The organism is Nocardia higoensis NBRC 100133, assembly GCF_000308595.1.
GTDB classification, from domain to species: Bacteria; Actinomycetota; Actinomycetes; order Mycobacteriales; family Mycobacteriaceae; genus Nocardia; species Nocardia higoensis.
Map to the genome: position 1 here is coordinate 1 of NZ_BAGA01000130.1, position 57671 is coordinate 57671.

Annotated in this window: 36 protein-coding genes and 2 pseudogenes (1 of these 38 running past the window's edge); 11 read left to right on the forward strand and 27 right to left on the reverse strand. The window is 69.8% G+C overall.

Annotation, left to right across the window (positions count from 1 at the left end; all coding sequences use genetic code 11):
- Positions 1 to 16: 16 nt before the first annotated feature.
- Positions 17 to 898 carry an adenylate/guanylate cyclase domain-containing protein gene (locus ON26_RS23355; RefSeq protein WP_040798652.1) on the forward strand — a complete coding sequence of 294 codons (882 nt, stop codon included), beginning with the start codon at positions 17 to 19 and terminating at the stop codon, positions 896 to 898.
- Between the two features lie 145 nt (positions 899 to 1043).
- On the opposite strand, the gene ON26_RS23360 is transcribed toward ON26_RS23355, so the two are convergent.
- Complete coding sequence (locus ON26_RS23360; RefSeq protein ID WP_040798590.1) at positions 1044 to 1769, reverse strand: nitroreductase family protein; 726 nt, start codon at positions 1767 to 1769, stop codon at positions 1044 to 1046.
- 337 nt (positions 1770 to 2106) lie between these two features.
- Between ON26_RS23360 and ON26_RS34730 the strand changes: the two genes are divergently transcribed.
- Complete coding sequence (locus ON26_RS34730; protein ID WP_281032410.1) at positions 2107 to 2556, forward strand: nitroreductase/quinone reductase family protein; 450 nt, start codon at positions 2107 to 2109, stop codon at positions 2554 to 2556.
- Positions 2557 to 2883: 327 nt separating this feature from the next.
- Here the strand turns inward: ON26_RS34730 and ON26_RS35115 are convergent.
- The 20 genes and pseudogenes from ON26_RS35115 to ON26_RS23460 form a co-directional block, all read right to left on the reverse strand.
- Positions 2884 to 3333, reverse strand: a pseudogene (locus ON26_RS35115) (ATP-binding cassette domain-containing protein); the annotation flags it as partial.
- Positions 3334 to 3359: 26 nt separating this feature from the next.
- Positions 3360 to 4958 (reverse strand): SulP family inorganic anion transporter, encoded by a 1599-nt coding sequence (locus ON26_RS23375; protein WP_040798595.1) that lies wholly within the window; start codon positions 4956 to 4958, stop codon positions 3360 to 3362.
- A 33-nt stretch (positions 4959 to 4991) separates the two neighbouring features.
- Entirely contained in the window at positions 4992 to 5690 is a 699-nt protein-coding gene (locus tag ON26_RS23380; protein ID WP_040798596.1) for a cysteine hydrolase family protein, read from the reverse strand.
- Positions 5687 to 7075 carry an allophanate hydrolase gene (locus tag ON26_RS23385; RefSeq protein WP_051027422.1) on the reverse strand — a complete coding sequence of 463 codons (1389 nt, stop codon included), beginning with the start codon at positions 7073 to 7075 and terminating at the stop codon, positions 5687 to 5689. Before ON26_RS23385 ends, ON26_RS23380 begins: the two co-directional genes overlap by 4 nt.
- A gap of 121 nt (positions 7076 to 7196) precedes the next feature.
- Entirely contained in the window at positions 7197 to 7865 is a 669-nt protein-coding gene (locus tag ON26_RS23390) for a GntR family transcriptional regulator (protein WP_040798598.1), read from the reverse strand.
- Positions 7866 to 7928: 63 nt separating this feature from the next.
- A pseudogene (locus tag ON26_RS34735) lies at positions 7929 to 8194 on the reverse strand (helix-turn-helix domain-containing protein); the annotation flags it as partial.
- A gap of 73 nt (positions 8195 to 8267) precedes the next feature.
- Complete coding sequence (locus ON26_RS23395; protein WP_040798656.1) at positions 8268 to 9059, reverse strand: enoyl-CoA hydratase; 792 nt, start codon at positions 9057 to 9059, stop codon at positions 8268 to 8270.
- An 11-nt stretch (positions 9060 to 9070) separates the two neighbouring features.
- Positions 9071 to 10243, reverse strand: coding sequence for an acyl-CoA dehydrogenase family protein (locus ON26_RS23400; RefSeq protein ID WP_040798599.1), 1173 nt, complete (start codon positions 10241 to 10243; stop codon positions 9071 to 9073).
- A complete protein-coding gene (locus tag ON26_RS23405) occupies positions 10224 to 11219 on the reverse strand; it encodes an acyl-CoA dehydrogenase family protein (RefSeq protein WP_040798601.1) in 996 nt (331 codons plus the stop codon). The genes ON26_RS23400 and ON26_RS23405 overlap by 20 nt, the downstream gene beginning before the upstream one ends.
- 31 nt (positions 11220 to 11250) lie before the next feature.
- Positions 11251 to 11565: a DUF4286 family protein gene (locus tag ON26_RS23410; RefSeq protein WP_040798602.1), complete on the reverse strand. Its 315-nt coding sequence runs from the start codon at positions 11563 to 11565 to the stop codon at positions 11251 to 11253.
- A 39-nt stretch (positions 11566 to 11604) separates the two neighbouring features.
- Positions 11605 to 13065, reverse strand: a complete 1461-nt coding sequence (locus tag ON26_RS23415; RefSeq protein WP_040798659.1) for an MCE family protein — start codon at positions 13063 to 13065, stop codon at positions 11605 to 11607.
- A 2-nt stretch (positions 13066 to 13067) separates the two neighbouring features.
- Positions 13068 to 14198 (reverse strand): MCE family protein, encoded by a 1131-nt coding sequence (locus tag ON26_RS23420; protein WP_040798604.1) that lies wholly within the window; start codon positions 14196 to 14198, stop codon positions 13068 to 13070.
- 1 nt (position 14199) lies between these two features.
- A complete protein-coding gene (locus tag ON26_RS23425) occupies positions 14200 to 15438 on the reverse strand; it encodes an MCE family protein (RefSeq protein ID WP_040798605.1) in 1239 nt (412 codons plus the stop codon).
- A complete protein-coding gene (locus tag ON26_RS23430) occupies positions 15435 to 16457 on the reverse strand; it encodes an MCE family protein (RefSeq protein WP_245546002.1) in 1023 nt (340 codons plus the stop codon). The genes ON26_RS23425 and ON26_RS23430 overlap by 4 nt, the downstream gene beginning before the upstream one ends.
- On the reverse strand, positions 16454 to 17476 hold the full coding sequence (locus tag ON26_RS23435) for an MCE family protein (RefSeq protein WP_040798608.1): 1023 nt from the start codon (positions 17474 to 17476) through the stop codon (positions 16454 to 16456). Before ON26_RS23435 ends, ON26_RS23430 begins: the two co-directional genes overlap by 4 nt.
- Complete coding sequence (locus ON26_RS23440) at positions 17473 to 18633, reverse strand: MCE family protein (RefSeq protein ID WP_245546004.1); 1161 nt, start codon at positions 18631 to 18633, stop codon at positions 17473 to 17475. The genes ON26_RS23435 and ON26_RS23440 overlap by 4 nt, the downstream gene beginning before the upstream one ends.
- 4 nt (positions 18634 to 18637) lie before the next feature.
- Positions 18638 to 19513, reverse strand: a complete 876-nt coding sequence (locus ON26_RS23445; RefSeq protein WP_051027426.1) for an ABC transporter permease — start codon at positions 19511 to 19513, stop codon at positions 18638 to 18640.
- On the reverse strand, positions 19513 to 20310 hold the full coding sequence (locus ON26_RS23450) for an MlaE family ABC transporter permease (RefSeq protein WP_051027427.1): 798 nt from the start codon (positions 20308 to 20310) through the stop codon (positions 19513 to 19515). The genes ON26_RS23445 and ON26_RS23450 overlap by 1 nt, the downstream gene beginning before the upstream one ends.
- Positions 20311 to 20319: 9 nt before the next feature.
- Positions 20320 to 21810 carry an aldehyde dehydrogenase family protein gene (locus ON26_RS23455; RefSeq protein ID WP_040798611.1) on the reverse strand — a complete coding sequence of 497 codons (1491 nt, stop codon included), beginning with the start codon at positions 21808 to 21810 and terminating at the stop codon, positions 20320 to 20322.
- A 79-nt stretch (positions 21811 to 21889) separates the two neighbouring features.
- Positions 21890 to 23452, reverse strand: coding sequence for a class I adenylate-forming enzyme family protein (locus ON26_RS23460; protein WP_051027429.1), 1563 nt, complete (start codon positions 23450 to 23452; stop codon positions 21890 to 21892).
- Between the two features lie 360 nt (positions 23453 to 23812).
- Between ON26_RS23460 and ON26_RS23465 the strand changes: the two genes are divergently transcribed.
- Positions 23813 to 24829, forward strand: a complete 1017-nt coding sequence (locus ON26_RS23465) for an Rv1363c family protein (RefSeq protein ID WP_245546006.1) — start codon at positions 23813 to 23815, stop codon at positions 24827 to 24829.
- Positions 24826 to 25362, forward strand: a complete 537-nt coding sequence (locus ON26_RS23470; protein WP_245546008.1) for a twin-arginine translocation pathway signal — start codon at positions 24826 to 24828, stop codon at positions 25360 to 25362. Before ON26_RS23465 ends, ON26_RS23470 begins: the two co-directional genes overlap by 4 nt.
- A gap of 85 nt (positions 25363 to 25447) precedes the next feature.
- On the opposite strand, the gene ON26_RS23475 is transcribed toward ON26_RS23470, so the two are convergent.
- Complete coding sequence (locus tag ON26_RS23475; RefSeq protein WP_040798612.1) at positions 25448 to 26284, reverse strand: SDR family oxidoreductase; 837 nt, start codon at positions 26282 to 26284, stop codon at positions 25448 to 25450.
- 123 nt (positions 26285 to 26407) lie between these two features.
- Positions 26408 to 27145 (reverse strand): NUDIX hydrolase, encoded by a 738-nt coding sequence (locus ON26_RS23480; RefSeq protein WP_083884310.1) that lies wholly within the window; start codon positions 27143 to 27145, stop codon positions 26408 to 26410.
- A gap of 192 nt (positions 27146 to 27337) precedes the next feature.
- Here ON26_RS23480 and ON26_RS23485 point away from each other — a divergent pair, with 192 nt between their 5' ends.
- The 6 genes from ON26_RS23485 to ON26_RS23505 all read left to right on the forward strand — a co-directional run bounded on the left by ON26_RS23485 (position 27338) and on the right by ON26_RS23505 (position 33565).
- Complete coding sequence (locus tag ON26_RS23485; RefSeq protein ID WP_083884311.1) at positions 27338 to 28390, forward strand: alpha/beta hydrolase; 1053 nt, start codon at positions 27338 to 27340, stop codon at positions 28388 to 28390.
- Positions 28391 to 28575: 185 nt separating this feature from the next.
- Entirely contained in the window at positions 28576 to 29490 is a 915-nt protein-coding gene (locus ON26_RS23490; RefSeq protein WP_040798613.1) for a universal stress protein, read from the forward strand.
- 263 nt (positions 29491 to 29753) lie between these two features.
- Positions 29754 to 31265 carry a SulP family inorganic anion transporter gene (locus ON26_RS23495; RefSeq protein ID WP_040798614.1) on the forward strand — a complete coding sequence of 504 codons (1512 nt, stop codon included), beginning with the start codon at positions 29754 to 29756 and terminating at the stop codon, positions 31263 to 31265.
- A 297-nt stretch (positions 31266 to 31562) separates the two neighbouring features.
- Positions 31563 to 32435, forward strand: a complete 873-nt coding sequence (locus ON26_RS23500) for a universal stress protein (RefSeq protein WP_040798617.1) — start codon at positions 31563 to 31565, stop codon at positions 32433 to 32435.
- A gap of 32 nt (positions 32436 to 32467) precedes the next feature.
- Positions 32468 to 32602 (forward strand): DUF8730 family Cys-rich protein, encoded by a 135-nt coding sequence (locus ON26_RS34945; protein WP_281032409.1) that lies wholly within the window; start codon positions 32468 to 32470, stop codon positions 32600 to 32602.
- A gap of 300 nt (positions 32603 to 32902) precedes the next feature.
- Positions 32903 to 33565, forward strand: coding sequence for a hypothetical protein (locus ON26_RS23505; protein ID WP_245546010.1), 663 nt, complete (start codon positions 32903 to 32905; stop codon positions 33563 to 33565).
- Between the two features lie 75 nt (positions 33566 to 33640).
- On the opposite strand, the gene ON26_RS23510 is transcribed toward ON26_RS23505, so the two are convergent.
- The 3 genes from ON26_RS23510 to ON26_RS23520 all read right to left on the reverse strand — a co-directional run bounded on the left by ON26_RS23510 (position 33641) and on the right by ON26_RS23520 (position 56617).
- Entirely contained in the window at positions 33641 to 35104 is a 1464-nt protein-coding gene (locus ON26_RS23510) for an NAD(P)-binding domain-containing protein (RefSeq protein WP_051027431.1), read from the reverse strand.
- Between the two features lie 173 nt (positions 35105 to 35277).
- A complete protein-coding gene (locus ON26_RS23515) occupies positions 35278 to 53397 on the reverse strand; it encodes a non-ribosomal peptide synthetase (protein WP_083884313.1) in 18120 nt (6039 codons plus the stop codon).
- Between the two features lie 1030 nt (positions 53398 to 54427).
- Entirely contained in the window at positions 54428 to 56617 is a 2190-nt protein-coding gene (locus tag ON26_RS23520) for an ABC transporter permease (protein ID WP_174375438.1), read from the reverse strand.
- 167 nt (positions 56618 to 56784) lie between these two features.
- Between ON26_RS23520 and ON26_RS23525 the strand changes: the two genes are divergently transcribed.
- A complete protein-coding gene (locus ON26_RS23525) occupies positions 56785 to 57426 on the forward strand; it encodes a TetR/AcrR family transcriptional regulator (RefSeq protein WP_040798685.1) in 642 nt (213 codons plus the stop codon).
- Between the two features lie 160 nt (positions 57427 to 57586).
- Here the strand turns inward: ON26_RS23525 and ON26_RS23530 are convergent, their stop codons facing one another.
- Positions 57587 to 57671: the final stretch of an NAD(P)-dependent oxidoreductase gene (locus ON26_RS23530; RefSeq protein ID WP_040798688.1), read on the reverse strand. 800 nt of this gene lie beyond the right edge of the window; the window shows 85 of its 885 coding nt (coding positions 801-885); its start codon lies off the right edge, out of view — the gene reads right to left on this strand; it ends in the stop codon at positions 57587 to 57589.

Genomic DNA, 57671 nt, shown 5'->3' on the forward strand with positions numbered 1-57671 from the left:
TTCGGTGGATCCCACGATGATCGGAATCGGACTTGCGGTAATCGCCGTGGCGGAGGCTGTCGGTCTGCTCGTGCTGGCAATACTGCTGGCCCGCACCCGCATACAGCTGACCCGCACGGAGAAAGCCCTGGACCGGGCCGAGGCATCGCTGGCCAGAAGTCGCCGCGAACTCGCGGAACTCGAGCGCCGGGTCGATACGCGCAGGCAGCTGGTGAACAGTGGCCGGGAAGCGGTCAAAACCGTCTGGGAGACCGCCAATCTCGTGCGCGAGAAAGGCCTGCGCCGAGTGATGCTCGGCTCGATCGAAGAGCTGGCCGGCTGGGCTCAGGTCGAACGGCCCGACCTGGCGCGGCTGGTGCCCGACGGTCACGTCGCCATCGTGTTCTCCGACATCGAAGGCTCCACCGCCCTCAACGAGCGGATCGGCGACGAGGCCTGGGTCAGGCTCCTCGACCGTCACGAGAAGCTCATCCGTAAACTCGTCGCCGCCCACGGCGGTCACGTGGTGAAGAACCAGGGCGACGGCTTCATGATCGCCTTCGCCGAGGCCACCCAGGCCGTGCGGTGCAGTCTGGAGATCCAGCGTTCGCTCGGCAAGGTCGTCACCAAGGCCATCGGCCCCGACAACGTCCGGGTGCGCATCGGCATCCACACCGGCAAGTCCGTCCGCCGCGGCGACGATCTGTTCGGCCGGAACGTCGCGATGGCGGCGCGGGTGGCGGGGCAGGCGAGCGGCGGTGAGATCCTCGTCAGCGAGGACGTGCGGGCCGCGGTAGCGGACGAGGCCGACATCGTCGTCGCCCTGGCGCAGGAGGTGGAACTGAAGGGGTTCAACGGAACCCATCGCCTCTACACGGTTCGGACCACCGACGCTCGCCAGTTGCCGGCGAGACGCTGATACGGAGCCCCGCGCGGTGGCCGCCTGCCTATCGGCGCGGCCGGGTGAACACGCGCCGAACGCCGCCGATTGTTCGCCGAGGGCGGCCACCATTGCCTGCGGTGGTGCTACCGCGGATGTCCCGGACGGTGGATGCTCACTCGGCTCACCAGCCGTCGCGGTGGATGACCGATTCCGGCTCGTGCCGGGTGACCGGGCCGAATCGCCCACGCGGCCATCCGATCGGGATGATCGCGTAGGTGTGCACGCGGCGTGGAATGCCAAGGGCCTTCTTGAATTCCGGCTCCATCATCTGGTGCCAGGTGGTGAGCGTGGCACCCAGTCCGAGGGCGCGGGCGGTGAGCAACAGGTTCTGCACTGCGGGGTAGATGCTGGCGGCCTCGGCCATCTCCGCACAACGGCGAAGCAGTCGCATCATGGTCAGGATGCGGCGGGGACCGAGGCCCAGCGCGGCTCTGCCGATGGCGCGGGCCTGGGATCGCAGCCGGGTGAAGAACGGGCCGGAGTCGTAGCAGGCCACGACAAGGGCGGGGGTCTCGTGGAAGTGGTCGCGCTGGTACCGCAATGCGGCACGCAGCTTTTCGTGCTTTTCGTCGGTGGAGCCCGGCGGGACCGCTCGCGCGATCCCGGCGAGATAGAAGTCGGCGACGACCCGCCACAGATCCGCGATCGCCGCGATGCGTTCACGGTCGGTGACGACGACGAACTCGTAGCCCTGCGCATTGCTGCCGCTCGGCGCCCACGTCGCCGCGCGGACGAGCTGGGTGAGCAGTTCGTCGGGCACCGGCTCGGGCGAGAGTCTGCGCATGGCGCGCATGGTCGACATGATGTCGAGCAGCGGCGCGTCGAGGCCGAGGGCGGGGCTGTTCACGCGATGCCCTCCGAACAGACGGATTCCGGCGTGTACGACGACATGGCAGCTCCTCCACGACTGTGCGGCCGGTCGGCAGCTCGCGCGTCCGGCCACTCGATGAGACGTTCGATTGTAAACTCTCTCATCGCCTCGATTTATCCGCCACGCGACCGACGCCCTGTCCTGGGCCTCGTCTGTCCCGACGACAGGCGCGTGGTCGTGGCACAGGCCCGGTAGTCGTGGCGAAGCACGGAGTTCGGGTCCCGCGCGGTGCGCGATCCGTAGGCTGTAGGAAAGCTGACTCTCCTCCGGCGGAAGGAACACGATGCGCTGGTACGACAGGTATTTGCGCTGGATGTATCGCACCGGGCGCCCGAATCTGCTTGCCAGGGTTCAGAATCGGGCTTCGGCGTGGATATTCGCGGCGGGTGTCGCGCCGCGCAGGGTCGCGACCCTGGGCATCCGTGGACGCAGCAGCGGGCGCATGATCTGGTTCCCGATGGTGCTGGCCCAGCACGACGGAAGCCGGTATGTGGTCTCGATGCTCGGCAAGAACGCGAACTGGGTACGCAACCTCGACGCAGCCGGCGGCGAGGCGGTACTGCGCGGCGGCAAGCGCGAAGACGTCCGGCTCGTCCTGGTCGCGGTGGACGAGCGCGCCCCGATCCTGCGGCGTTACCTCGGGGTCGCTCCCGGCGCTCGTCCGCACATTCCGGTGGACCGGAAGGCCCCGATCGCCGACTTCGAGCGGATTGCCGCCGACTATCCGGTTTTCCGGATCGATCCGGCGCCGGCACGGCCGTGATCCCGGGAGGCCGGGTAGCTCGCCGGCGGTGATGGGCCGAGCCGCGCCGAATCGCCGGAAATCCGCACGCTCACGTGCCGGGTCGAGACAGCCGTCGGTGAACAGGGGCCTCTCATAGACCCGGTCGGAGGTACATCCGGACCCGTGGATCCTCGGCGGCGGACAATTCCGCCATCGAGCCCGCGGCGAGGATGCGTCCTCGGCACCGGAGTCGGCACACTCCCGCAGGGTCTGCCACACGGCGTAGGCCGTGCCCTGGTCCAGGGATGCCGTCGGTCCGTCGGCGACGAGGACGTCGGGGGCGGTCAGCAGAGCGGCCGCCAGGGCGGCACGCTGGACCTGACCCGCCGAGTTGTGGCGCGGAAGCAGGTGCATGGCCTCGGTCGGGTAATACGCTGCGGCGCAGGCCTCTTCGACGGTGCGTGCGGCATGCCGGCGCTCCAGTTGCCGGAGTTGTGCTTCGACGGTCCGGTCGGGGGTGAACGCGGCGACGCCGTCCTGGGGGACGTAGCCGACGGTGCCGTCGATCAGGACTTCACCGGTGGTGCGGGCAGATTCCGGCAGATGGCCGGTGAGGGCGTAGGCGATCATCGTCTTGCCGTCACCGGGGCCGCCGAGAAGGGCGGTGATCTGTCCGGCCGGCACGCTCAGGTTCACCCCCTCCAGGACTGTCCCGCTCCAGCGGGGCGTGTCGATCTCGACGTAGAGGGAGCGCAGTTCGGCTGTCACGGTCCCAGTGTCGTCGAGCGACCGAACTCCCGCTGCCGTGCGCTCCACAGCAGCGGGTAGTCGTCACCTCGTCGCTAGGGAGTGGCGTCCTCCGGTTCGGTCTTCTCCTCAGGTTCCAGGGGCGGTGTCTTGGCGCTCGGCAACAGCGAGTAGCCCAGGCAGACCACGCCGAAGAACAGATACCCCAACGCGACCTGCGGCGCTGCCGCCCAATCGACTTCGGCCGCGTGGATGAGCCCGATCCAGCTGAGTACCGCACCGACAGCGGAGGCGATCGCCGCCGCGACGAACCGTTTGTCCAGGACGAACGTGACGATCGCGCCGAGAACCAAGCCGGCGAGGACCGCGCCCGATCCCAGCGTCTTCAGTCCGTCGTAGACCACACCCGCCTGCCCGAGCGCCTCCGCACCGACCTTCTCCGCCGAGGTTCCCGCCGCGCTCAGCGCATTGTCGATCAGTCCGACCGCCCATTCGGCGAGATTCGGCAACAGCGCCGCGACCACCGCGACCGCGTGCAGCCGCGGCACCGCCTGGAAGGCCTGGGCTCCGATCAGCAGGCCGATGTACAGCAGGATGGGCACGATGGCCGGAATCGGGAGGATGGTGGCGAGCAGCCCGAAAAGGCCCAGCAGGCACATCAGTCCGATGACCGCGCCGCTGGCGAGCGAGTAACCGGTGCGGCCGCCCGCGTCCTTCCAGCCGGGGTGACCGATGTAGACGGCGGGCGGGAAGGGCGAGCCGAAGCCGGAGCCGATCACGGCGCCGAGGCCGTCGGCGAGCAGGACACTGCGCAGGTTGTAGTTGTCACCGGCGGCCGCCGCGCTCTCCACATTGCTCATCGCTTCGGTGAAGTTGTAGACGCCGAGCGGGATCGCGGTCGCCAGCAGCGGCGCCAGATTGCTCAGACCGTCGAACAGCAGATCGAGGCGCAGATCCGGCAGGCCGACGGCGATATCGCGCGCGGCTTCGGCGACATCAGGGGCCGACATGTAGCCGCCGATCCAGCCGATGGCCGTGCCGACGAGCAGGGCGACGAGCCCGACCGGGATATTGCCCGGCAGCTTGGCATCGGTGAAGAAGCCGATCAGGATGATCGCCAGAACCGGAAGCCCGATCCACGCCGCCTCCCACATCTGGGCGGCGGGCCGCATCGCGATGAAGGTGATGGAGATGCCCGCCAGAGTGCCGAGCATCGCGGCGCGCGGGGTGATCCTGCGGATGAACGGGCCGACGAACGCGCCGATCATCACGATCACGCCGATCATGAACGCCCAGGCCAGGCCGGCCGACCAGGCCTGGAGCGCGTCGCCGGTCTTCAGGTAGATCGGCAGCATGACCACGAAGACGACGATGAACATGTGCGGGACGCTCGGCCCGTACGGCAGGGCCGTGACGGTGTCGCGGTTCTCGCGCCGGGCCAGCCTGCGCGCCAGCAGCATGTAATAGAGGTTGCCGAGCACGAGGGCCAGGCCGAGCGCGGGCAGCACCGTGCCGAGGACATCGCCGCTGGGGATGTGCACCACGGCGATGGACAGCGTGGTGAGGGTCAGAACGTTGACGAGGATATTGAACGAGAGCCCGAAGAAGGCATTCGTGTCCCCTCGGGTCCACCAAGGCAGGGACAGTCGGGCAAGAGGTTGGGATTCGTCGGGGAGTTTCGTATCGACGGACATCGGCTTTTCCTTGTGCGCTGGTGTTCGCTGGGCTTATGCGGGGGTGTTGGCGGTGGTCGACGAGGCGAGGGCGCCGATGACGGCCGCCGAGTCGGCGACCCATCCGAAGATGCCGCCCTGGGCGGCGATCATGTCCAGTCCGACGCGCTGGAACTCCGGGAAATACGAACCGACGCAATCGGAGACGACCAGGCATTCGTAGCCGCGGTCGTTGGCCTCACGCACCGTCGTGTGCACGCATACTTCGGTGGTTACGCCGGTGACGAGCAGCGACTCGATGGAATTCCGGTTCAGGACCGCTTGCAGCTCGGTGGCGTAGAAGGCGCCCTTCCCCGGTTTGTCGATGACGACTTCGTCGGGCAGCGGGGCCAGTTCGTCGACGATGTCGTGGCCGTACTCGCCGCGCACCAGGATGCGTCCGAACCTGCCCGGGTCTCCGATGCGCTGGGAGGGATTGCCACGGTGGAGTTTCGCGGGCGGACAGTCGGAGAGGTCGGGTAGGTGACCTTCGCGGGTGTGGATCACCGGGAGGCCCGCTGCTCGTGCGGCGGACATCAAGCTCGCCAGCGGGTCGATCACCGTGCGCAGCAGCGCGACATCGTTGCCGAGACTCTCGCCGAATCCGCCGGGAAGCAGGAAGTCACGTTGCATATCGATCACCAGCAGGGCGGTTGTGCTCGGATCGAAAACGTAGGGCGTCGGTGCCGCCGAAATATGCTGGGGTGCGGTCATCTTCGTACTTTCTGTGTGAGCCGGACATCCATCGGCGCCTCGACCGGGCGCGGTTCGTCGAGAATTCGGGCGGCCACCGCGAGGACGGTGTCGTCGGACAGGGCAGGTCCGAAGACCATCGCCGAGACCGGGCGGCCGTCGGCAGCGGTGCCCATCGGCACGGCGACCGCCGTGAGGTCGAGCAGATTGCCGAAGTGGGTGTAGTGGCCGAGCACGGTGTTGGTGCGGATGGGATCGGCCTGCACCTGATCGACGGTGAACGTGGTGCCGATGGTGGGCACGACGATGACGTCGACGTCGGCCCACATCCGGCCGACCACGGCCCGCAACTCCTGGAGCCGCTGCTGCGCGCGGAAGACGTCCACCGCATCGAACCGATAGCCGCCGGACAAGATCTCGCCGATCACCGGGAGGATCGAGGCGGGCTTCTCGGCGAGGAAGTCGCCGAACTCCACCAAGCGTTCGGCAACCCATGGGCCCTGGTAGAGCAATTCACCCGCGTCGAGGAAGGGCCGCAGTGTCGTTGTCGTGCAGTCGAATCCGCCCTTGCCGAGGCGGTCACGGATGCCGAGGTGAGCGAGCCGGAAGACCTCGTCACCGAAGAATTCCAGTTCCGATTCCGGCGGCAGGCCCATTCGGATGCGTTCGCCGCGGTAACGCGGTCCGCGTGCGCGGCTCCACGGGTCGTCCGGATCCGGTGCGGCGATGACGTCGAAGACCCGGTCCAGGTCTTCTATCCGCGTAGCCATCAGAGTCAGGCAGTCCAGCGACTTGCAGGCAGGGACCAGCCCTACTGTGCTGATCAGTCCCCGCGAGGGCTTCCAGCCGACGATGCCGTTGAGCGCGGCGGGAACCCGGCCGGACCCCGCCGTGTCGGTGGCGACGCAGAAGGGCACCTGCCCGAGCGCGACCGCAAGCGCGGACCCCGAACTCGAGCCACCGGAGATCATCCCTCCGCCGAAGACACTGCGGGGAATCGGGTACGGCGTCCTGGTGCCGTTCAGCCCCGTCGCGAACTGGTCGAGGTTGGTCTTGCCGACGAACAGTGCGCCCGCGTCGAGCAGGCGCTGCACAGCGGGAGCTGTTTCGGTGGCGATATAGGCGAAGTCGGGACACGCGAGCGTCGTCGGCCAACCCGCGACGTCGATACTGTCCTTCACCCCGAACGGAACGCCGTAGAGCGGCAGCGTGCGCGCCCCCGGCCTGCGTTCGATCTCGGCCGCCGCGGCCAGCAGTTGTTCGCGGGGCACCGGTGTGATCCAGGTGCCGTCGTCACCGCGCGCCGCGATGGCATCCGCGACGCGCGCCGCTGTGTAGGTAGGTGTGCCACTGCCACTTTCGTGCGAAGCGAGGATCTCCGACACGGTTGGTCCGGGATTCAGCATTTGTCGATTGTCGACAGAATGTGTGAAGCCGACGGTCTCCGCTTGTATCGGCTGTGTTAGCAGAAATCGAGAGGCGTACCACCCCGCAGGAGGGCGCAGTCGGCCCCCCGACGGCGGTCTGTCAGCAGATGTCCAGGTTCAGGTACGTCAGTTCGCCGTGGCGCTGCAATGCGGCGCAGGCGATTTCGGGATCGTTGGACTCCAGCGACTCGAGCAGTTCGAGGTGGCGCCGGATGCCGTTGCGGCGGGACGCGGTACGGGCTTCCTCGCGCAGGTTGCGTGCCATCGGCAGTTGCAGCTTCAGCAGAATCGGCGCGTAGGCCAGATTCAGTTGATGGTTGCCCGCGAGGGCGACGACCTCGAGATGGAAGCGGCGGTGCGCGTTGTCGCGTTCGAGAGGGTCGTCCTCGGCATCGGCGGCGCGCATCTCGTCGAGCGCCATCCGGACCGGGGCGAACGGGTCGCCATCGGACGGCAGCGGCAGCGCGCTCTCGATGGCGTGACGTTCCAGGACCCTGCGGAGCTCGAACAGTTGCAGGATGTCGGTGGCCGACCACACGAGCACCCGGAATCCACGGCGCGGCAGATGTTCTACGAGACCCTCCTGCGCGAGCAGCCGCAGCGCCTCACGCACCGGCGCCCGGCTGACGCCGAGCCGCGCGCACAGCGTCTCCTCGACGATCCGCTCCCCCGGTTCGAGCGCTCCGCTCAGCACCTCGGACCGCACCTGCCTGGTCACCATCTCGACCAGACTCGGCGGCAGGACGGTCACGTTCGCCCGCGAGGTCATGAGTCGAGTGTACGAACTCCGCTGGGCGGCGATGCCCGAGACCATCCACACGGAAGCAACGGGTCAGCTCCTCTGGCCGGCATCGCCGCATGCGCCGCAGTCATCGCTCGTACCGGCATCGGCAGCGTGACCGCGCACGACCGGTGAGGTGGCGCAGCAGGCCGGGTCCACGGAGCGCACCGGCCCGAGCAGGTCCTCGAGCGCCCGCCCGATCCTGGCATCGGCCAGTTCGTAGCGGGTGCGCCGACTTCCGGCACCGTGACGACCAGCCCACACCCGCGCTGACAGGCCAGGTGGTCGGACAGGATCTGACGCGAGACGCCGATGCGGCGCCGGCAAGGCCTCGATGCCGTCACTGGACAAATTTCTCTGTATTCGGAAAGGGATGAGCCCGCCGCGCGACTACCTTTCGCTGTGGTGGCTCTTCACGCTGCTCATATCGGTGAGGATGGGATATCCGCTGTGGCTCAACGCGTTTCCATGGCCGGTCTGATGGGTGTCGAAAACCGATTGGATGGCGGCGTAGAAGCCTTGGATGTCGAGGGTCTGGTTGACAGCTCGCTTCGCTTGGCGGAGGCCGAAGGGTGGCATCCGGGCGATCAGGGCGGCTAGTTCGGCGGTTTCGTCGGCGAGGCTTTCCAGCGGAACCACGCGGTTGACCATACCGGCCTGGAGGGCTTCCTCGGCGGTGATCGAGCGGCCGGTGAAGAGGATCTCCTTGGCCTTGCGGGCGCCGAGTTCCCAGGTGTGGCCATGGTATTCGACGCCGCCTATGCCCATCAGGACCACGGGGTCGGAGAACTGGGCATTGTCGGCGGCGATGATGAGGTCGCACGGCCAGCACAGGAGCAGGGCGCCCGCGATGCAGCGGCCTTGGACGGCGGCGATGGTGGGTTTGGGGATATTGCGCCAGCGGAGGCTGTATTCGAGGTAGCGGCGGGATTCGGCGGCGTAGACGAAGTCGAGGGTGATCTTCTCGGGGGCGTCGGCGGGACGGTCTTTGAGGTCGTGACCCGCGGAGAAGTGTTTGCCCGCGGCGGCCAGGACTATCACCACGACCTCGTCGTCGGTGGCGGCGCGGGTCCAGGCGGCGTCGAGCTCGTCGAGCAGGGCCATGTTCTGGGCGTTGGCCGCCTCGGGGCGGTTGAGGGTGATGGTGGCTACGCGGCCTTCGGTGCGGTAGTCGATGTACACGGGTGTCGCCTTCACGGTCGGGGGAGGCCGAGGACGCGCTCGGCGATGATGGTGCGCTGGATTTCGGAGGTGCCGCCGGCGATGGTGCCCGCGAAGGTGCGGACGAAGCGCTCGAACCAGCCGGGTGCGGTGTCCTCGAGGCTGAGGGGGCTGTAGCGGGCCGTGACGCCGGGGTGGTCCAGGCCGCTGGGGCCCGCGGCGGCGAGGGCGTGTTCGGCGCCTGCTTGGACGGCTTCGGAGCCGAGGAGTTTCAGGACCGAGAGGCCGGGGCCGGCATCCTCGCCGCGGGCCGCCTTGGCCAGGGCCTGGGAGCCGAGCAGGCGCAGGGCGTGGGCGTCCATGGCGAGGGTGGCGTAGCGGTTGTCCTCGAGCGGGGTGGTGGGGTGGAAGTCGGCGAGCAGACCGTCGAGTCGGCTGGCGAAGTTGGTCCACAACAGGTTTCGCTCGTGGCCGAGGGAGCCGTTGGCCACTCGCCAGCCCGCGTTGAGGTCGCCGATCAGATTCTCGGCGCGGACTCGGGCGCCGTCGAAGAAGACCTCGTTGAAATCGAGGTCGTCGGGGCGGGCGACCGAGGCGAACGGACGGCGGTGCACGCCGGGCAGATCCGTGGGGATCAGCAGGGCGGAGATGCCGCGGTGTTTGGGCGCGTCGGGGTCGGTGCGGACGAAGGTCAGCAGCACGTCGGCGTCGTGGGCGCCGGAGGTCCAGACCTTCTGGCCGTCAACGACGAAGTGGTCACCTTCGAGGCGGGCCCGGGTGGTGAGGCCGGCGAGGTCGGAGCCCGCGCCGGGCTCGCTCATGCCGAGGGAGGCGGTGAGGTCGCCACGCAGGATGGGGATGGCCCACCGCCGCTTCTGTTCTTCGGTGCCGAAGGTGAGCAGGGAGGCGGCGATGATGCCGACGCCCTGCGGGTTGAAGTACTCGTGGATGCCGCGTTCGGCGAGGGTTTCGCGGTGCACGTATTGCTCGAGGATGCCCGCGTCGCGGCCGCCGTATTCGGGCGGGTTGCCGGGGACCAGCCAGCCGTGGTCGAACTGGGTGCGCTGCCAGCGCCGGGCCCAGTCGGGGGTGTGCGAGCTGGAGCGGGGGCGTTCGAGGCCTTCGGCGTCGGGCAGATGCTCGTCGAGGAAGGCGATGAGCTCGGCCCGGAAGGCTTCGACGTCGCTATCGAAGGTGAGCTGCACGGTGATGCCTCGCAATCGTGGCTCGATGTTCGTCGGTGCCGCCGAGCAGCAGCTCCCCCGCCTTGGCGCGCTTCAAGGCGAACTGGACGTCGTTCTCCCAGGTGTAGCCCATGGCGCCGAAGAGTTGCAGGCCGTTGCGGAAGACGACGGACTGGCATTCGCCCGCGGCGGCTTTGGCCATGACGGCGGCGAGGTGTTTGCGATCGTCGGCCTCGGCGATGGTCAGGGCCGCGAAGTAGGTGAGGGCGCGGGCGCGTTCGATGGCCACGTGTATGTCGGCCGCTTTGTGGCCGACGGCCTGGAAGGAGCCGATCGGAACGCCGAACTGGCGGCGCTCGCGGACGTGCTCGACGACGAGGTCGAGGACACGCTGACAGGCGCCGACCATGGTGGCGGCCATGCCGGTGAGGGCGACGGCGCGGGCGTGCGGGATGTCGGCCCGCTGACGGTCGGCGGGGGTGACCCGAACGCGGTCGAAGACGACATCGGCGATGTGCAGGACCGGGTCGAAGACCGCGGCGCGGCGGATGGTCGAAGCCGCGGCGGGAACAAGGAATACGCCCGCGCCGGTGACGACGGCGAACCGGTCGGCGCGGTCGCCGTCGAGGACGCGGGCGGAGCCGGTGAGGATCCAGTCGCCGCCTTCGCGCGCGGCGGTGACGCCCTCGTAGACGGCCGCGCCGGCGATGTCGGCGGGCGCCTCAGGGGCCAGTGGGGCGAACTGACTGGTGGTGGCCAGGAAGGGGGTCGGATCGCAGGCGCGCCCGAGTTCTTCGTGGGCGATGGTCAGCTCGACGGCTTCTCCCGGCTCGGTCATCGCCGTCCAGCCCTGGTCGACGAGCGACTTCCACAACGGGCCCGGGTCGGCGCCGTGATCGGCGACCTCCCTGATCAACGTGGGCGGGCAGTGCCGGGTGAGTACCTCGCGCACGGTGCTCTGCCAGAACCGCTGATCGGAGTCGAACTCCAACAGCATCCGATCGACCTCCCTTGTCCGTTGACGCGACTCAGCGCGCTCGCCACACCTGCATGGCCATCGAGGTGAGATCCAGGGTCGGGCTCAGCGGCAGCTTGCCGCTCGCGGCGCGCTCCTGGAAGCCACGCAGGACGACATCGGGGTCCTCGCTGAGTTCGTAGATGGCGAGGTAGCGGTGGGTGGGTTCGCCGCGTCCGGGGACGGGCGCGATCTCGTAGCGGACGCAGTCTTCGATGCCGGGGATGGCGAGCACGTCGTCGCGGTGCTCGGTGTCGTACCACTTGTTGAACTCTTCGTCGCGACCTTCGACGGCATTGGTGAAGACGAGCATCTTGGCGTCGGTCATGGGTCTTTCCTGTTCTCTCGGGGAATGATTCGGGCAGGTTCAGTGCGGGAGCATGTCGGTCCAGGGGCGGTTCGGCGCCGTCGCGAGATCGCTCTGCCGGTAGACGCGGCCGTCGGAGGCGAGGTAGTCGCCGGTGGCGGGGTCGTAGCGCGCGGCGCCGATCGCCGGCGGGTTAGGGGCGCTGCGCGCCGGAGCGCTCGCGGGCGCGGTGCCCGGCGGGCTGTTCTGCGCGGGGATCGGGCGGGAGTCGGGGGCGATCCCCTGGCCTTCGAGACCGGGATCGCGGGGATAGGGGCCGATCAAGGGCTGCTCGGTGGCCAGCGGCACGAAACCCTCCTGGCTCTTGCACAATTCGGCGGTCGGGGCGTATTTGCCCGGCTGTCCCGCGCACGGGGTGTTGCGGACGCCGCGGACGGCTATGTCGGAGTCCTGCGGGAGTTTGCAGTAGAGGCCGTCGGGGGTGTCGAGGGTTTCGGTCTCGTTCGGGGAGCGCCATTCGGTCGGCGGGAGGAAGCCGACCGTGCAGGCGGCGGGATCGGACATATTGCCGAAGCGGAAGGTGCCCAGGCCCAGACCGGAGGCGTTCTTGCTCGGCTGCACGGTCTGGATCATCGAGATCGACGGCGGGAGCAGGACGAGGAGTTGTTCGAGGCCTGCGTTGTAGGTGACTGCGAGCTGACCGACGCTGGTCAGGTTGGCCAGCAGGACCGGGAGGGTCAGTTCGACGGACTCGAACAGGCGGGTCGCCTCGGTCGCGAAGCCGGGGCCCGCGCGCAGGATCGTGCGCAGCTGCGGGTCGTCGGTGACGAGTCGGCCGGTGACACCGGCGAGGCTGCGGGTCCACACCTGTACGGCGTCGAGGCTGCGGGCCTGGGCGTCGAGCAGGGGCACGGTGTCCTCGACGAAGGTGCGGGCGGCGGCGCCGGAGCCTTCGAGTTCACCGGCGAGAGTTCGGGTGGAGGACAGTAGCGAATCCAGTTCGTGGCTCGACGATCCCAGGCCGGCGGACAGTTCGCCGAGCAGGTCGTACAGACGGTCGGTGGGGACGGTGCCGACCATGGCGCTGAGGCTGTCCAACATGGGGCCGACCGGTTGCGGGACATCGGTGTCGCTGCGCGGTATCACCGCGCCCTCGCGCAGGTAGGGGCCTTCGTCGGTGCGGGGGCGCAGTTCGACGTACTGCTCGCCGACCGCGGAGACGCTGCGGACGAGGGCTTCCAGGTCGGCGGGAATGGGGTGATCGGTGTCGAGGGTGAGGGTGGCGCGCACGCCGTCGTCGGTGAGCTCGACCGCGGTGACCCTGCCGACCTCCACGCCGCGGTAGGTGACATTGCCGAAGCGGTAGAGGCCGCCGGTTTCGGGCAGGTCGAGATAGACGGTGATCGAGCCGATGCCGAGCAGTTGCGGCAGTTTCATGTAGACGGTGCCCATGACGGTCAGGCCGATCACCGACAGGACGGCGAAGATGACGAGCTGGGCGCGGACGAAGCGGGTGAGCAGCATCAGCGGCCTCCCGGTCCGGGCGCGGTGATGCCCACGCCGAGCGGGTTCGAGGTCTGCTGGGCGTAGCCGGGGTCGCCGACCGCCGCCTGGATGACCGTGTCGGGGTCGGCCCACGGGGTGCCTTGCAGGAGTTCGCGTTGCAGGCGCGGGATGGTGAGGTCGACGGTGGCGTGCAGGTTGATGTAGTCGCCGCGGACGGCGCGGTCGATCACCGACTGGCCGTAGGGGTAGACGGTGGCGTAGGCGAGGCCCGCGTTGAGCAGGGGGCCGACATCGGCGACCGCTTTCAGGGTGGGTTCGAGGTTGCGCAGGTCGGTGATCAGGTCGGCGCTGATCTCGGTGACCACGCCGGTGGCGGTGTCGCTGAAGACGCGCAGGCGCTCGAGGGCGTCGGTGAGGGCGGGGCGTTCGGCGAGCAGCAGGTCGAGGGTGGGCGGGAGCATGTCCAGCGCACGGGTGAGGGTCTCGGTCTGGCCTGCGAAGGTCTCCCCCAGCCTGGTCAGCGATTCGATGGCGGCGACGATGTCGGCGCGTTGCCCGGCGAGGACGGTCATGAAACCGTCGAGGCGGGTCAGCAGGTCGACGACCTGGTCTCGGCGGCCGTCGAGGGCATTGTCGAGTTCGGCGATGATGTCGCCCAGCTGCCCGAGGCCGCCGCCGTTGACGACGACCGACAGCGAGGCGAGGGTCTGCTCGGTGGACGGGTAGGTGGAGGCGCGGTTCAGCGGCAGGCGGGCGCCGGATTCCAGTCGGCCGGTGGGCTGTTCGCCTTCGGGTGTGTTCAGCGCGAGGTGGGTGGAACCGAGCAGGCTGGTCTGGCCGACGGTCGCGACGGCATCGGCCGGGACCTCGGTCCCGGGGCGCACCGCCGCTTCGATCACGGCGTGCCAGCCGTCCAAGGCGATGCCGCGGACGCTGCCGACCACCACATCGTCGACCATGACCGGCGAATTCGGCGTCAGGGTGCCCACATTCGCGATCTCGACGAAAACGATCGTCGCGTCCGAGCCGCGAGCCTGCGCACCCGGCAGCGGCACCGAATTCACCCCGTGGGCGCCGCAGCCGGTGGCGGTGAGCAGGCACGCCGCGAGGACGAGGCGGCGGCATCGGAACAGTGGAAAGTACTTCATGTCAACGCCTTCCGCCGAACAGGATGGCGGCCAGATCAAGCGGGGGCGGCGGCGCCTGCTCGGCGGGGGCCACGACCTGCGGGATCAGGTCCGGCTCGGTGTAGAGCACCTTCTCCGGGCGCGGGGTGGGGCCGAGGACCGGGTTGATCGAGAAGGGCAGGTAGTTGAAACTCAGCAGCGGCAGGACCGGGCCGAGGTAGTCACGACAGGTCTGCGCCGACTGCGCCGAGGACTGCTTGCCGACGGCCTCGATGGCCGAGCAGATGAACTGCACCGGATTCGAGAAGTTGTTCAGTACGAAAACGCCCGCTTCGGTGCCGGATTCGGGGTTGTAGATGTTGTAGAAGTTGGCCATGCTCGTCGGGAAGACGTGCAGGAGCTGTTCGAGGTCGTCGCGGTTGTCGACGAGGTTCTGGGTGACGTTCACCAGTCGGCCGACCTGCTCGCTCGCGCGGTCGCGGTTGTCGGCGACGAAGCGCTGGACCTCGGTCACCGCGAGCGAGAGTTGTTGCAGGGCGGCGTCGAGGTCGGAGCGGCTGCCGTTGATCACGCTGGTGAGGGTGGCCAGGCGGTCCTGGAACTCGACGATCTGCACATTGCTGTCACGCAGGGCGGTGACGAACCGCTGCAGGTCGGCCACCGTGGTCACGATGTCGCCGCTGCCGTCGGCGAGGATGCGGCCGACGCCACTGAGCTGCCGCAGGGTGTCGCGCAGCTTGCCGCCGTTGCCGTCCATGGCGGTGGCGGCGCTGTCGATGAACCGGCCGAGGGAGCTCGAGGAGAGGTCGCCGTCGGGACCCAGTTCCTCGGACAGTTTCGTCAATTGGGTCTTGACCTCGTCCCATTCGACGGGGACGGCCGTGCGCTCGAGCGGGATCGTCGCGCCGTCGGCCATGGTGGGGCCCGCACCACGGTAGGCGGGGGTCAGTTGGACGAAGCGGGAGTCGACGAGGCTCTGGGCGACGATGACGGCTTGCGCGTCGGCGGGGATGTCGATGTTCCGATCGACTTCGAGGGTGACCTCGACGGTGGTGCCGCGCGGTTCGACAGCGGAGATCACGCCGACCGCCACGCCGGAGACGCGCACGTCGTCGCCGGGATAGACGGCGGTGGCGGTGCTGAACACCGCGTGAATGGTGTTCGGGCCGAATGCCGCTCGCCATCCGGCCGTGCCCGCCGCCACGAGAACGGCGGCCAGGGCGAGGGCCCCCGCGATGCGAGGAATCTTCATGCGGTTCATCGCGGCGGCTCCGTGGCGGGTTGCGGCGCACCGAAGGCCTGGTCGATGAACGGCTGGATGAGGTCGCCGGGGATGAGGTTGGCGACGAAGGCGTTGTAGAACGGGCCGCCGGAAACCGCCTCGCCCTGCGTCATGGCCACTTTCGCCAGGCCGGGCAGAGCGGCGGCGATATTGTCGCGGTTCTTCTCGAGCATCGCGACCACGGAGTTCAGGCGGTCCAGGGTGGGGGCGAGATCGGCTTCGTTGTCGGCGACCAAGCCGCGCAGTTGTTCGGCGACAGCGGCGGTGTTCGCCAGCAGGTCGACGATGGCCTGGCGGCGGGCCACCAGGGTCTGCAGCAGCGCGTTCGAGTCCAGGATCATCGTGTTCAGTTGCGCGCCGCGGTCGGCGAGAATGCCGGTGACATCGGCGGTGGCGGTGAGCAGGGCGCGCAGGGTCTCGTCGCGGCTGTTGATCGCGCGGGACAGCTCGGTGAGGCCGTCGAAGGCCGGGCCCAGTTGCGGGGCGATCCGGTCGAGGGTGACGGCCAGGGTGTCCAGGGCCGCGTCCAGGGCGGCGGTATCGGTCTCGCCGACATTGGTGGCCAGCTCGCCCACGGCGTCGGTGAGCGAGTACGGCGAGGAGGTGCGCTCGATCGGGACGACATCGCCGGGCCGCAGTACTCCCGGTCCGGCGGACACCAGGGTCAGCACTCGCTTGCCGAGTAGGGAGCCGGTTTTGATGTGGACAGAGGTGCCGCCGCCGAGGGTGATCCGGTCGCGGACGGTGAAGTCGACCTTCGCGTCGCCGTTGTCCAGGCTCAGCCGGGCGACACTGCCGACGGTGACACCGGAGAGCACGACCTCGTCGCCGACCTCGAGTCCGCCCGCCTCGGCGAAGACGGCGGTGTAGCGGACGGTGGTGCCCCAGGCGATGAACTGCTGCGACTGCAGGCCGATGGCGATCACGCAGATCACCAGGACCACGCCGATCACGCCGTGGCGGGCCAGGTGCGCGCCGCGATACTGCGTCAGGCTCACGGGCTGCACCGTCCCGTCGTCTGCTCGATCGCGGGCAGCACCAGCACCTGACCGCTGGGATCGTTGATCCGGACGGTGATGGCGCAGATGTAGTACTGGATGAAATTGCCGTAGGCGCCGGTGCGGACCAGCTTGCGGAAGTTGCCGGGGGCGCGGCCGAGTGCGTCGTCGAGTACTTGTTTGTCGTTGTCGAGAAGTGGGGCCAGACGTGCCAATTCGTCGACGGTTCCGGCGAGGGGCCCTCGGGCGTCGACGAGGAGGTCGGCAACGCTCGCGGTGCCCCGGTCGATGGCCTCGACTGCGGCGCCGATGGGATCGCGCTGAGCGGTCAGTTCGCCGACGAGGCGTTGCAGACGGTCGACGGTGGCGGTGAACTGGTCGCCCTCGGTGCTCAGGGTGTCCATGACGGTGCGGAGGTGGTCGAGCAGGCGCTCGACGACGTCGTTCTTCTCGGCGAGGGCGGTGGTGAACGAGGCGGTGCCGGCCATGAGCGAGTCGATGGTGTTCTCCCTGCCCTGCACGATCTCGAGCAGCGACCAGGTCAGCGCGTTCACCTCCTGAGCGTTCAGACCTTGGATCACCGGTTTCAGGCCGCCGATCAGCAGGTCGAGATCGAGTGCGCCCGAGGTCTTCTCGACCGGGATGCGGGCGCCGCCGGGCAGCGGTTCGGAGACCCCGGGCGGGTCGGTGAGTTCGAGGTAGCGGTCGCCGACGAGGTTGAGGTAGCGCACGGTGGCCTCGGTGGCGGTGGTCAGCCGCACGGTGCCGGCGGCGTCGAATTCGACCAGCACGGAGTGGTCTTCGCGCAGTTCGACGCCACGGACGGTCCCGACCGGCACGCCGGCGATGCGCACGGTGTCGCCGCGGCGCAGGCCCGAGGCATCGGCGAAGACGGCCGAATACCCGGTGGCGCTGCCGCCCCGGTACTGGCCGAACACGAGGATCAGCAGGCCCGACAGCACCACCATGACCACGGCGAAGGCACCGAATTTCAGGAGCGGGGCATTGCGGGGGCTCATCGGGTCGCTCCGGTCAGCGGCCCGAACAACGCGTTCGGGAGGGTCTCGGAGTTGACGACGATGCCCTGGTTGCCACGGGCGAACGGGTTGGCTCCGACATCGGCGACGACGAACGGCGGCCGCTGCTCGTAGCCGACCGGCAGTACCGAGCACTGGGAGCCGCCCGAGGCCTGCAGTTTCGGCAGGTTCTCCGGGTAGCGGTAGGGGTCGATGCCCCAGAGGAAGTTCGCCGACAACCCGAGCCCGGGGACGTCGACCGGCGCCATCTGGGAGAGGTCGGCGAAACCGTCCAGCGAGCAGTACAGGGCCTCGCGGTATTCGGAGGTGAGCGCGGTGGTGGGTACCAGAACGGCGAGTGTGCTCGCGAGGGCGGAGGAGTTGGCGGCCAGCACGCGATGTCCGGTGTCGGACAGGCCGATCAGGCCGAGCAGCATGGCGTCGAGGTTCTGTTGTTCCTCGAGCAGGGTGCCGCCGAGGGACGTGAGATTGCCCGCGATGTCGAGGAGGGGCTGGGCGGCGTCGGCGTAGGTGGCCAGCACCGGGGCGGCGAGGGTGATGTCGGTGCGCAGGGCGGGCAGGGCGGGCTCGAGTTCGGCGAGGAAGGTCTCGAGGTCGCCGAGCATCTCCCCCACCTGGGCGCCTCTCCCCCGGGTGGCGGCGGCGAGGGAGCCGAGGGTGGAGTTCAGTTTCTCCGGCTCGAGCGCGGCGAGGACGGCGGTCAATTGTTCGAAGACGGTGTTGATCTCGACGGTGACGCGGTCGGCGGTGAGCACTCGGCCCGCGCGCAACCGGCCGTCGGGGCGCTCCGGTGGGATCAGCTGGACGAATTTCGCGCCGAAGACGGTGGTGGATGCGATGGCCACCGAGACATTGGCCGGGATGCGAGCCAGCTCGTCGGCATCGATGGCCAGTTCCAGGGTGGCCAGGCCGTCCGGACGCTCGCGGATCGAGGCGACCTTGCCGACGGTGACGCCGCGCATTTTCACATCGGCGTCGGGATTCATCACCAGGCCCGCGCGCTGCGAGAGCACCTGCACCGGCACGGTGTCGGCGAACGCGCCGCGGAAGCTCTGCACCGCCCCCGCCACCAGGAGCCCGCACAGGGCCATCGCCACGATCCCGGCCAGCGGGCGCAACACATCACGGAGCAATGCCACTCACCTACCCGGACAGATCGAAGTTGCCGTCGGCGCCGTAGACCGCCAACGAGACCAGCAGGGTGACCGAGACGATGGCGATCAGCGAGGTCCGCACGGCATTGCCCACCGCGATGCCGACCCCGGCCGGACCGCCCGCGGCGTAGAAGCCGAAGAAGGTGTGGATCAGCAGCACCGTCAGGGCCATCGCCAACGCCTGCACGAACGACCAGAGCAGGTCGATCGGGTTCAGGAAGGTCGAGAAGTAGTGGTTGTAGAGGCCCGAGGACTGACCGAGCAGTACCACCGTGGTGAACCGGCTGGCGATGAAGGAGGCGACCACGGCGAGTGCGTAGAGCGGGGTGATGGCGATCATTCCGGCGACCAGACGGGTGCCGACCAGGTAGGCGATCGGCTCGATGGCCAGCGATTCGAGGGCGTCGATCTCCGCGTTGATGCGCATCGCGCCCAGCTGGGCGGTGGTGCCCGCGCCGAACGTCGCCGCCAGGCCGATGCCCGCGACCACGGGGGCGGAGATGCGCACGTTGATGAAGGCGGCGAGGAATCCGGTGAGCGCTTCGATGCCGATATTGCCCAGCGAGCTGTAGCCCTGCACGGCGAGCGTGCCACCGGTGGCCAGGGTGAGGAAGCCGACGATCACCACCGTGCCCCCGAAGACCGCGAGAGCGCCTGTGCCCATACTGATCTCGGCGATCAGCCGGACGGTCTCGCGGCGGTGGTGCCAGGCCGCGAACGGGGCGAAGGCGAGTGCTTTGACGTAGAAGATGGCGTGGTCGCCGATGTGTGCGGCGACGGTGACGGGCTTGCGGATGCGGCGGACGAACAGTGGGTAGCGGGTGGTGAAGGTCGCCAGTTCGGGGTTCACGGGGTGGTCTGTCATCAGCGCACCGTCATCTGGATGCCGATGGCCGTGACGACCACATTGATCACGAACAGCGACATGAAGGCGTAGACGACGGTCTCGTTGACCGCATTGCCCACCGCCTTCGCGCCGCCGGTGACGATCAGTCCGCGATAGCAGGCGACCAGCCCGGCGACCAAGCCGAACAGCAGAGCCTTGACCGAGGAGATGAGCACCTCGTCGATGCCGGTCAGCAAGGTGATGCCGGCGGCGAACGCGCCGGGGTTCACGTCCTGGACGTAGACCGAGAACATGTAGCCGCCGAGGATGCCGATCACGCAGACCAGATTGTTGAGCAGGAAGGCGACCAGCCCGGAGGCGAGCATGCGGGGGGCGACCAAGCGTTGCACCGGGTCGATGCCGAGCACCTGCATGGCGTCGATCTCCTCCCGGATGGTGCGTGAGCCGAGATCGGCGCACATGGCGGTGGCGCCGGAGCCGGCCACGATCAGCACGGTGACCATCGGACCCACCTGGGTGACCGCGCCGAACGCCGCGCCCGCGCCGCTGAGATCGGCGGCGCCGAGCTCACGCAGCAGGATGTTGAGGGTGAAGCTGACCAGCACCGTGAACGGGATGGCCACCAGCAGGGTCGGTATCAGGGACACCCGCACGATGAACCAGGACTGTTCGAAGAACTCCCTGGTCTGGAACGGTCTGCGGCAGGCGAAGCGCACGGCGTCGGCGGACATGGCGAACAGGCCGCCGACGAGTTCGAACGGCCGGGCCGCCCGATCCACCGCCGTCGGCGTCCATGCGCGCCGTATCCGCTTCATCGCCGTGCCTCATCCGACGATGGTCGCGAAGGTCTTGCTCTCCAGGAACTCCTCGAGTCCCGCCGTGCCCATCTCGCGGCCGATGCCCGACTCCTTGAAACCGCCGAACGGGGTTTCCGGGCCGAAGTAGTGGCCGCCGTTGATGCTGAACGCGCCCGCCCTGATCCTGCGGGCGACCGCGACCGCGCGCTCCTCGTCGGCGCTGTAGACCGCGCCCGCCAGACCGTATCTCGAATTGTTGGCGATGCGGACGGCGTCGTCGTCGGTGTCGAACGGGATCACCACCAGGACCGGGCCGAAAACCTCTTCCTGGGCGATCTCGCTGTCGGGGTCCACGTTCGTCAGCAGCGTCGGGGTGTAGAAGAAGCCGGGGTCGACGCGTTCGCCGCCGGTGACCAGCGTCGCGCCCGCGGCGATGGCGCGCTGCACCATGCCGTCGACCTTGTCGCGCTGGCGTTCGCTGATGAGCGGGCCCATGTAGGTGTGCGGGTGCGCCGGGTCGCCGTAGGTGATGTTGGAGAAGTTGGTGGCGAGCATGGCGACCAGTTCGTCGTGACGTGCCCTCGGCACCAGCAGCCGGGAGGTCAGCGCGCAGCCCTGGCCGGCGTGCGAGCACTGACTGAACGCGGCGAACATGGCGGGCAGGCCCAGACCTGCGGTGTCGAGATCATCGAGCACGATCATCGCCGACTTGCCGCCCAGCTCGAGGAAGACCTTCTTCACCGTCTCGCTCGCGGCCGACATGATGCGCTTGCCGGTGGCCGTGGATCCGGTGAAGGTGATCATGTCGACGTCGTCGTGAGTGGTCATGACGACGCCGATCGCCGGGTCGGAGGAGGTCAGCACGTTCACCACGCCGGCGGGGATGTCGGTGTGCCGGGCGATGATCTCGCCGATCGCCAGGGTGACCAGCGGGGTGTCCGGGGCGCCCTTGAGCACCACGGTGCAGCCCGCGGCCAGCGCGGGAGCGAGCTTCGCCAGGGCGAGCTGGTTGGGATAGTTGTAGGCGACGATGGCGCTGACCACGCCCGCGCCCTCCTTCTCCACCCAGCGGCGATGCTTGGAGCCCCGTACCTCGGTCTCGCCGAGTTCTTCGGTGAACGGGTAGGTGCGCAGCAGATCGGCGTAGTAGCGCACGATCTCGATGGGCGAGTCCACTTGGGCGGTGGTGAGCAGGCGGGTGGCGCCGGCCTCGGCGATGGTCAGTTCGCGCAGCTCTTCGCGATGTTCGTCCAGAGCCCGGTGCAGCTGGTCCAGGCAGTGGATGCGGAACTCGCGGTCGGTGGCCCAGGTGGACCGGTCGAAGGCGCGGCGGGCGGCGGCGATGGCGGCGTTCACGTCCGCCACACTGGCGTCCGGCGCATGGCCGAGAACCTCGCCGGTGGCGGGATTCAGGGTCGGGAAGGTGTGCTCGCGACTCACCAGCTCGCCGTCGATGAGCAGGTGGCGGTCGAGGTTCGACGGCGCTGTGGGCGCGGGTGTTGTGGTTTCGGTTGACATGCTTCCCCACTCGCGAGAATCGGTGTGCTGGCAGGTGGCCCGGCCCGGCTCGTCCGAGACGGACCGGCCGCGGATCGGTTCAGGACGACCGGGCCGTCGGTTGTGCGGCATGGTCGGAGCCTCGGCTGTCGGGCTGCGGGCTGTCGGCTCGCCGCACTTCGGCTTGCTGGATTTCGGAGACGAGGCTGCGCCGCAGGATTTTCCCGGTCGGGGTGACGGGCAACTCGTCGCGGAAGACGATCCGGTCGGGGGTGCGCGAGCCGCGCAGACGGGCGCGAACGAACTCACGCAGATCGGCGGGATCGGGGCGGACCGTGCCTGCGGGCACCACCACCGCGACGATGATCTGGCCCCACTGGGCATCCTCGACGCCGACCACCGCGACCTCGCGCACCGCGTCGTGTTCGACCAGGACGTCCTCGATCTCGGCGGGCGCGATGTTCTCGCCGCCGCGGATGATGGTGTCGTCGGAGCGGCCGCCGATGAACAGATAGCCCTCGGCGTCCAGGCTCGCGACGTCGCGGGTCGGGAACCAGCCGTCGGCGTCGAGGACCGAGCCGATGCCGGTGTAGCGGCCGGAGACCTGAGGGCCGCGCACGAACAGTTCGCCGGTCTCGCCCGCGGGCAGCACCGCGCCCAGTTCGTCACGGATCTGCAGTTCGATGCCCGGCACCGGTTTGCCCACCGAGGCCAGTCTTTTCGCGACATCCGGGTCGGTGGCCGCGTGCGCCTCCCGGTGGTCGTCCGGATCGAGGACGGCGATGGTGGAGCTGGTCTCGGTCAGTCCGTAGGCGTTGACGAAGCCGACCTCGGGCATGAGTTCGAGCGCCTTGCGCACCAGCGGAAGTGCGACCTTGGCCCCGCCGTAGGCCAGCGTGCGCAGGCTCGACAGATCCGCGCCGGTGCGTTCGAGTTCGGTGACGATCCGGTCGAGCATGGTCGGCACCACGGTCGCGCTCGTGATGCGTTCCCCGGCGACCAGGCTCAGCCAGCGCGCGGGGTCGAACCGAGGAAGATAGACCAGTTTCCGGCCCGCGTACAGATTGGACAGGACCGCGCTGACACCGGCGATGTGATAGGGCGGGACGCTGATCAGAGCCGCGTCCCCCGGTGCGGCGGAGGCGAATTCCACCGTGCCGGTGATATAGCTGACCAAGTTGGTGTGGGTCAGTTCGACGGCCTTGGGCGCCGAGGTGGTGCCGGAGGTGAACAGGACGACCGCGATCTCGTCCTCGCCCGGGGTCTCGACGGCGCCGCCCCGAACGGCTCGGCCGACGAAATCGTCCGAGACGACCGTGGGACCACCGAAATCGCCGACAGCATCGAGGTATTCGGTATCGCAGACCAGCAGCGGAGCGTCGAGGCGGCCGAGCAGTTCGAGCAGTGCGGCGCCGCCGAGGCGATAGTTCAACGGCGTGAACGGCACGCCCGCGCGAGCCGCGGCGAAGATCAGCAGCGGGAGCATCGGGCCGCCGGTGCCGATATAGGCCACACTCCGGCATCCCGAGGCCGCGATCCGTGCGCCACCGCCGTCGGCGAGGCCGGCGAGCCGGGCGGCGGTCCAGCGCACGTCGTCGCAGACGACCGCTGTCCGATCCGGGTCGCTCGAAACCGCCATATCGAGCAGCAGTGACACGCTCATCCCGCACCCTCTCCGCGAGCTTCGCCACGGCAGCCGCGGCACGGGATCGGCAAACCCCGGTGTCCGCTCGTGGCGATATTCGCATTCTCTGTTTGCGAGAATAACATACTCACTACTCGACGCCACGGCCTCTGCAGCACCGTTCGAACAGGACCGGCAGAGCGCGTCAGGTCGCCATATTGCGTTATTGACCATGGCAAATAGCCGTTTCTCGCGAGACTTCGTGTGATAACGTCGTTCTCGCTTCGTGGTAATCCGAACTTCCCGCGCGGCGGCTCGGAGCCGACACGTGGCACAGCTCAGAGCCGTCGAACGATCGCGGGTCGACCCGTGATCCGTTCCCACACCGAGGATTCGGCGATGCCCCAGCTCACCCACAGCGACGACTACGCCGGCCCCGCCCGGCCCGCTGCCGCTCACCCGGACAGCCGACTCGCCCTGGACAGCCCGGCCGGTGTGAGCGACCTCCCGGATCCGGGAGCCGGCTCGGCGCGCGACACAGCGACACCGGATCTCGACGAACTCCGCCTCGCCGCCGAGCAGGCCGAGGCGGAGGCGGTCGCGGCGGAAGCAGTGGCCGCGGCGGCCCAGGCGCGCGCTCGGGCCGGCCGATTGCGTCAGCGGGCGGTCGCGGCCGAGCACGCGGTGACCCGAGTCGCCGAGGCGGACGCGGCGGTGTCCGCCGTGAGCGCGACCGCACCGGAACCGCCCGCCGCCCCGGCAGATCCGCCTTCGGACGATTCCGCGCCCGCCGCCGGCTCGGCGCCCGTTGCGCAGGAGGCGACGGACCCGGCCGCGACAGCCGAACCGGCACCGGCGAAGGCCGTCCCCGCCGCGACTACGGCGGGCGACGCCGCTACGAGCCCGGCGCCATCTCGGCGATCACGGCGCCTCCCGAGCGGGCGGGCGCTGATCGGCGCGCTCGCTGTCGCATCGATCGCGGTGTCCGGGACGGTGAGCGGGATGCTCGTCCACCACCATCGGGAGACAATGCAGTCGAACCAGCGGAAAGTGGAGTTCACCGAGGCGGCGCGGCAGGGGGTCGTGGCGCTCACCTCACTCGATTTCAGCCGGGCCGAGCAGGACGTGCAGCGGGTGCTGGAGCATTCGACCGGGGCGTTCCGCGACGATTTCGAGAGCCGATCGCAGGATTTCACCTCCGTCATCGAGCAGTCCCGGGTCGCCACGGCCGGCACCGTGAATTCCGCTGCGGTCGAATCGATGACCGAGGATTCGGCGGTCGTGCTGGTAGCGGCCACCTCCCAGGTCACCAATTCGGCAGGAGCACAGGAGGAGCCGCGCGCCTGGCGGCTGAGCGTGACCGTGACCCGTGAAGGGGACACGATCAAGATGTCGAAAGTCGAGTTCGTGCCATGACGACGACCAGCACACTCCTGAGCGGCCCGCGCCGAGCGTTCGGCATACTCCGCGCCGAGCGCGGATTCGCCATCCTGACGATCCTGGCCGTGGCTTCGGCCGCGCTCGCGGTCACGCTCTGGGCCACGCAGTACCGCACCGACAGCCACGTCGACGACGCGGCCGCGCGGACGGCCGTGGAGGCCGCGACCACCGGGACCGTGGCCCTGCTCTCCTACACTCCCGACACCATCGACGCCGATTTCGCCTCGGCGAAGACACACCTCACCGGCGATTTCCTCGCCTACTACAGCCAGTTCACCCAGCAGGTCGTGGCCCCGGCCGCCAAGGAGAAGTCGGTGTCCACCGACGCCGCCGTCGTACGCTCCGCCGTCGCCGAACTCACCCCGGATCAGGCCGTGGTCCTGGTGTTCATCAACCAGACCACGACCAGCGCCGAGAAACCCGATCCGGCGCTGACCGCGAGCAGCGTGCGCGTGACGCTGACCAAGGTCGACGACGCCTGGCGGATCTCTCGATTCGAGCCGATCTGACCGTTCGGCCGGGCGATGTCCGGCACCGCGTTCCGCCGACACGGCGGCCGGTGGCGCCGTCGCGGTGGTGGTGCGGCTCGGCGGTTCAGCTTCCGCCGAGCTGAACCGCGCCGCTGCGCACGGCCGCGACCACGCCGCCGTCGACGAGCAGATCGGTGCCGGTGATGAAGGACGACTCGGGGCCGAGGAGGAAGGCGACCGCGGCGGCGATGTCCGCGGGAGTGCCGACCCGGCCGGTGCCCGACCCCGCGATCATGGCGCGCATGCTCGCGCCGGACTCGCCGGACAGTTCCTCGCGGCCCATGGGGGTGGAGATCACGCCGGGGCTGATGCTGTTGACGCGCGCGCCGCGGGCGCCCCACGCGAGGCTGGCGGCCTGCACGCGGACCTGATTGCCCCGTTTCGCGAAGGCGTAGGCCGCGCCGGCGTTGGGAATCGCGCCTTCCTGCAGGAAGGGCAGGTCGAGCAGTTCGGCGGAGGGAGTGCGGGCGAGGGCGGTCTCCATCTCGGCGGGCAGCGCGCCTGCTGTCAGGCTGCCCGCCATGCTGGCGATCACCACGCCCGCCCCGCCGCGCGCGATGACCTTGCCGAATTCGTCGAGCACGTAGGCGACGCCCGCCAGGTCCACGCCGAGGATCGCGGCGGCCGAAGCCTGGGTGGGCGAGAGACCGGCGGTATGGGCGACCGCGGTGACCGGGCCGAGTCCGGCCGCGCGGGCGGCCAGCGCCGCCACCGCCGACGCGTCGGAGACGTCGACCTGCTGGGTGTGGACGTCGTAGCCGTCGCCGCGCAGACGCTCGGCCACAGCGTGGAGTGCCGCGTCGTCGAAGTCGGCCAGCAGCACCGGGCGGCCGGGGCCGAGTCTGCGGGCGATCGCCACTCCCATACCGCCGATACCGATGACGACCAGAACGTCACTCATGGCGCTCCATTCCTTCCGCCGGGGAAGATCCCGAATCACGATGCGATGCTTCGATCTTGCTATGTCCCGAGCCGGGCCGCGGGCAATCCGGGCGAACCGTGGCGCGGCGGGTCCGTCGGCGACTCAGCGCCGGGTCCAATCCGGCTGGGCGAAGTGCGCGACCCTGGCCTCGGCGGGGTCGCTACCGAGCAGGACCACCTCGCGGAACTGCCAGAGCATCGCGCCGGTCGGGGCGTGGATGGTCATCCTGGGGCCGAGCCGCATCTGCAGCAGATCAGGTCCGTCCGGGAAGTCCGCGCGGCGGAGCCAGTGCGGCACGTCCTGCGCGGCGAGGCGGGTCAGCGGCACGAAGTGGACGGAGTGGACCTCGTCCGGGTGGGGCCGCAGCCCGGCGAGGCCCGGCATCGTCACCACCACCGGGGTGATCGCGAAGCCGGAGGTGGCCGGGAAGTCGTCGAGTACGCCGAGGATGTCGCCGGGGTCGGCGGGCAGGGCGAGCTCCTCGTGCAATTCGCGCAGCGCGGCCTGCTCGGCGCTCTCCCCCGCTTCCATCCGGCCGCCGGGCAACCCCCACTGCCCCGCATTGCGACCGCGGTAGGCGCGCTTGATCACGAGCACCGCGAGCGCGCCTTCCGCGCCGGGTACCACACACAGCACGACCGCCGCCCGACGCATGCCAGGAGCGTCGGGGACCTCGATCCGGGGGAAGCGTTCGAGACGGGTGCGGGCGAGCTCCCGGAAATTCGCGATGTCGAGCCCGTCGAGTGCGGACGCGGCGCCCGCGGGTGGCTCCGACGAGGAACCGTCCAGCTCCGGCGCGCCCGAGTCGTCCGGGAACCGCGGTCGCGATGTGGTGCTCATCATTCGATCTTGCCTCGAGCCGGGAACGGTCGTGATCCGCGGTCGCAGGACGCACTTCGCCCTGGATGCCGATCACGGTTCGTGTCCTGACCCGCGCGCGTGTAACAGTTGGTCCTCGATCGGATATGTAGCCGGTCACAGGACCAGATGGCGCGCGCGTGGGCGCGGCGAAGCTAGGCAGGTGGTGCATTCATGCGTTCTCGGACGCGGAAATCGGTGATCCGGGCGCAAGCCGGGGTGGGGAGACGGAAGCGGGTGCTGCGCACCGCCGCCGCCGCCCTCACCGCCGCGATGGCGATGTCGGTGTTCGCGGGGGCGAGCTCGGCCGAACCGGCCAAGCCCTCGGCGATCACGTCCGTCCAGAAGGACGGGCGGAACTGGCATCTGAAGGTCTACTCGGCGGCGATGGATTCCGAGATCACCGTCGACGTGCAGCGCCCTGCCGACGAGTCGGTGCCCGCGCCCAATCTCTACATGCTCAACGGCCTCGACGGCGGCTACGGCACGGCGAGCTGGAAGGCCGCCACCCATGCGCTGGAGTGGCTGGCCGACAAGCCGGTCAATGTCATCCAGCCGATCGGCGGTCGCGGCAGCTACTACACCGACTGGCAGCAGGCCGACCCGGTGCTGGGCGTGAACAAATGGAAGACGTTCTTCACCGAGGAACTCCCCCCGCTGCTGGACGCGGAGCTGGGCTCGACCGGCCTCAACTCGCTGACCGGCCTGTCCACCTCGGGCACGTCGGTGCTGCAGCTGGCCGAGGCCAAGCCCGGCCTGTGGAAGTCCGTCGCCGCCTACAGCGGCTGCGCGCAGATCGCCGATCCGGTCGGCCAGCAGTTCCTGAAGCTGGCGGTCGAGACCTGGGGCGGCGGTGACACCGAGAACATGTACGGCCCGGCCGACAGCCCGCTGTGGGCCGAGAACGACCCGGTGATCAACGCCGAGAAGCTGCGCGACACCAAGCTCTACATCTCCACCGGCAGCGGCATCCCGGTGCTCGAGGACGTGCAGTACTACCTCGACAGCGCGCCGGGCCCGATGGGCGCGGTCAACCTGAGCCTCGGCGTGATCATCGAGGCGGCCGTCAACGGCTGCACGGCGAATCTGAAGAACAAGCTCGACTCGCTGGACATCCCGGCCACCTACAACTTCAACCCGGTCGGCACGCACTACTGGCCGTATTGGGAAGAGGCGCTGAAGGATTCGTGGCCGCTGCTCGCCGAGGGCATGGGCCTGAGCAGCTGATCGGCACCGGCTGAGCGTTCCCGAACGCGCACCCACGGCGCGTCGCGCGGGCAGACCTCGTCTGCCCGCGCGACGCGCCGTCTGCTTTCCGGCTCTCGAAGAGAGGACTTTCGGCCTCCGGCGCGCATGATCGACTTCGGCCTAGCATGGGGTCACGACAGCCGACTCCCGGAGGACCGCGCACTATGACCAGTCACGATCCGCAACTCGTCTCCGCGCCGATCGTCGTCGGCGTCGACGGCACCGCAGGCGACCTCGCGGTGCGATGGGCCGCCGAGACAGCCGCCCGCAGGAACCGGCGGCTGCTGCTGGTGCACGCGGTGAACGTGGCCGCGGCCTCCGCGGTCTTCGGGCCCTACGATCTGTTCGTTCCCCCGGTGACCACCGCGATGCGCGACACCGCCGCAAATCTGCTGGCGCGGGCCCGCGAGCTTGCGGCCTCGGTCGCCGAGGGCATCGACATCGACGTGGAGTCCGCCGACGGCAGCGCGGGCAAGATACTGATCGACCGCTCGGCCACCGCGCACATGACGGTCCTCGGCGCCACCGGCACCGGCGGCACACTCGCCCATCTCGGCTCCACGCTGCTGGCGGTGGCCTCGCACGCCAGCGGAACGGTGGTCGTGGTGCGCGGCGCGAACCCGACCGCGACCGAGGACGCGAGCGGGCAGACACTGCCGGTTGTGGTCGGCGTGGACGGCAGCGAGTTCGGCCGGGCCGCGGTCGAGGTGGCCTTCACCGAGGCCGCCGAGCGCAATGCGCCGCTGATCGCCGTGCACACCTGGACCGATCTGCCCGCCGAGGGATTCTTCGGCCTGCCGCCGGGTATCGAGGACCAGGACATCCAGGAGGCCGCGCAGCAGTTGCTGGCCGAGCAGCTGGCCGGCTGGCGGGAGAAGTTCCCCGATCTGGATGTCTCCACCCGCGCCTACCTGTCCGGACCGCGCAAGCATCTGCGCCAGTGGTCCGAGCGGGCGCAACTGGTGGTGACCGGCAGCCGTGGGCGCGGCGGATTCCGCGGTCTGCTGCTCGGTTCCACCAGCAACGACCTGGTGCAGAACGCACACTGCCCGGTGATGGTCGTCCACCCGAGGAAGTGAACGCCCGCCGCCACGTCCGTCCCGCTCGCGGATGAGATGTAGGACACCCCCGGCCCGTTCGGCTTGCGACTCTCCCCTGACGGGAGGGTAATCTCGGCGAGCCGGGTGATCGCCGGTCACCGGATCCGGCCCGAGGCCGCGTTCGGCGATGACCGCTCCCGCTGATCACCGTTGAGATTTCTGCGCATCCCGCCGCCGCGACCGCCGCGACCCTGCCGGGTCCGCCGGTCGCGGCGGTGTGCGCGTGACGGACGGAGTGGTGGATGGTGTCGACGACCCGGCAGGACGAGGGGTCGGTCCGCGCGGCGCTGCGCAATCCGCGCCGGTTGCGCACCGAGGTGCTGGCCGGACTGGTGGTGGCGCTGGCGTTGATCCCGGAGGCGATCTCGTTTTCCATCATCGCCGGCGTCGATCCGCGACTGGGTCTGTTCGCCTCCTTCACCATGGCCGTCACGCTGGCCTTCGTCGGCGGACGCCGGGCGATGATCTCGGCCGCCACCGGTGCGGTCGCGCTGGTGGTCGCCCCGGTCGTGGCCGAGCACGGCGTCGACTATCTGATCGCGACGGTGATCCTGGCGGGCGTGCTGCAGGTGCTGCTGAGCGTGGCCGGGGTGGCCAAGCTGATGCGGTTCATCCCGCGCAGCGTCATGCTCGGCTTCGTCAACTCGCTGGCCATCCTGATCTTCGTGGCGCAGGTGCCACATCTGCTCGGGGTGCCGTGGCTGGTGTATCCGATGGTTGTGGTCGGTCTGCTGATCGTGGTGCTGCTGCCGAAGGTGACCACGGTGGTGCCCGCCCCGCTGGTGGCCATCGTGGTGCTGACGGCGGTGACGATGATCTTCGCGCTGGACGTGCCGAACGTCGGCGACCAGGGGGAACTGCCGTCGAGCCTGCCGTCGCTGTTGCTGCCGGATGTGCCGTTGGACCTGGAGACCTTGAAGATCATCGCGCCCTATGCGCTGGCGATGGCGCTGGTGGGGCTGCTGGAATCGCTGCTGACGGCCAAGCTGGTCGACGACATCACCGATACCCATTCCGACAAGACCCGCGAGGGCTGGGGCCAGGGCGTGGCCAATATCGTCACCGGTTTCTTCGGCGGCATGGGCGGTTGCGCGATGATCGGCCAGACCATGATCAATGTGAAGGTCTCCGGCGCGCGCACCCGGATCTCGACCTTCCTGGCCGGGGTGTTCCTGCTGATCCTGGTGGTCGGTCTGGGTGGGCTGGTGGCGCAGATCCCGATGGCCGCGCTGGTGGCGGTGATGATCATGGTGTCGGTGGGCACCCTGGACTGGCATTCGATCGCGCCGAAGACCTTGCGGCGCATGCCGATCGCCGAGACCACGGTCATGGTGGTGACCGTCGCGGTCACCGTGTTCACCGACAACCTGGCCCTCGGCGTGATCGCGGGCGTGCTGACGGCGATGGTCGCCTTCGCCCATCGCGTCGCCCACTTCACCGAGGTGGTGGTGGTCGGCGAATCCGACACCGACGACGACGGCGAGATCGACACCCGCGTATACCAGGTGCGCGGCGAGCTGTTCTTCGCCTCCAGCAACGACCTGGTCTACCAGTTCGACTACCTCGGCGACCCGGCCAGTGTGGTCATCGACATGTCCGATGCGCACATCTGGGATGCCTCCACGGTCGCCACTCTGGACGCGATCACCACCAAGTACGCCGCACGCGGCAAGACCGTGGAGATCGTCGGGCTGAACCCGGCCTCGACCGCACGGCACGAGCGGCTCTCCGGGCACCTGTCCGGCGCGCACTGACCGCCGTGGCAGCGCGGAGACCACGGCGGGTTATCCGCGGATCGGGCAGGTGGCCGAGCCCTGGCTCCGCTGCCACCTGGCCTACGCCGAGGCGTTGGGCGAGTTGCTCGGCGCCCGGTGCGCGACCGTGACGGCGGACTGATCCGGCAAGGGATTCCGGCCCGAACCTCGGGACCTGCGACTCCTGCGGGGCGCCCGAATTGTGCCTATGCTCCGAGAGTCCGGCCGGCACGACAACTCCGCCCGGCCGATCGCTCCGAATACCCGCCAGCAGCTCGTCCCGCGGAAAGGCTTTCGATGTCCGAGAATGCGCAAGCACCCGTCGTCGTCGGAGTGGACGGCTCCGAATCCGCCCGTCCGGCACTGAACTGGGCGGCCGAGTACGCCGCACGGCACAGGCGGCCGCTGCACCTGGTGTACGCCATCGGCATGCCGGTCAGCTTCGACCCGGGATTCGCCGGTCCGGTCGACAACGAGACGAGCATCGAGGCCGCCAAACCGATCGTGGCCGAGGCCACCGAGACCGCGCGCAAAGCCGCCTCGGCGATCGGCGAAATCACGGCGAAGGCGTCGGTGGTGGTGTCCGCGCCGATCCCCGAACTGCTGCGCCGGTCCGAGGAGGCGCACCTGGTGGTAGTCGGCAGTCGTGGACACGGCGCGTTCCGCCGGGCGCTGCTCGGCTCGGTCAGCACCGCGCTGGTCCGGCACGCCGAGTCCCCGGTGGCGGTCATCCCCGAGACCGAACCCGCGCCCGACGGTCCGGTCGTCGTAGGCGTGGACGGCTCGCCGGTGAGCAACGCCGCCATCGCGCTGGCGTACGAGGAGGCGAACGCCCGCGGCACCGGGCTGGTCGCCGTGCACGGCTGGTCGGAGTTCGCCCGCTATCTCTCCCGCGACGAGATGCGCGGCGAAGCCGAGGCATTGGTGGCGGAGAGTCTGGCCGGTTACGCCGAGCGCTACCCTGATGTCGTGGTCGAGCGTCTCGTCGAGGAGGAGCGCCCGGCCAAACTCCTGTTGAAGGCCGCGGAATCGGCCCGACTGGTCGTGGTGGGTAGTCACGGCCGCGGCGGATTCCCCGGCATGACCCTCGGTTCGGTGGGCCAGGCAGTGCTGCACGGAACCGAGAGCCCGATCATCGTGGTGCGCCCCCGGCCGGGGGTCACCGCCTGACCCGCCCCCGACAAGCAGACGGAGAACCGAGAATGTGCCAGCCCACCCCTTGCTCGACCTGCGGTAAGACCACCTGGGCCGGATGCGGCCAGCACGTCGACGAGGTACAGGCGAGCGTGCCCGCCGAGCAGTGGTGCCCCGGTCACTCCGAGCCGCACGCGGGCTGATCCGCCTCCGCGTCGGGCTCGGCCACCCGGGCGCTGATCACCTCCTCCGGAGGGGCTGCTCATAGTCGGACGAACAGATGAAAAACGGCGTCTGACCGGGTCGGTCGTGCAAAGTTTCGGCTGATGTCGCCGAAGTGAAGTGGGATCGATCCGGTTACCGGGGATGTGTCGGCGCCGTGCTGTGTTCGGTGCTCGTGATCGCCGGTTGTTCGAGCGGACCCGAAGCCGCGAAGATCGCGGTCTCGCCGGGGCAGCAGACAACGGGGCGTTCCGCCGATCCTGTCGACCATCGTCGCCCCGGTGCTGTGGGTGGTCGACGGGGTACGCACCGCCATCGACGGCTTCGTCGGCGCGGTGGAGAGCATCGATCCCAACGGCTACCAGATCATCGTGAGCCGTCCGGTGGCCGATACCGAGGTCGTCGAGGTGGCGGCCGTCGACCGCGCCGGCGACCCGCTGCCCGGCTGGAGCGCGCGCAACCCGAGCCGGCGGGTCATCGACTGCCGGTACGCCTGCCCCTCGGTGTCCTCGCGCGGGGCCGACATCGTGTCCTGTGGTTCCACCGCCGACAGTGCCCACACCTGCTGGATCCACCGCGATCGCCAGTCGCTGACCTGCGCGATCGACGTGTGGGACCGGGAGTTCCTGCAGTACCGGCTCGACGAGCCGCTCGCCCCGGTGCCCGCCGCCGACGATCCGGAGCCGGAGTGGATCGAACTCGACGACGGCGCCCACTGCTTCCGGCGACACGGCGGCGCGTGGGGCGGGCGGGCCGACGGGCTGGTCGGCGCCTATCACTGCGAAGGCACGGACTACTTCGTCCTCGCCGGTGAAGGGCCCGTCGTCGCCACCGGATCCGGACAGTGGACCGTCCGGGTCGGCGGCCTCGGCGACCCCCGCGAGGTCTTCCCCGAACCCACCGAGATGGGTGTCGTGCGGGCCTATTTCACGACTTCGCCCTAGCCGGCCGGGCTGTCCCGAGCCGAGCGGCCGACCGATGTGCTCCGGTGAGCGTGCCCCCACGCACGAGCGCGGGCATCAGGGGCGGCTCGGCTCGAGTTCCGGCGACCAGAGGGCGTGGGCGTAGTGGTCGCGGAACGAGGGCGCCGCAGTGGCGGGCACAGCGGCCACGGCGGGGGCGGGGATCTGCTGGTCCTCGAAGTACAGGTCGCGGCCCACCGCGTCGATGAGGCGGGGAATGGCGGGGGCCAGGCTCTGGACGTCGCCTATCGGGTAACCGAAGCTGAGATTCGCCGCGGCGGAGAAGACGTGGATACGGCCGACCCACGGCGCCCGGCCGGGCTCCTTCTCGACGAGTTCGAAGCCGGGGCCGAGGTAGGGGGTGCGGGCGAGGGCATCGTCGGTGAGATCGGCGGGCGGGTGGTGGCGGTCGCCCCACAGCGCGATATCGGCGGCGATGCCGCGCAACTCGGGTCGGGTGTGCGGGTCGTACTGGTAACCGGTTCCGGCGATCACGAAGTCGACGGTGTGCGTGCCGTCGGCCGCCTCGACGACGACACGGTCCCCCTCGGCGCGGGCGCCGGCCCAGGGCGCGTTCAGGTGGATGCGGAAGCCGGGGAAAGCGGTGGCGCGGGCGACCGAGGCCAGGGGTACCGTGCGGCCGTTCCGCGCCGCGAGGACCTTCTTGCGCCAGCGAGCGGCGTCGCCGAGACGGTGATAGTTGTTCCTGGCTCCGACGTCGGCGGACGGGCCCGCGTCGCCTTCGCCTTGGATGAGCAGGTCGGGGCGGCGGGTGAACAGGTGGACTTCGGCGGCGCCGGCTTCCAGGGCGGTGGCCGCGGCGTCGAATGCCGACGCGGCGGCGCCGAGGACGGCGACGCGGCGGCCGGCCAGGGGCGCGAAGTCGATCCGGTGGCCGGTGTGGGCCACCAGGTGCGCGGGCAGGCCGTCCAGCTCCGGCGGCAGGTAGGGGCCACCGGTGCCTTCGACGCCGTTGGCCAGTACCAACTTTCGCGTGGTCTCCACGACGGTCGTGTCGGTGCCGTCGGGCCCGCGGACGGCAAGGGTGAGGGCGAGACGGTCCGCGGCCGGGGTGATCGCGGTCAGCCGGGTCTCGTGGCGCACGGGGACGCCGAGATGGCGTTCGATCCAGGCGATGTAGCGCGCCCAGTCCAGCCGGGGCACGCGGTGCAGGCTCTCGTAGGCCTGCTCCCCGTGCACCGTCTCGTACCAGGCGCGGAAACCCAATCCGGGAACACCGTATTCGGGCTCGGGCCAGATCTTGGGCGTGCGCAGGGTCGTCATCCGCGCGGTGGTGGTCCAGACGCCGGTCTCGCCCGGCGCGGCGGCATCGATGACCGAGGTCCGGCCGATACCCGCTCGGCGCGCGGCGAAGCCGATGCCGAGACCGGCCTGACCACCCCCGACCACCACCACGTCGTGATCGGTCGGCGAAGGCCGGACCCAATTCGCCGGATCGGGGCCGAAATGACGCAACACGCGCGCGGCGTGCTCGTCGGCAACCGTATTCTTCTCCACCACAGCACAACTCATCTCGCTCGAGGCACAGGACGTGTGGCGGCGCGGTAGGGACGCACCGCCACACGTCCGGCAAATCTAGAGCCGGGAGGGCCGGGTGGACACGGGTTACAGTCGGCGCAAATTTAACGCCGACCGTCGCGGTGAGCCGGGCGGCCACCGGTTGCGGGCCCGGCTCACCAGCCGGTCCACTCGTCGAGGATCCCGGCGATCCGGGCGAGCACGGCCGGATCCGTCATGCCGAGATGCGGCGCGTCGACGTCCACGTTCGCGATCTCCCCGCGGACGACCCGGGCCCAGCCCTTGTGCCCCTGCGCGTCGGCCCGGCGATCCTCGGTGGCGGTGAAGTACAGCATGTCGGTGTCCACGACACGGGGCTGCCACTCGGATGCCGCGCGGATCGACATGTTGTAGGCGTCGGTCATGCGCTCGAGCATCGCGGCGTCGACGCCGATGCCGTCACCGAAATGCTCGCGGATCGACTCGGCCGCCTCTTGCGCGGTGGCCTCGGCGTCCACGAAGTCGATACCGAGGACCGGGCCGAGATTGCTGATCAGGTCGCCGGTGGTGACCGTCCTGACCATCGACGCGTCGAATCCGTCGGCCTCGGCGTCGAGCAATGCCAGCAACGCGACCTGCTCGCCGGCCTCGCGCATCTCCGCGGCGATCGCGTGTGCGATCTGACCGCCCAGCGACCAGCCGAGCAGGTGGTACGGACCGTGCGGCTGGACCGTTTTGATCTCGGCGTAGTAGCGGCGGGCGATCTCCTCGATGCCGGTCGGGCCGGGCAGCTCGCCGCCGAGCTGTGGCGCCTGCAGGCCGTAGATGGGCCGATCGGCGCTCAAGTACTCGTCGAGGGGGCGGTAGCACCAGGCCAGACCGGACGCGGGGTGCACGCAGAACAGCGGCGCCCGGCTGCCGCCGGTCCGGATCGGCAGCAGCACGTCGAATCCGAGCCCGTGGTCGGCCGGGGCGTCGGTGCCCGAGCGCATGCCCGATTCGATGCGCCGGGCCAGATCGGCGGGGCGGGGATCGGAGAGCATCCAGCTCACCGGCACTTCGTAGTGCAGGCCCTTCTTCAGCTCGCTCACCACCTGCACCGAGCGCAGCGAGTTGCCGCCGAGGGCATAGAAATCGTCGTCGGCGCCGACCCGCTCCACGCCGAGCACGTGCTCGAAGGCGCGGGCGACTTCACCCTCCAGCCAGGTGGCGGGTTCACGGAACTCCTTCGAGCTGAACACCGGTTCGGGCAGCGCCTTGCGGTCGAGCTTGCCCGAGGCCGTGAACGGCACCGAATCGAGCACGAGCACGGTGCCGGGCACCATGTAATCGGGCAGCTCGGTGGCGGCGTAGGCGAGCACGGCGTCGACGTCGACGGTGGCGCCCGCGGCAGGCACCAGGTAGCCGACGAGCCGGGCCGCGAGTCCTTCGCCGTACACCGCGGCGATCGCCCTGGCGACGGTGTGGTGTTCGCCGAGGACGGCTTCGATCTCGCCGAGCTCGATCCGCAGTCCGCGCAACTTCACCTGGAAGTCGGTGCGGCCCAGGTATTCCAGCTCGCCCGTGCGGCGCCACCTGGCCAGATCGCCGGTGCGGTACAACCGCTCGCCCGCGGCGAAGGGGTCGGGCACGAAGCGCTCGGCGGTCAGGCCCGGACGCGACTGGTAGCCGCGCGCCGCCTGCACGCCCGCGAGGTACAGCTCGCCCGCCACACCGGGCGGCACCGGGCGCAGCCGAGTGTCGAGCACGTAGGTGCGCACGTTCCACACCGGGCCGCCCATCGGGATGCTGCCCTCGTCATCCGCCCGCACCGGCCGCGCTGTCGCGTGCAGAGTGAACTCGGTGGGGCCGTAGAGATTGTGCAGTACGACGGTGGGCAGCACGCGCCTGGCGGCCGAGACCACATCGCCGCCGAATGCCTCGCCGCCGACGAGCAGCGCCCGCAGCGAATGCAGCGACTCCGCCGGCACGGCGTCGGCGAACGCGGAGAGCATGGACGGCACGAAGGAGGTGGCCGTGATGCGATGCGTCGCAATGGCTTCGGCGAGGTAGGCCGGATCGGTGTGGCCGTCGGACCTGGCGATCACCATCCGGGCGCCCACCATGAGCGTGCCGAACAGCTCCCACACCGAGACGTCGAAGGTGGCGGGCGTCTTCTGCAGCACCGCGTCCTCGGTCGTCAGGCCGTAGGTCGCGATGATCCAGTGCAGCTGGTTGAGCACCGAGCGATGGGTCACGGTCACGCCCTTCGGCCGTCCGGTCGAGCCGGAGGTGAAGAGCACGTAGGCGATATTGTCCGGCCGCACCGGGGCGATCCGGTCGCTGTCGGTGACAGGCGCGTCACCGAATCCGGACAGATCCAGCTCGTCCAGGCTCGACAGCACCACCACCGGTTCGGCGGTCGCGAGGATGTAGTCGATGCGCTCGGCCGGATGGTCGGGGTCGACCGGCACATATCCGCCGCCTGCGGCCAGCACCGCGTACATGGCGACGACCTGGTCCAGGCAGCGTCGCATCCGCAGCGCCACCAGGGATTCGGGCCCGACCCCCTGCGCGATCAGCAGCCGGGCCAGCCGGTTCACCCGCGAGGCGAATTCGGCGTAGGTCAGCGACCGGCCGTCATAGACCACGGCGGTGCGATCGGCGTGGACGCGCGCGGCGTCGGCGAACACCGAGGCGAGCGTTTCGTCGCGGTCGAGGGCGTGATCGGTCGAATTCCACCGTGTCAGAACGGCTTCGCGCTCATCGGCGTCGAGCAGGTCGACGTCGTGCAGCGGTCGGCTGGGGTCCTCGGCCAGTGCGTGCAGCAGGCGCTGCAGCCGGGCGACGATGGTGGTGGCGGTGTCGGGATCGAACAGGTCGGTGGCGTAGCTGATCCCACCTTCGAGGCCCGCCGGGTCGCCGGTGTCGTCATAGCTGTCCGATACCGTGACCTGCAGATCGAACAGTGAGGTCCCGGTGTCGGCTTCGACGGCGGACACCGACAGATCGGGCAGCTCGAAATCGGCCGAGGCCAGATTCTGGAAGGCCAGCATCACCTGGAACAGCGGGTGGTGGGCGTGCGAACGCACCGGGTTCAGTTCCTGCACCAGGCGTTCGAACGGCACGTCCGCGTGCCCGAAGGCCGACAGGTCCGCCCCGCGCACGTGCTCGAGCAGGTCGGTGAACGACATGCCCGGCCGCACCCGGGTCCGCAGCACCAGGGTGTTGACGAACATGCCGACCAGATCGTCGAGTTCGGGCTCACCGCGGCCGGCGTAAGGGGTGCCGATCGCGACGTCGTCGGTGCTCGACAGCCGGGCCAGCACCGCCGCGAGCGCGGTGTGGAAGACCATGAACAGCGTGGCATTGTGCGCCCGGGCGACGCGCTGCAGATCCGCGTGCAGCGCGGCGTCGACGCTGAACGGGATGGTCGCCCCCGCGTAGGACGGCATCGGCGGGCGCGGCCGGTCGGTGGGCAGTTCCAGCACAGCGGGCAGCTCGGCCAGTTCCGCCTTCCAGTAGTCGATCTGGGCGCGCAGCAGCGAGCCGGGATCGTCCTCGGTGCCCAACACGGTGTGCTGCCAGATCGCGTAGTCCGCGTACTGGACCGGAAGCGGCGTCCAGGCAGGCGCCTCGCCCTGCCTGCGGGCGGCATAGGCGACCATGACGTCGCGGGCGAGCGGGCGGAGCGAGGAGCCGTCCCCGGTGATGTGGTGCATGACCGCGGCCAGCACCCACTCGTCGTCGCCGAGATCGAACAGCCGCAGCCGGAACGGAACCTCGGCGGTCACATCGAAGACCTGCGAGACGAACTCCGAGACCGCCGCGTGCACTTCGGCTTCCGTGACGGCCACGACCGGGATCGACGGCGCCGACTCCGAGGCGGGCAGCACCACCTGGGCCGGTTCGCCGCCGGCGTGTGGGTAGACGGTGCGCAGCACTTCGTGGCGGGTCACCACGTCGCCGACGGCGGCCCGCAGCGCGTCCAGGTCGAGGCCGCCACGCAGACGCATCACGATCGGGATGCTGTAGGCGGGCGAGTCCGGCTCGAAGCGGTTGAGGAACCACATGCGCTGCTGGGCGTAGGACAGCGGAATGCGCGCCGGGCGCGGCTGGGCGGTCAGCGCGACCCGGCCGAGATCGGCGTGCGACTCCACGCGCGCGGCCAGCCGTGCCACGGTCGGCGCCTCGAAGATCATCTGCACCGGGACGTTGGTGTCCAAGGCGGCGCCGACGCGGGCGGCCACCCTGGTCGCGATCAGGCTGTTGCCGCCCAGCTCGAAGAAGTCGTCGTCGGCGCCGACCGCCCGGTCGATGCCGAGCACATCGCCGAACACGGCGGCCACGATCTCCTCGACCGGGGACTCCGGGGCGCGGAAGCGCTTGGCCTGCACTACCGGAGCGGGCAGGGCGCGACGGTCGAGTTTGCCGTTGGGCGAGAGCGGGACCTCGTCGAGCACCATCACCGCCGCGGGCACCATGTAGGAGGGCAGCGCCTCGGCGAGGGCGGCGTTCAGTTCCGCGCCGGTGACCTCGGCCCCGGGGGCGGGGACGACATAGGACACGAGCATTGTCGGTCCCGCGCCCTCGCGCCGCGGGACGGTCGCGGCGAAGGAGATGTCCTCGCGCGCGTCCAGCAGTGCGTCGATCTCGCCCAGTTCCACCCGGAAGCCGCGGATCTTCACCTGGAAGTCGTTGCGGCCGACGAAGGCGATGCGCCCGTCGTCGGTCCAGCGCACCACGTCACCGGTGCGGTACATGCGCTCGCCCGGCTCGCCGTATGGGCACGGCACGAAACGGGCCGCGCTGACTCCGGGCATGCCGAGATAGCCGCGGGCCGCGGCCGGACCCGCCAGGTACAGTTCACCGGCCACACCGGCGGGCACGGGCCGCAACCGGCCGTCGAGCACCAGCGCGCGGATCCCCGGTAGCGGGACGCCGATGGTCGGCCGGTCCCCGGGACGCACCCAACGCGCGGCCGTGGCGATGATCGTGGCCTCGGTGGGTCCGTAGAGCACCCGGAACTCGCGCCTGCGCGCCCGGTCGGTGCCGGCCCAGCGTCGCACCAGGTCCTCGGGCACCTGCTCGCCGCCGGACATGACGAGCCGCAGATCGTCCAGGTCGTCCGGGTCCACCGAGGCAAGCGCGGCCGGGGTGACGAACGCGTGGGTCACGCGACGGGCGCGCAACAGGTCGGCCAGTTCGCCGCCGCCGTAGGTGCCGGTCGGGGCGATCACCAGGGTGGCCGCGGCACTGGCGGCGGTCAGGATCTCGAGCAAGGAGGCGTCGAAGGAGGGGGAGGCGAAGTGCAGCATCCGGGAGCCGCGGCCGAGTCCGGCGTCGGCGCGCTGCCCCGCGTAGAAGCCGGCGATGCCGGAATGCGGGACGGCCACGCCCTTGGGCACACCGGTGGAACCGGAGGTGAAGACCACGTAGGCCACGTTGTCGATGCGCAGCGGACGCGTCCGCTCGGCGTCGGTGACCGGATCGTCGGGTTGCTCGTCCAACCGGGCACGCACGGCCGGATCGTCCAGGACGATCCAGTCCACGGCGCCCGGCAGCTCGTCCCGGGCGCCGGACACCGTGACACCCAGCGTCGCACCGGATTCGGTGACCATCTGTTCTATCCGGGCAGCCGGGTAGGCCGGGTCGACCGGGACGAAGACCGCGCCGGACTTCACCACCGCCCACCAGGCGACGACGGATTCCACCGACCGGGCCACCGCGACGAGCACGGGGATCTCCGGGCCCGCGCCCGCGTCGATCAGCAGCCGCGCCAGGCGGTTGGAGCGCTCGTCGAGCTCGGCATAGGCCAGTTCGGTGTCGCCGGCGAGAACAGCCACGCCGCGCGGGTTTTCGCGCACCGCTGCCGCGAACAGCTCCGGCAGTGTCGCGGGCGCATCGGTCTCCGGCCGCGCGCCGACGCGCGAGACCAGCTCGGCGCGTTCGTCTTCGGCCAGCCAGTCGATGTCACCGACCGGGGTGGCCGGATCGGCGGCGATCTCGGTCAGCAGCCGGATCAGCCGATCGGCGAAGCCCGCCACCGTCGACTCGTCGAACAGCTCGCGCGCGAACATCATCTGACCGGCGATCCCCTGGGCCACACCGGATTCCGCGTATTCGTCGGAGATCATCAGTTGCAGGTCGAACTGGCTGGCGCCGGTGTCCACCTCGGCGCGCGAGACCACGACCTCCGGCAGCGCCACCTCGACGTTCGACAGATTCTGGAAGGCCAGCGCCACCTGGAACAGCGGATGATGCGAGCCCGAGCGGTCGGGATTGAGTTCCTCGACCACCCGCTCGAACGGCACGTCGGCGTGTTCGAAGGCGCGCAGGTCGGCGTCCCTGGTGCGGTGCAGGAAGTCGGTGAACGGCTCCCCCGCCTCGAGGGGAGTCCGCAGCACCAGGGTGTTGACGAACATGCCGACCAGGTCGTCGAGCCCCTGCTCGCCGCGACCCGCGATCGGCGTGCCGATCACCACGTCGTCGGTATCGCTCAACCGGCCGAGCAGGACGGCCAAGGCCGCGTGCACGACCATGAACAGGGACGCGCCGTGTTCGTGCGCCAGGTCCAGCAGCTTGCCGTGCACCTCCGCGTCGATACGCAGCGGCACCCGGCCGCCTGCCAGCGAGGACACCGCGGGCCGCGGCCGGTCGGCGGGCAGCTGCAGCTGATCGGGGGCGCCGTCCAGGGTGGTGCGCCAGAATGCGAGCTGTTCGGACAGCAGCGACTCGGGATCGTCGGCCGAGCCGAGCACCTGTCGCTGCCACAGCGCGTAGTCCGCGTACTGGACCGGCAGCGGTTCCCACACCGGGGCATGTCCAGCCACCCGCGCGGTGTAGGCGTGCATCACGTCGCGGGCCAGCGGCCCCATCGACTGGCCGTCACCCGCGATGTGGTGCACGACCATGACCAGCAGGTACTCGCCTTCGTCGGCGGAGCGTCCGCGGTCGGCGATCTCGAACAGGCCGACGCGCATGGGCACCCGCCTGGTCACGTCGAAGCCGGCGCGCATGAACTCGCCGACCGCTTCGGCGACCGCTTCCTCCCGGGCGGGCGGAACGCGGGTGAACGCCGGTTCGGGGTCGTCGAGGATCAGCTGGTGGGGTTCACCGGCGCTCTCCGGGTAGATCGTGCGCAGCACCTCGTGCCGGTCGACGACATCGCGCAGTGCGGCCTCGAGCGCGGCGATGTTCAGCTTGCCGGACAGCCGCAGCATGACCGGGATGTTGTAGGCCGCAGAGTCCGGCTCGTAGCGGTTGAGGAACCACATCCGCTGCTGTGCCAGCGACAACGGCACCACCTCGGGACGCACGCCCGCGATGAGCGCCACCCGCCCGCGCCCGCCGAAGGTGTGCGCGAGCTCGGCCAGCGCGCCGACGGTCGGTGCCTCGAACACGGCGCGCACGGGGACCCGGCTGTCCAGTGCCGCGCCGACCCGCGCCGCCACCAGCGAAGCGCTCAGCGAATCGCCGCCCAGCGCGAAGAAGTCGTCGTCGACGCCGACCCGCTTGACCTCGAGCACATCCTCGAAGGCCGCCGCGACCACGCCCTCCACCCAGGAACTCGGCGCGCGGAACTCCCGCGCGGCGAACACGGGTTCGGGCAGCCGGCTGCGGTCGAGCTTGCCGGTGGGAGTGAGCGGCACTTCGTCGAGCACCATCACCGCCTGCGGGACCATGTACGCGGGCAGCGTCCTGGTCAACGCCTCGCGCAATTCGTCGCCGGACACACTCGTCCCCTGGACCGGCACCACGTACGACACGAGCAGCGCCGAACGCCCCTCGCCGGTGTGCGGGACGGTGACCGCCCAGGCGATCTCGGGCCGTGCGACGAGAGCGGCGTCGATCTCGCCCAATTCGACGCGGGTGCCGCGGATCTTCACCTGGAAGTCGTTGCGGCCCAGGAATTCGTAATCCCCGGAAGCATTGCGGCGCACCATATCTCCGGTGCGGTACATCCGGCGGCCGGGTTCGCCGTAGGGGCAGGCCACGAAGCGGGCGGCGGTCATCGCGGATTTGCCGATATACCCGTCGGCCAGGCCGGGCCCGAACAGGTACAGCTCGCCGGCGACGCCCTCGGGCACCGGGCGCAGCCAGCTGTCGAGGACCACGGCAGCCACCGGGCCGACCGGGCCGCCGATGGTGATCGGCATACCGGGGCGCAGGGGCGCGCTCGCGGTCGCCCAGATGGTCGACTCGCTGGGACCGTAGAGGTTGATCATGGTCCGGCCGGGCGCCCACCGCTCGACCAGTTCCGGGCCGACCGGCTCACCGCCGGTCATCAGCACCCGCAGCTCATCGATGCTGTCGACGGGCACCGTGGCCAGCGCGGACGGGGTGAGTACCGCGTGCGAGACGTGCTCGCGGCGCATCAACTTCGCCAGTTCGGGGCCGCCGTAGACGTCCGCGGGCGAGATCACCAGCCTGCCGCTGGAGCCGTGGGCCATCAGCAGCTCGAACACCGAGGCGTCGAAGCTCGGCGAAGCGACCTGCAGCACCGTCGAATCCGGGCCGACACCCAGGTAGCGGCGCTGGGCGGCCACCAGGTGGGCCAGACCGCGATGGGAGATCAGCACGCCCTTCGGGATGCCGGTGGAGCCGGAGGTGTAGATCATGTATGCGGTGGCCTCGATCGGGATGGGGCCGCCACGTTCGGCGTCGGTGATCGGGCCGGACGCCATGTCCTCGATCGCCCGGCGGTTGCGCTCGTCGTCGAGCAGAATCCGGTCGACGGTCTCGGGCAGCCACTGCGCCGAGGCGATGTCGCTCACCGCCGCGTGTGCGCCGGAGTCGGTCACCAGGTATTCGATGCGCTCGGCGGGCAGTCTCGGGTCGACGGGCAGGAATCCCGCGCCGGTCTTCGCGATTGCCCACAGGGTGCGGACGGCCGCGGTCGATCGCGGAAGCACGCAGGCCACGATGCTTCCCGGCCGGATGCCACGGCCGAGCAGGACGCGGGCGAGCCGGTCGGAGTATTCGTCGAGCTCCCGGTAGGTCATGACCTGCGCTCCGTAGCCGACAGCGGGCGCGTCCGGGGCGGCCGAAGCCGAGGCCGCGAGGATATCGGCCAAGGTCCGCGGGGAGATCTGCGCGGCGTCGAGATCCGGCAGGGCGACCGCCGGCTCGTCGGCGAGCGCGAGTTCACCGAGCCGCTCGGTGGGGTTCTCGGCGATCCTGGACAGCAGTTCGACGAAGCGGTCCAGGATCCGGTGGGCACCGGTGTCGTCGAAATCCTGTTCCAGGAACCGCAGGGTCGTGCGCAGTGCCGGGGTGCCGTCCTCGGCGTAGGTGGGGGTGACGACCAGGCTCAGCGGGAAGGGGGTGGCGTCCACGCCGCTGATCTCCTCGACCCGCAACCCCGCCGAGTCGACGAGTCGCTGCAGCGCGGGGCGGTCGACCGGGAAGGACTGGAAAGCGATCGCGGTGTCGAACAACTCCGGCATCCCCGCGCTGCGCTGGATCTCGGGCAGGCCGATGAAGTGATGGTCCATCATCCTGGCGTGGGTGACCTGGATGTCGGCCAGCAGTTCGCGCAACGAGGCGGTCGGGTCCAGCCGGATCCGCAGCGGGATGGTGTTGAGGAACATCCCGAGCGCCTGATCGACATTCGACAGCTCCGGCGGCCTGCCGGACACCGCGGCGCCGAAGATCACCTCGGTCTCGCCGGTGAGCACCCGCAGGTTCAGGGCCCAGGCGGCGGCGATGGCCGCGTTGACGGTGACGGCGGCATCGGAGGCGATACGGCGCAGGCGTTCGTAGGTGCTCGCGCTCAGCTCGGCCTCGACCTCGGATGCCGCCGTGGCGGCGGTCCTGCCCGTGGTGCGGGCGACGCGGGTGGGCGATTCCACCTGCGCGAACTCGTGCGCCCACGCCGCCTCGGCGGCAGCCCGGTCCTGGCTCGCCAGCCAGACCAGATAGTCCCGGTAGGAGGGCGCCGGCCCGGCGGTATCGATGAGTTCGGGCGATCCGTAGTACTCGAGCAGTTCGCCCAGCAGCAGCGGCATCGACCAGCCGTCCAGGATCACATGGTGATTGGTGATCAGCAGCCGCCACTCGTCCTCGGCGACCCGGATCAGCGTGAACCGGATCAGCGGCGGCTGGGACAGATCGAAGCCGACCGCCGCGTCGGCCGCCGCGAGCGCTTCGGCCTCGGCGTGCGCCCGTGCGTCGCCGCCCTCGAGGCGAACCTCACCGAACGCGGCCTCGGCGTGCTCGAGCACGATCTGGCACGGGCCCGAGGCCGTCTCGGCATAGGCGGCGCGCAGGATGTCGTGCCGGTCGACGAGCGCCTGCGCGGCGCGGCGCAACCGCTCGGCATCCACCTCGCCGGAGAAGGCAATGACCGTCTGCACGGTGTAGGTGTCGCCCGCCTCCGGGTCGTACACGGAGTGGAAGTGGATGCCGGACTGCATGGGCGACAGCGGCCACACGTCGGACACCGTGCCGTAGCGGTGTTCCAGGCGGGTGATGTCGGTGTCGGTGAGCCGCACCAGCGAGAAGTCCTCGGGACGCGCGCGTCCGTCGCCACGGCGGCGGCCGGACGGACGGGCGGGCGGCTCGAGCGCCGGGGAATCCGAGGCGGTGCGGGCCGTGGCGGCCAGCCCCGCGACAGTCTTGGCGTCGAACACATCGCGCGGCGTGATGATCAGACCGGCGGCTTTGGCGAGCGCGACCAGGCGCATCGACACGATGCTGTCGCCGCCGAGGGTGAAGAAGTTGCTCTGGGCGGTCACGCTGTCGCGGTCGAGATGCAGAACCTCGGCGAACAACCGCGCCACGATGTGCTCGGCGGGCGTCGACGGCGCGCGACCGGGCACGACCTCGGCCTGGAAGTCACGCTGGCGCAGCACATTACGGGCGACCTTGCCCGAGGTCGACAGCGGCATGGAGTCGAGCACCACGATGGCGGCCGGGTTCATGTAGTGCGGGAGTTCGGCGGCCAGATCGTCGTGCAGCGCCCGGATGTCCAGTGCCGCACCGGGGGAAGGCACGACATAGGAGACCAGGACGGGTTCACCCACCGGGCCGGGACGCACGACGGTCGCGGCGGAGGCGACGCATTCGTGGCGGGCCAGATGGGCGTCGATCTCCTCGGGCTCGATCCGCAGGCCGTGGATCTTGACCTGCTCATCGTTGCGCCCGAGATATTCCAGTTCCGGTCCCGCCGGGCCGCGTACCCAGCGCACCGCGTCACCGGTCCGGTACAGGCGCGCGCCGTTGTCCGCGGTCGGGTCGGCGACGAACCGGGTGGCTGTCAGATCGGGACGGCCGAAATAGCCGCGGGCCAGCCCGGGACCGCCGAGGTAGAGCTCACCGGCCACACCGAGCGGCACCGGGCGCAGCCAGTGGTCGAGCACCGCCACCGAGACACCGGGGATCGGGGCGCCGATGGTGACCCGCTCCCCCGCCCGCAGCGCGTCCGAGCCGGTGGCCCAGATGGTGGCCTCGGTCGGGCCGTAGTGGTTCATCAGCCGGCGACCGGGCGCCCAGCGCTCGACGACGTCCGATCCGGTCGCCTCGCCGACGACGGCGATGGTGGTGAGGTCGGGCAGTCGCGCCGGGTCGAGGGTGCTCAGCACCGTCGGGGTGATGATGGCGTGCGAGACGCGCTGTTCGCTCAGCAGAACCTCGAGGTCCGGGCCGGCGTAGGCCTCCGGCGGGGCGACCACGAGGCAGGCGCCCGCGCTGTGCGCGAGCAGTAGTTCCGAGACGCAGGCGTCGAAACCCGGTGAGGCGACGTTCAATACCGCCGACGTGGGGCCGACCTCGAAGGCATCGGCCTGTGCGGCGACGAGCCCGGCCAGGCCGCGGTGGCTCACCTGAACGGCCTTCGGCTTGCCGGTCGAGCCGGAGGTGTAGATGACATAGGCCGTGTGGTCGGGCCGCAGGGCAGGTGCGGATGGTTCGAGCCCGGCGTCGTCCGGCTCGGCGGCAGCCGGTTCCGATTCGTCGGCCGGGACCACCCAGTCGAGTGTGTCCGGAAGGCTCTGCGCCACAGCGTCTGTCGTGACGCCCAGCCTGCTTCGGGAGTCTTCCAGCAATTCGGCGACGCGTTCGGCCGGATTCGCGGTGTCCAGTGGGACGAAGGCCGCGCCGGTCTTCGCCACCGCCCACATGGCGACGATCAGCTCGGCCGAGCGCGGCAGGGCGAGGGCGACGAACGACTCCGGGCGGGCGCCGCGCGCGGTGAGCACGGCGGCCAGCCGGGTGGCGCGCCGATCGAGTTCACGGTAGGTCAGTGCGGTCTCGCCGGAACGGACGGCCGGGGCGTCGGGGTGGGCGCGCACGGCGTCGGTGAGGATCTCGCACAGGGTGCGCTCGGTGGCCCGCGGCTCGGCGCCGGCCGAGAGAAGTTCCGCGCGTTCGGAATCCCAGCAGGTGCGTAGTTCGGCGATCTTCGTGGTGGGATCGGTGGCGAGCTGGCCCAGAATCAGCTCGAAGCGTTCCAGCAGGGTGCGGGCCTCGTCCACGTCGAACCGGTCGGTGGAGAAGCGCAGTGTCACGGTGTGGGTGTCGGGCTCGCCGAGCGCCCCGCTGCCTTCGCGCACCGGCCGCGGCGGAGTCACCTGCAGACTCAGCGGATACGGCGTGGCGTCGTGGGCGTCGACGTCGACCAGGCGCAGTCCCGCACCGCTGAGGTCCCCGGACAGTTCGCGCTGATCGAGCGGATAGGACTCGAGCACGGTCACGGTGTCGAACATGTCGGCGACACCGGTCTCGCGCTGCAGTTCGGCCAGGCCGACGTGACGATGGTCGAGCATGGCGGCCTGCTCGGACTGCACGCGGGTCAGCAGTTCGCCGACCGTCTCGCCGGGCTCCAAGCGGACCCGCACCGGCAGCGTGTTGATGAACAGGCCGACCATGCGTTCCACGCCGGCCAGCTGCGGCGGGCGATGGGAGACGGTGTTGCCGAACACCACATCCGAGCGACCGGTCAGCACCGTGAGCAGCACCGCCCACGCGGTCTGGACAGCGGTGTTCGGGGTGACGCCGTGCGAGCGGCCGAGCGCGAGCACCGCGGCGCTGGTCGCGGGATCCAGGCGCAGCCCCACGTCGCCGTTGTGCGCGGTGACGACGCGATCCGTACGGCCGGTGACCCTGGTGGGGCTCTCGATGCCGTCGAGCATGCGGCGCCACGCCGCTGTCGCGGCGTCGTGATCCTGCAGGGACAGCCAGTGCAGGTAGTCCCGGTAGGAGCGGGCGGGGCCGAGTGCGGCCGGATCGCCGTCGGTGCGGTAGGCGGTGAGCAGCTCGTGGACGAGCAGCGGCATGGACCAGCCGTCGAGCACGATGTGGTGATTGGTCACCAACAGCTGGTATTCCTCGTCGCCGGTGCGCACGAGATGGAACCGCAGCAGCGGCGGGTGCGCGGGGTCGAACGGTTCGGCCGCCACCGCGGCGATCCTGCGCAGTTCCGCTTCGCGGGCGTCGGCGTCGTCGAGACCGGTGACATCACAGGCCTGCCAGTCGACCTCGACCTCGCGCAACACGATCTGCCTCGGCCCGGAAGGACTTTCGACGAACGCGGCGCGCAAGCTGTCGTGCCGATCGACCACCAGTTGCGCGGCGCGGCGCATCCGGTCGGTGTCCACCCGGCCGGTGAAGCTCAGCGCGGCCTGCACGGTGTAGCCGTCCGCGCCGTCGGTGTCGTAGATGGCATGGAACAACAACCCGGACTGCAGGGCTGTCAGCGGCCACACATCGGTCATCGACGGGTACTCGCGCTGCCAGGTGTCGATATCCTCGGCGGTCACCTCGGCCAACGGGAAGTCCGACGGGGTGTAGCCGCCGGCGGACTCGGAGCCGACGTGCTCGGCCAGCGCGCGCAGGGCCTGCACCCACAGATCCGCGAGTTCCTCGACCTCGGCGGCACTCAGGATCTGCGCGGCGAACTCCCAGGTCGCCTCGAGCTCGAGCCCGTCGGGGCCTTCTTCGGCGATCGCGTTCACGTCCACCACGGCGGGCAGGGCCATGCCGGGGTCGGTGGTGGCGGTCAGCGCGTCGAATTCTGGAGTGGGTGCCCACGCCCCCGAGGTATCGCGGGCACCCACCCGACCCAGATAGTTGAAACTGATCTGGGGTTCCGGCGCCCCCGCGAGTTCGGCGGCGCCGCGGGGATCCAGCCGGCGCACCATGCCGAAGCCGATGCCGTTGTCGGGCACTGCCCGAAGTTGTTCCTTGATGCGCTTGATCGCCAGTCCCGCGGCCGCGCCACCGGCGAATGCCTCGTCCAGATCGATCCCGCGCAGGTCGAGCCGGATCGGGAAGCGGGTGGTGAACCAGCCCACCGTCGCGCCCAGATCCGCCCCGGGCACGGCCTGCTCCTCCCGGCCGTGGCCCTCCAGCATGATCAGCTCGCCCGACACCGCCGTGCCGCGCTCGCGCCGCCACTCGCTCAGCGCCAGAACCAGCGCGGTCAGCAACGGATCGTTCGCGCCGCCGTGGTAGCGGGCCGCGACCGTGGTCAGCACGGCCTCGGTGATGTCGGCGGGCACTCTGGTGTGTACGCGGCCCGCGGTCGCCCCGACATCGCGGCGCGGATCGAGCTTGCGCGCGCCGAGCAGTCGGTCGCCCGGCGCCAGCACGTCCTTCCACCAGTCGAGCTCGGCGGCGCTGCGGCGCGGGGTCTGCTCGACCAGTCCGTGCACCCAGCGGCGCATCGAGGTGGCCGGCGCGCCCACCTGCGGCTCACCGCCTTCCTCGACCTGGCACCACGCGTGTCCGAGATCGGCGAGCAGAGTCCGCCAGGACACCGCGTCGACAGCCAGGTGGTGGACGACCAGCCAGAGCAGGTCGGGGCCGCGCTCGTGGTCATCGGTCAGCTGAACTGCCTGCACCAGTACTCCGCGTGCCGGATCGAGCCGATCGGCCGCGGCCTGCAGGTGCGTGTCCACCTCGCCCGCGTCGCGCCGCTGGAGCCGGACGTCGGTCAGAATGCCCTCCGCCGCAACGGATCCCGGTTCGAGCACATCGATGAAGCAGTCCACCGATCCGGCGCCGCGCAGCACCGCGCGCAGCATGTCGTGGTGGTCCAGCACCGCCTGCAGTGCACGCACCAGATCGGGGCGGCGCACCCCGTCGGGCAGCGTCACCAGCGCCGCCTGCGCGAAACGGTCGAAATGCCCGCGTTCGAGCATGGCGTGCATGATCGGCGACAACGGCATCGCCCCGACGCCGCCGCCGGGCAGTTCGGTCAGCCGCGGCCCGCTGCCGGAATCGGTGGCGGTCGCGGCCAGGGCGGCCACGGTCTTCTGATCGAACACGTCCTGGGTGGAGAAGTTCATGCCGACGGCCTTGGCCCGCGCCACCAGCTGGATCGACAGGATGCTGTCACCGCCGAGGGCGAAGAAGCTGTCGTCCGCGCCGACCTGGCGCACCCCGAGCACCTCGCAGAACAGCCCGGCCACCAGGCTTTCCTTGGGCGTGGCCGGAGCCCGGCCCGCCGGGGCGTTGCCGAACTCGGGTTCGGGCAGCGCGCGGCGATCCAGCTTGCCGAAGGCGTTGGTGGGCAGGCTGTCCAGCGGCATGATGACCGCCGGAACCATGTGCGGCGGAAGGGATTCGCGGGCGTAGCGTTGCAGCTCGAGCACGTCCGGCGCACGGTCGCGGACCGGCACCACGTAGGACACCAGCACGGTGGCGCCGGCCTGGTTGTGCGCGGGCACCGTGACCGACATGTCGATGTCCTCGTGCCCGGTCAGCGCGGCGTCGATCTCCCCCGGCTCGATCCGGTAGCCACGGATCTTGACCTGGAAATCGCTGCGGCCCACGAGTTCCAGCGCCAGGTCGGTCCCCTCGCCGACCCAGCGCGCGAGGTCGCCGGTGCGATACATCCGCTCCCCCGGCGCGCCGTAGGGATCGGCGACGAACCTGGCCGCCGACTCGGCGAGCAAGTGGCTGTACCCGCGGGCCATCCCCGGTCCCGCGAGGTACAGCTCACCCGCCGTGCCCTTGGGCACGGGCTGCAGGGTCCGTCCCAGCACCATGGCCGTCACCCCACGGATCGGACCACCGACGGTCAGAGCACGGTCCGGGTGGATGCGCGCACCCGCCGCGGTCACCGTGGTCTCCGTCGGTCCGTATTCGTTGATCATCTCCGTCTTGCGCGACCACCGGTCCACCACGTGCGGTGGGCACACGTCGCCCCCGACCACCACGACGCGCAATGCGGTCAGCGGCTCCGGATCGACCGTCGCCAACATCGCGGGCGTCAGGATCAGGTGGGTCACCTTGGTCGCGGCCAGCAGCCCGGTGAGCATCTCGCCGCCGATGACCGTCGGCGGCACCACCACCAGCGTGGCCCCGTTCGCGAAGCAGGTGAGGAACTGCTCCATCGACGCGTCGAAGCTCGGCGAAAGCGCGTAGGACACCCGCGAATCCGAATCGATGCCCAAGGTCTCGGTCCGGTCGGCGATCAGGTTCGCCAACCCGGTGTGCGTGACGTACACACCCTTCGGGACGCCGGTGGAACCGGAAGTGTAGGTCATATAGGCGAGGTTGGCCGGACGCAGCGGACGGGTGCGCTCGTCGTCGGTGACCGGCTCACCCGAAAGCGCCTCGCAGGCTTGCGCTGTCGCCGGATCGTCGAGGACCAGCGGACGTACCTGTTCCGGCAGCCGGGGCAGATATTCCGCGAGCGTGAAGGCCACCCGCGCGCCGCTGTCGGTCATCATGTGCTCGATCCGCTTCGGCGGATACTCCGGGTCCACCTGCACGACGGCGGCGCCGCACTTGGCGATCGCCCACGCCGCGGTGAGCGACTCGACCGAGCGCCGGATCAGGATCGCGACCGCGTCGTCCGGGCCACAGCCCAGCGCGATCAGCCGGCGCGCCAGCCGGGAGGAGCGGGTGTCGAGTTCGCCGTAGGTCACCGCGCGACCGGCGGCGACGATCGCGGTGGCCGACGGGTCGCGGCGTGCGCCTTCGGCCAGGATGTCGGGCAACAGCCTGGTCCCGACGCTGTCCGCCCCGCGCACCGGAAGCAGTTCGGCCCGCTCCGCGCTGTCCAGCAGCGGCAGCCCGCCGACCGGGCAATCGGCGCCACCCGAGAGGAATTCGTGCAGGAACATCATGAACCGGCGATGGTGACCCGCGAGCTCATCGGCGCTGTAGACCTCCGGGTTGCCCTGGAAGTCGATGTGGGTGTTCTCCGTGCCCGCACCGGGATAGATGTTGACGAACAGATCGGCGGTGGGCCCCGAGGTCAGCACGTTCAGCCTGCCGGTCGTCTCACCGAAGACAACTTCGTTCTCGATCATCATCAGGTTCACGGCAGGCCCGAAGGATGCCGCCTCGTCACGGGCGATCCCCATGTCGTGGAAGATGTCCTCCTGGCGATAGCGTTGCCTGCGCAGGGCGCTGGTCAGCTCACTCTGGGTGGCATCGGTCAGCTCGCCGACCGTGCGCGGGGTGACCCGCAGCCGCAACGGCACCACATTGGCGACCATGCCGCCGGAACGGCGCAGCAGCGCCGAATGCCTGCCCGAGACAGGCAGACTCAGCAGCACCTCGTCGCTGCCGGTCATCCGGCCCAGGTAGGCCGCGAATGCCGCGACCACCACCGGGGTGACGCTGCTGCCGCGGTCGCGGACCGCCTCGTCCATCAGGCGCGCGGTCCGCTCCGGCAGCGCCCGGCTGATCAGCACCGGATGGATCGTCGGCTTACCGACCCGGCCCGCCAAGCTCACCACCGGTGGCGCTCCGGCCAGATGCTCGGTCCAGTACCGGCGATCGTTCTCGAATCGCTCCGACTCCCGGTATTCCAGGTCCTGCCTGGTGATCTCGCGCAGATCCTGAGCCTTCGACGGCGGCGCCTCGTGGCCGTGCACCCAGGCGTTGTAGAGCTCGGTGATCCGGCGCAGCATCGTCACCGCGGCATAGCCGTCGAGCGCGATGTGGTGGGCGCGCTGGTACCAGAGGTATCGGTCGGCGCCGACCTGGTAGATGACGCTGTTCATGAGCCGGTCGTTGCGCAGGTCCAGCGGCGCCGAATAGTCCTGCACCATCAGGCGGTGCGCGGTCGCGATCGGGTCGACGTGCCCGCGTAGATCCACCTCGGTCACCCGCGCGTCGATATCGTCGTCGACGAACTGGCACGGCTCGCCATCGATTTCGACCAGACGCAGGTGCCCGGAGCCGAACTCACGGCTCGCGACGCGGCACGCCTCGATCAGCAGCTCCGGGAACAACGCGCCCGCGATCTCGACGTACTGGGCCACCGAGATCGGTGACGATCCGGTGAGGTGCTGGGCGAACCAGATCCCGCGCTGGGCAGCGGTCAGGCGGAACACTTCGGGTTGGCGCGAATCCACCGCTTCCGGTCCGCTGTAATCGGCACCCGAATTGTTACCCGCCCCCGGATCATTTCTGCCGGCGAGGCGATCCGACGTCCCGAAAGCCGAGGATACGGACCGCTCCCGATCAGCGCCGGGATTGCGTTCGAGCTGGGTCACTGGACCTCCCGTTGATTTCGCTCCCCCGGAAGCCTGGGCTCCTCCTGCCCAGCTGCCCCCGAAAGTTCGGCTGCCGTTCGCCGAGAATATGCCCCAATTACGGGGGAGACGGCGCCGAATACGGATCGAGCAAGTTCTTCGGACTGGGTTATTCGCGGGCGGACACCGCCCGGCGGCCGCTGCCGAAAGCGGCTCGAATTACGTGTTCGTCATTTACCGGTTGGCCGCCACCGCGGGCGCGACCCCCGTCGCTCGGTTCGGCCCCGGTCGGAGGCACGAGCCCTCACGGAACATCACCGCGAGTGTGGTTCCCGGTAGATGCCGCGGTCGAGCGGACCGCAGCTCGAAACAAGGCCACCCGGCGGAGGGCAAGCGTGCGACTTCCCGCCATCGGGCGGCCCCGGGTCGGGTGCGACGAGCTCGAATCGAACGTCGTTGGAATTCATCGGTTGCACCGATCGCCTTCTGAACGTGGCGTACCTATGTACCGGTCAGTTCCGCACGAGCTCGGGGACCCCGTTGTCCCCGAGCGTGTGCCGTGGATTCACTCCGCAACCCCGACAATTGGGAGGATTCATTTGTTGCCGATCTACGGTAAATCATTCGGATCGGCTGCCGTCGACTTCTGTTCCGCTTTCGACGACTGGTTGGAATCGCCATCGTAACTACGGTCAGCGCACTGCGCAATGGGCCTTGCGGTCGACGAAAGCGACCTCGAAACCATTTCGAGACGAATAGGTATCGGCATGGTCAACATTTCCTCTTTTTCAGCCGGCGAGCGAACCGATACGTTACTTACCGCACCGTCGGGGCCCGGAAACGCACGACGTCCCCGACCCCGCCGAGGACGGCGGCATCGGGGACGTTGCTCAACTGTGCCCTGAGTGGATCAGGCGGAGGCGCCCACGGGCTCCCCGCTCTTCTCGGCTTCCTCCTCCGCCGGTGGCCGCGCCGGCTGGAGTTCCTCGATGTCGAGGACCGGTCGCAGGCGGTCGACGACGAACACGAACACCAGAGAGATCGCGCCCCAGATCAGGAAGGTGATCAGATGTCCACCGACGCTGTCGCCGCCGAAGTACAGGATGGAACGCACCGATTCGACGGCGGCCGGCATGGGCAGCACCTCGTGCAGGAAGCGGAAGACCTCCGGCTCCATGTAGATCGACATGGCGCCGCCCGAAGCGGGCACGCCGAGGAACATCAGCACGGCGATCACCGGGATCACCGCGAGCAGCCCGATCAGGCGGACGAACACGGTGGTGAACATGGCCGTGCAGAAGATCGCCACGATGCCGGCGCCGACGAGCTTCAGGAAGTGACCGTCGACCGCACCGATGAGCGGGTCGGCGATGAGCCACAGAACCACCGACATGAAGACCGACCAGCCGGCCACCACCGCCAGCAGGTTGCGCGGGCGCATGGCGGGCGGAAAGGCGTTGGCCGCCACCACGATGATCATGAAGCCGGACATGATCCAGCCCATCGCGACATACAGCGACACCGTGCCCGTGGTGTCCTCGGCGCCCAGCGGCGCCAGGTCCACGGTCTCCAGCGTCATGCCCGAGCCTGCGGCGACCTGGCCGAACACGCGGCCGACCACCTGCTGCTGGCTCATTCCCGCGGCGCCGTTGGTGATCAGCGTGGCGTTCGGTGTTGCGGCCGAGGGCAACACGTAGGCGGCGACGATGTCACGATCGCGTACCTGTTCGCGTGCGGCGTCGGCATCGTCGAGCGCGCGCAGGTCGAACAGCCCGGTCATGTTCTGCTCCAAGCCCGTGACCATCATCTGGGCCTGCTCGGTGGTGGCGCCGACGACGGCGACCGGCATGTCCTTGGGCGCGGGCTGGTACATGGCGCCGAGCATCGTCGACAGCATGAGCACCAGCATCGCCAGCGGGAAGAACGCCATCGTGGTGTAGAGCACCGGCTTGCGGGCCGGCCTGCCGCCGGTCAGCGAGAACATGGTCGGCTCGGGGCCGGCGGCGTCCGGGTTGCGGCGGCGCTTGACGAAATCGAGCAGGGCGGTCAGGCCCAGGCCCGCGGCAGCGCCGATCACGAGCACGATCACGTGGCCGCCCAGACCGTTGCCGCCGAAGTAGATCACCGAACGCAGCGACTCGCCGATCGCGGGAGCCGGCAGGAAGTTGTGCAGCCACGGGTACAGCGAGGGCAGCGTGTGGATCGACATGCCCATGTTGGAGGCGGGCACGCCCAGCACCATGATGAACAGCATGCCCACCAGGACCGCCATCGGCCCGAAGATGCGGGTGAAGAACAACTGCACCAGTCCGACCGCGGCGACGGTCAGGAAGCCGAGGCCGAGGATTTCCACGGTGTGACCGTGCACGGCGCCCAGCACCGGTCCGGCCACGAACCACACCAGGAAGGCGGTCAGCGCGGACCAGCCCGCCAGCAGCGGCAGGAATCGGCGCAGTCGCAGCAGATGCGGGGCCGAGGAGAGCATCAGGCTCAGCGGCATGTAGCCGGCCAGCATGAGGGCGGTCGTCATGAACATCGGCGCCAGGCCCGCGCTGTCGTTGCTCGGCAGCGGCGCCAGATCTTCGGCGCTGAACCCGATGCCCTGGCCGATGAGCTGCGGCGCGAGCAGTTGGGTGACGGTCCCGGACTGGGAAGCGCCCGCCGCGCCCGCGGTGTAGAGCTTCGCCGGGCCGCTCTCGCCCTGCTGCGCCAGCACGACCGCACCCGAGACCTCGCGGTCGAGCACCAACTGCTCGGCGTCGGCGGCGGTGGCGACCACCCGCACATCGACCGCGTCCGGGTCGGCGGCCTCGAGCGCCTGCGCGAAGCGCACCGCCTCGGCGGCCGGACCGGCCACCGCGATCGGCAGGTTGTGCGGCGCGGTGTGGTGCATGGCCGCCAGATACCCGGTGATCATCATGGTGACCAGCAGGAACGGGAACAGGAACATCGCGACCATGCGGCCGATCCGTTCGGCCTTGGCCCGCTTGGCGGCCTTGTCCAGCTCGGCCTGGGTGTCCGGTTCGGCCTGTTCCACACCGGATTCGGTCTGTTCGGGATCGTCGGATCGCTCCTCGGATGCGGACAGGGTAGAGGTCACGAAAAAGCTCCTCGGCTATTTTTCGGGATGGTAGGCCCGGACGATCGGGCAGACCACCGAATCTACGCCACGTGACTTAGAATCACCCACCGGCGACCCTGTGACGCTCACCGCACATGGCCGGCTGCGATCATCGTGGCGAGTGTTCGCGCGAGAACGGGAGAACCATGGCACGGCACGGCGACCAAGCTCGGCAAGCACTCCTCGATGCCGCCGAGGAGCTCTTCGCCACTGTCGGCATCGATTCGGTGTCCAACCGACGCATCGCCGAACACGCAGGTCAGGCGAACCATTCCGCGGTCGCCTATCACTTCGGCGGACGCGACGAACTGATCCGCGCGATCTTCGACCGCCACAACGAATCGGTCCGCAGACGGCGAGCCGATCTCGCCGCCCGGCTGCCCGCCGAGCCCGGGGTCACCGACCACTTGCGCTGCCTTGTGGTGCCGGTCACCGAGCATCTCGCGACCCTGCCCGCCCCCACCTGGTGGGCCCGCCTCATCCGGCAACTGCGCACCACACCCTCGACCGCCACGCTCACCACCGACATCGTCGGCTCGGACCCGCTCGCCGTGACCCTCATCGAGCGCCTGCTCACCCAGCTCGGCGCCCTGCCCCCGGACGTCCTCACCGGCCGCACGGCGCTGCTGGGCCGCATGATCATCGACGTCTGCGCCGAGTACGAGGCCAAAGTTCAAGCGGGAACAGAGAAACCGCAGTGGGCGGCTCTCGGCCACTTCCTCACCGACGCCTGCGCGGGCATGCTCACCGCCCCCGTCACCCATCCCGACGAGTCCGGCTTCGCCTGAGCCGGATGCGTACGCACCACTACTTCGCACGACTCCGGTGAGCACCCGCAGCGACGGCCACCAGCCGCTCGGCTGATGGCCCGGACCGCCCCGGCCGGGAACCAGCGGAGGCAGCTCGGCGCTGAACCGGTTGGGCTCCGCGGCGTGCTGAACCGGTGAGCTAGGACCGCCCGGCCGGGACGGGCCGGGCGACCGACTCGAAGATGCGGGCGAAACCTTCGCCGCCGTGACCCGCGGCGCGCTGG

Coding starts and splice junctions, on each gene's coding strand:
- ON26_RS23380 (WP_040798596.1), bottom strand. CDS start 5,690: ATGACCGCACCCCAGCATATTTCGGCGGCACCGACGCCCTACGTTTTC.
- ON26_RS23500 (WP_040798617.1), top strand. CDS start 31,563: ATGTCCGAGAATGCGCAAGCACCCGTCGTCGTCGGAGTGGACGGCTCC.
- ON26_RS23490 (WP_040798613.1), top strand. CDS start 28,576: ATGACCAGTCACGATCCGCAACTCGTCTCCGCGCCGATCGTCGTCGGC.
- ON26_RS23390 (WP_040798598.1), bottom strand. CDS start 7,865: ATGACCTCGCGGGCGAACGTGACCGTCCTGCCGCCGAGTCTGGTCGAG.
- ON26_RS23460 (WP_051027429.1), bottom strand. CDS start 23,452: ATGAGCGTGTCACTGCTGCTCGATATGGCGGTTTCGAGCGACCCGGAT.
- ON26_RS23405 (WP_040798601.1), bottom strand. CDS start 11,219: ATGCTGTTGGAGTTCGACTCCGATCAGCGGTTCTGGCAGAGCACCGTG.
- ON26_RS23410 (WP_040798602.1), bottom strand. CDS start 11,565: ATGACCGACGCCAAGATGCTCGTCTTCACCAATGCCGTCGAAGGTCGC.
- ON26_RS23475 (WP_040798612.1), bottom strand. CDS start 26,284: ATGAGTGACGTTCTGGTCGTCATCGGTATCGGCGGTATGGGAGTGGCG.
- ON26_RS34730 (WP_281032410.1), top strand. CDS start 2,107: ATGTATCGCACCGGGCGCCCGAATCTGCTTGCCAGGGTTCAGAATCGG.
- ON26_RS23480 (WP_083884310.1), bottom strand. CDS start 27,145: ATGAGCACCACATCGCGACCGCGGTTCCCGGACGACTCGGGCGCGCCG.
- ON26_RS23465 (WP_245546006.1), top strand. CDS start 23,813: ATGCCCCAGCTCACCCACAGCGACGACTACGCCGGCCCCGCCCGGCCC.
- ON26_RS23455 (WP_040798611.1), bottom strand. CDS start 21,810: ATGTCAACCGAAACCACAACACCCGCGCCCACAGCGCCGTCGAACCTC.
- ON26_RS23385 (WP_051027422.1), bottom strand. CDS start 7,075: ATGCTGAATCCCGGACCAACCGTGTCGGAGATCCTCGCTTCGCACGAA.
- ON26_RS23495 (WP_040798614.1), top strand. CDS start 29,754: ATGGTGTCGACGACCCGGCAGGACGAGGGGTCGGTCCGCGCGGCGCTG.
- ON26_RS23420 (WP_040798604.1), bottom strand. CDS start 14,198: ATGAAGTACTTTCCACTGTTCCGATGCCGCCGCCTCGTCCTCGCGGCG.
- ON26_RS23485 (WP_083884311.1), top strand. CDS start 27,338: ATGCGTTCTCGGACGCGGAAATCGGTGATCCGGGCGCAAGCCGGGGTG.
- ON26_RS23445 (WP_051027426.1), bottom strand. CDS start 19,513: ATGACAGACCACCCCGTGAACCCCGAACTGGCGACCTTCACCACCCGC.
- ON26_RS23435 (WP_040798608.1), bottom strand. CDS start 17,476: ATGAGCCCCCGCAATGCCCCGCTCCTGAAATTCGGTGCCTTCGCCGTG.
- ON26_RS23525 (WP_040798685.1), top strand. CDS start 56,785: ATGGCACGGCACGGCGACCAAGCTCGGCAAGCACTCCTCGATGCCGCC.
- ON26_RS34945 (WP_281032409.1), top strand. CDS start 32,468: ATGTGCCAGCCCACCCCTTGCTCGACCTGCGGTAAGACCACCTGGGCC.
- ON26_RS23355 (WP_040798652.1), top strand. CDS start 17: ATGATCGGAATCGGACTTGCGGTAATCGCCGTGGCGGAGGCTGTCGGT.
- ON26_RS23375 (WP_040798595.1), bottom strand. CDS start 4,958: ATGTCCGTCGATACGAAACTCCCCGACGAATCCCAACCTCTTGCCCGA.
- ON26_RS23450 (WP_051027427.1), bottom strand. CDS start 20,310: ATGAAGCGGATACGGCGCGCATGGACGCCGACGGCGGTGGATCGGGCG.
- ON26_RS23425 (WP_040798605.1), bottom strand. CDS start 15,438: ATGAACCGCATGAAGATTCCTCGCATCGCGGGGGCCCTCGCCCTGGCC.
- ON26_RS23470 (WP_245546008.1), top strand. CDS start 24,826: ATGACGACGACCAGCACACTCCTGAGCGGCCCGCGCCGAGCGTTCGGC.